The following is a 55,253-nucleotide window of genomic DNA, read 5'->3' on the forward strand; positions in this document are numbered from 1 at the left end:
TCATTCAGGGTCGAGGACACCGGCATCGGCGTCCCGCCCGAACACCAGGAGAGCATTTTCGAGGCTTTCCGGCAGGCCGACGGCACTATCAGCCGGCGCTATGGCGGCACCGGTCTGGGCCTTTCCATCTCGCGCGAACTGGCGCGCCTGCTTGGCGGCGCCATCACCCTGGAGAGCAGCCCCGGCGAGGGCAGCATCTTCACGCTCAGCATCCCACTGGCCTACGATCCTTCGCAAGTCTCGCCCCGCCAGGCGCTGGTCGCGGCGCAGAACCCAGCGCCAGGCCTGTCTTCGTCTACGCCCATGCAGAAGGCCGACCTGCCAGCCGCCAGCGTTGAGGACGATCGCGACCGCCTCAGCAGCGCCCGCCGCGTCCTGTTGGTGATCGAAGACGACGCCGCCTTCGCCGCCATCGTTCGCGACCTGTCGCGCGAGATCGGTTTCCAAGCCCTGGTGGCGGGAACGGCCGATGAAGCGCTGACACTGGCCCGACGGTTCAAGCCCAGCGCCGTCGTGCTCGACGTCGGCCTGCCCGATGAATCCGGCCTGATGGTGCTTGATCGGCTGAAACGTGACGACGCCACCCGACACATCCCGATCCATGTCGTTTCGGCCAACGACCATGCCCAGACCGCCCTGTCGCTGGGCGCCATAGGCTACATGGTCAAACCGGTTCGCCGGGAGGATCTGACGGAAGTCCTCCACGGCCTGCAGGCCAAGCTCTCCAGCGCCGTCAAACGCGTGCTGGTCGTCGAGGATGACGCAACCCAACGCGAGGCCGTGCGGCATCTGTTGTCGGCGGGCGACGTCGAGACGGTGGGCGTCGGCACGGCCGCCGAGTGCCTCGAGGCGCTACGCGCCCAGACCTTCGATTGCATGGTGCTGGACCTGTCGCTGCCGGACGCCTCGGGCTATTCGCTCCTGGAAACGCTGAGCCAGGACGGTGAGCGCGCCTTCCCTCCGGTGATCGTCTACACCGGCCATGACCTGTCGGCCGACGACGAGCAACGGCTGCGCCGTTACTCCAATTCGATCATCATCAAGGGCGCCAAGTCGCCCGAACGGCTGCTCGACGAGGTGTCGCTGTTCCTGCACCAGGTTGTTTCGGAATTGCCGCCCGAGCAGCAGAAGATGATCCAGAAGGCGCGCAACCGCGACGCGGTGCTCGAAGGGCGCCGGATCCTCATCGTCGAGGACGACATCCGCAATGTCTACTCGCTGACCAACGTGCTCGAACCCAGAGGCGCGATCATCCAGATCGCCCGCAACGGCCAGGAGGCCATAGAGGCCCTGGAGCGCGCTTCGCAGGACGCGTCGGCGGCGGTCGATCTGGTCTTGATGGACGTGATGATGCCGGTCATGGACGGCTTGTCGGCAACCCGCCAGATCCGCCAGGATCCTCGCTGGCGCAAGCTGCCTATCCTCATGCTGACCGCCAAGGCCATGCCCGACGATCAAGAGCGCTGCATCGCCGCCGGCGGCAGCGACTACATGGCCAAGCCCATCGACGTGGACAAGCTGCTCTCGCTCGTCCGGGTCTGGATGCCGAGATAGTCCCGCCGTGCCCGAAGACATCGTCGACCTCGAAATCCAGCTTTTGTTGGAGGCGCTCTATCAGCGTTACCACTACGACTTTCGCCACTACGCCAGGGCGTCGCTGAAACGACGCCTGACGCAGGCGCGTGACCAACTGGGCTTTCCCACCCTCTCGGCGCTGCAGGATCGCCTGCTTCACGATGCGGCGATCCTGCCGCGCCTGCTCGACTATCTGACCGTACAGGTCAGCGAGATGTTCAGGGACCCGTCCTATTTCCGCGCCTTGCGAGAGAACGTCGTACCGCACCTGCGCACCTATCCGTCGTTGAAGGTGTGGGTCGCCGGCTGCAGCAACGGCGAGGAACTCTATTCGATGGCGATCCTGTTCCGCGAGGAAGGCCTTTACGATCGCACGCTGTTCTATGCGACCGACATCAATCCCGAAGCCCTGGCGGCCGCGGAGGCTGGTGTCTATCCGCTCGACCGTGTCCGCAAGTTCACCCAGAACCACCAGCAGTCGGGGGGGCGTTCGTCTCTGTCGGACTACTACACCGCCGACTACGGCCGGGCGGCCTTTGACAAGAGCCTGCGCGAACGAGTGGTGTTTTCCGACCACAGCCTGGTGACCGACGCGGTCTTCGGCGAGATGCACCTGATCTCCTGCCGCAACGTGATGATCTATTTCGATCGCCCCTTGCAGGACCGTGCGATCGGCCTTTTTCACGACTCCCTCGCCCGCAAGGGCTTCTTGGGCCTGGGCTCGAAGGAAAGCCTGCGCTTTTCCGCCCACGCCGAGGCCTTTGCAGCCTTCACGCCGAGCGAGAAGATCTATCAAAGGCGCGATCCATGAGCGCTTCGCCCCCCAGGGCCGTCGTCATCGGCGCCTCGGCCGGTGCGGTGCAGGCGCTGATGGCGATCCTGCCTCCCCTTCCCCACGACTATCGGCTGCCGATCCTCGTTGTCGTGCACGTCCCGCCCGATCGCGACAATGTCCTGGCGCCTTTGCTCGAGGCCAAATGCCGCCTGACGGTCAAGGAGGCCGAAGACAAGGAGCCGATAGCCGGCGGCGTGGTCTATCTGGCGCCGCCGGACTATCACCTTCTGGTCGAGACCAGCGGCGCCCTGGCCCTGTCGGCCGACGAGCCGGTGAACTTCTCCCGCCCCTCGATCGACATCCTGTTCGAAAGCGCCGCCGACGTCTTCTCCGACGGCCTGGTGGGCGTGGTGCTCACCGGCGCCAATCAGGATGGCGCGGCGGGCCTGCGCGCGGTGGCCAAGGCCGGCGGCTCGGCGATTGTGGAAAATCCGGCCAGCGCCCAGGCGTCGGCCATGCCGCAAGCCGCGCTCGCAGCCACGCCGACCGCAGCCGTCATGTCCCTTGATGCAATCGCATCCTACCTCCTGAGTTTGGGAACCGAGCGATGATCGCCGATCCGCCGATCAACTTCCTTCTGGTCGATGATCTTGACGAAAACCTCCTGGCGCTCGAAGCCTTGCTTCAACGCGACGGGCTCCACTGTCTGAAGGCGCGCTCGGGCGAAGAGGCGCTGGAACTGCTGCTGGTCCACGACGTGGCCCTGGCCCTGCTCGACGTGCAGATGCCCGGCATGGACGGTTTCGAGCTCGCCGAGTTCATGCGCGGCAGCGAACGGGCCCGCCATATCCCGATCATCTTCCTCACCGCCGGCGCAGCCAACCTTCAACGCCGTTTTCGGGGCTATGAAGCCGGGGCCGTGGACTTCATCCAAAAGCCCATCGAGCCCACCATTCTTCGCAGCAAGGCCGAGGTGTTCTTCGATCTCTACCAGCAGCGCCAGCAGATCGAGCGCCAGCGCGACGAGCTGGAGGCGCTGGCCCAAGCCCTGCGGCGCGCCGACCGTCACAAGGACAATTTTCTAGCTGTGCTGGCGCATGAGCTGCGCAATCCGGTCGCCGCCCTTGGCGGGGGCCTGCACCTGCTCAAGAAGGACATTCCAGCCGAGCGCGCCAAGGACATCCGCATCCGTATGGACAGGATGCTGGCGCACCTTTCCCACCTGATCGACGATCTGCTCGATGTCTCTCGCGTCAGCCAGGGCAAGATTTCGCTCAAGAAGGAGCAGGTCGAACTCGGCGATGTGCTGAAATCCGCGATCGAGGCCAGCCAGCATCATATCGACGCGGCCGGCCACGTGTTCGTCACCGATCTGCCGCCAGGCGAGATCTGGCTCGACGCCGATCACACCAGGCTGGCCCAGATCGTGGCCAACCTCCTCAACAACGCCGCCAAGTACACGCCGCCGGGCGGAACCATCACCCTGTCGGCGCGGCCGATGGAAGAGAACGTGGAGATTCGTATCGCCGACACCGGCGTCGGCGTGCCGCGAGAGATGCAGGCCAGGATCTTCGAGATCTTCGCCCAGGTCGAGGATCACCTGACGAAAGCCCAGGGCGGTCTTGGCATCGGCCTGGCGCTGGTTCGTCAGCTTGTCGCCCTGCACGGCGGTACGATCAGCGTCGAAAGCGCCGGCGAGAACCTCGGCAGCACGTTCACCGTGACGCTACCAGTCCTTCGGATCTCGAGCGCACCAAGCACTGAGCCCGCCACGACCGTCGGTCCAACACCCCACCCCGGAAGCGACGCCGAAATCTAGGACAGAGTGCTGACCGGCGCGCGGACGTAAACGGTGCGAGGACCGCGCAGCAGCAAGCCGAGCAGAACGCCTGAGCCGATGGCGGCCGCAAGGGCCAAGGCGGGCTTGTCGCGCACCTTGCTCTCGATCAGCCGCAGCCCGTCCTGGAGGTGCTCACGGCCGCCCTCGTAGAGCTCCTCGGTGCCGCCCTTCAGGCTTCCATAGGCGTCCTTGGCGTGAGCGCCGGCTTCCTCGAACTTGCCCCTGGCCTTGGCGCGGTGGCGGGCGTCGAGCGAAAGCGGTCCGGTATCGGTCATGAAGCTCTCCCAGCTCTGGCGTGAACACCGCCGCCACCTGTCAGCGGCGCGGTTACAACTGACAACCTTGCAGGAGCGCCGACGTTCCAACAGGGGGTCGCTGGCCACGCCGCCGAGGACGCGTGGCCCCTGCGAAGCTCCGTCCGGCCCGCGCCATGAGGCGGCCCGCCCCAGCAACGCGGCCGCCTATTGGCCTTGGAGCGGCGAAGCGATCACTGAGCGCCTGCCCAAAGGCAGGGCCTGCCGGAGCCCTCAGCCAAGGCGAGCGTTGGCAGAGATAGAGAAAGCCGGAGAAGACGCCGTGACCGATTGCCGTCCTTCGACATCCAGCCAGACCCCGACTGAAATTCCGCCCATGCCGACGAGGCCGGAGTTCGACGATCCCGTCATTCCGTTCGCAGAACCGCGGCCTGCCCCGCCAATGCCGGCTCCAGGCGACGGTCGAGCGTACGACACTCCGCCCCGGACCGATGACAAGAGCTCGCCCGGGCGAACCGGCGAGGTGAAGGCGCCAGTCTCCAAGGCCGCGCCCAAGACCACGGCCCGCAGCGCCTCCTGATCACGCCTCGCCGCCTGAGGCCTCATAGGCTCGCCTGGCCTCGACCACGCCCTTCTCGGCCTTCGCCCGGTCCTGGCGCCATCGTCTGCGAGAAGCTTCATCCTCGGCGTCCAGGGCCTCGCGGCGGCGCCGGATGTCAGCCTCCTCCTCCGCCCGTCGCTGATTGACCGCCGCCAGCGCCCTTTCGGCCCTCGCCAACGCCGAACGATCGGGCCTTGGCTTCACCGCTGGCCCCTTCGCCTCGGCCACGACCTTGAGCCTCGGCGGCGCGGGCGCCGCAGGCGCCCTGGGCAGGGCCGGCTCGAGGCTGAACGCATCGCGGGAGCCCATGGCGCGGCGTAGCGGAACACCAGGATTGGCCAGGGCCGCATCGGCGTTGGTCTCATCCTTGCTCACGCTGGCCCGCCCTTCGGCGAACAGATTCTGGCGAACGCCCCAAGCGGCCAGGGCGGCGGCTTGGTTGGGCGCAGCGACGATCGTGTCGAAAAAGCCGATCTGGGCGGCGTACACCTTCAGCTTCCGGGCCGGCGGGGCTTTGGCCATGATGTCTCACCACCCCGCGCGGCGCACATCGCACATCCTTGCGGGCGGCGAACGCTCAGACATCGAGCAGCCGGGGTATCTCGGCGGCGATCTCTCGCGCCAGGAAGCCCAAGGCGCCGACCCGCTCAGCCAGGCACCTGCCGGCCTCCCCATGCAGATAGACCCCCCAGGCTGCGGCTTCGAAGGGATCAACGCCCCGCGCCAGCACCCCGGCGATCACCCCCGCCAACACGTCCCCCGATCCGGAGACCCCCAGGCCCGCGCCGCCGCCGGCGTAGTACGCCAATCGTGCTTGCGGCGTGGCGATCACGGTTCTGGCCCCCTTCATCACGACCACCGCCGAAAACCGGCGCGCAGCCTCCTTAGCGGCGCTGGCCGGGTCGGCCTCGACCTCAGCCTTCTCCGTTTCCAGCAGCGTGGCCATCTCCCCCGCATGTGGGGTCAGTATACGTACATCGGGGCCTTGGCAGGCCGCCGCCGCCAGACCGCCGGCGTCCAGGACCAGCGGCGAACGCACATGCAGGCATAACGCCTTGGCCAAGCGCCCTAGGTCCACCTCCATGCCAGGACCGATCAGGACGGCGTCAGCTTGGCCAAGGACCTGGAACAGCGCGTCATCGACCTCCTCATCTCGCGGCAAGCCCAGGACACGCGCCTCGGGCACAACCAGACTCGTCAGGGCGACCGCCTCGGCCGGCGCGGTCAGTTGCAGCTTGCCGGCTCCGGCGCGTAGAGCCGCCTCGCCGGCGAGACGACCAGCGCCGAGGAGCGCCACGCCGCCCCCGACCACGAGCACCCTGCCGCGGGCCTCCTTGCCCCCCTCCCCTGGATGCGGCAGCCGGTGGTCCCTGGCCCAAGCAGCGTCTATCGTGATCGGCTCGCTCATCTGGCCGCCACATTGGCGTCGGGCGCGGCGGTGACCGCCGTCTCGCCTTCCAGCGGCGCGGTGAAGTTATAGCGTACCAGCCGCAGCCCCCCGTCGGCGCCCTGGTCGGGGTCGAAGCGATACTCGGTGACGCCGCAGTTGGCGATGTCGGCCAGTCGATCGATCTTAAGGATTTCGTCCTCGGTCAGGCTTTCCAGAAGATAGCGCAGACAAAGGACGACGACCTGATGGGCGACGATGAGCACTCGGTCTCCGGCATGGTGCAGGCTGATGGTGTCCAGCAGACTGCGCAGGCGCAGGATCACGTCGCACCAGCTCTCACCGCCGGGCGGCCGGTGATAGAACTTGCCGAGAAGACGACGAAATTCCGCCTGTTCCGGGAACCTGGCCTCGATGCCGACCCGGGTCAGCCGGTCGAGCACGCCAAACTCCTTCTCGCGCAGACGCTCGTCGATGCAGAACCGCTGGTCGGGGTGCTCGAGACCGCCGGCCGCCCTGATCGCCTCACCGGTTTGGACGGCCCGTCGGTAGGGAGAGGCCATCATGGTGCGAGGACGCTGCCTGGCGGGCATGGCGGCGAACCAGCCGCCCAGAGCCTGCGCCTGGTGGTGACCAAGCGGGCTCAGCGGCACGTCCATGTCGCGATCGGCGATATCGATGAGGCCAAGCCCGGCGGCGTCCGCGGCGTCTCGCGCGACATTTCCGGCGCTCTGGCCATGGCGGACGATCCAGAGCACGGCGGGCCAACGTTTTTCCATGTCCGAACAACTCTTCAGGCCCCGCGCGGTTCGCCTGACACGCCTATCCCAGCCGCGTCTTGAGCAACACTCGGCGTATCGGCGCCGTCCCTTGATCGCGCAAAGGCGCCCCGGCTGAACCGGGGCGCAGCGGCGCTCAACCCTAGGGGCGAGCGATCCAGGACGAGCCTGGCATCTAGATGCTGGAGCGGCCTGACGCTGACCGGCGTCAGGCCATCACGGTTTCGACAAGCTGGAAGAAGGTCGGGCGATTGATGTGTGATCGGCCTTAGCGACAGTCGCTTCCAGACGGAAAGACGATCGAAAATCGCAGTGCATTTCGTCAGGCATGACAACGCCTCCGCTATTGGCTCGTTCACACCGCCAAGGCCGCTCCTGCTTCAGCGGATGCTTGAAAAGACTACGTCCCAGAGCGTCGCTTGTTCCGCACACGAACCAAGCGCCATCGCGCGAGTGGAAAAGCCGAGGCCCGGATGTCGACGCCTTCAGCGCCTTGATCGTGGACCGGCTTTCCTGGCCAATGACGCAGCCACGGAGGGCGTATGAAGGAGCTTGCGGCAAACCGGTCCCTGGACCGCCACATCGGCGCCTTGCTGCGCGGTCATCGGCGCGCCAAGGAGATCTCGCAGCATGATCTGGCCGCCACGGTCGGCCTGACCTTCCAGCAGATCCAGAAGTACGAGTGCGGCGAAAACAGGATCAGCGCTTCAAAGCTGGTCGAGATGGCCCGCGCTCTGGACGTTCCCATCACAGCCTTCTTCGCTGGCCTGGAGACCGCTTATGGCGACGACCTGCTGTCGCGGTTCTGCCGGATCGACGGTGCAACCGGTTTCATGCACGCGGCGCTGCGCATGCCGCCGGCCGTGCGGGCGGAAATCTTCCGGCTGGCGGGATCCTGGGCCGACGCCCCTTAGGGCCGGGCCAAGGCGGCAAGCTACATGTTCCCGTTACGTTCAGCCAATGCTAGGACTGGGGGATGGAGTCGCCAGCGCGAAAGATCATCCACATCGACATGGACGCATTCTATGCGTCGGTCGAGCAGCGCGATGATCCCAGCCTGCGGGGCAAGCCCGTCGCGGTCGGTTCGCCGGCGGCGCGCGGGGTGATCGCTGCGGCAAGCTACGAGGCCCGCAAGTTTGGCGTACGATCGGCCATGCCGTCGAACACGGCGCTGCGCAAATGCCCCCAGCTCGTCTTCGTGCCGCACCGCATGGACGTCTATCGGAGCGTGTCGCGGCAGATCCATGAGATCTTCGCCGACTACGCCGACGCCATCGAACCGCTGTCGCTGGACGAAGCCTATCTCGATGTCACCGGCGACAAGGCCGGCATCGGCAGCGCGGTGGAAACGGCCCGGATCATCCGCGCTCGCATCGGCCTGGAAACAAGCCTCACCGCCTCGGCGGGAATCTCCTACAACAAGTTCCTGGCCAAGATGGCCAGCGATCAGAACAAGCCCGACGGGCAGTTCCTGGTTGCGCCGGGACAGGGCCAGGCTTTCGTGGCGACCTTGCCGATCGGCCGCTTCTACGGCGTGGGGGCGGTTACTGAAGCCAGGATGAAGCAGCTGGGCGTCCATACCGGCGAGGATCTGGCCCGGCAGTCGCTGGCCTTCCTGCAACAACATTTCGGCAAGTCCGGCGCCTGGTTCCATGAAATCGCCAGGGGCGTGGACCAACGCCCGGTCAATCCCACGCGCGAACGCAAGTCCTCCGGTTCGGAAACGACCTTCGCGACCGACCTTCTCGACGTCACACGCATCGAGGAGGAGGTGCGCGCTCTGGCCGACAAGGTTTTCGCCTGGTGCCAGAAGGCCCAGGCGTTCGGCCGCACCGTCACGGTGAAGATCAAGTACGCCGACTTCCAACAGGCGACCCGGGCCCGTTCGGCGGCCGGTGCGATCGACGATCCGGCGCTGTTGCAGCGCCTTTCCCAAGATCTCGTGCGTTCGGTCTTTCCGTTGCGCGCCGGAGTGCGTCTGCTGGGCGTGACGATCTCGAACTTCGAGGCGCCGCCGAAGGCGCAAGGCCAAGCCTCGCTCCTGGTCTAGGCCGCGGTGGCTATCCGATCGGTCTCAGCTTGCGCCGTCATCGCTCATCTCGCTGGAGGTGGCGGGATGGTTGCCCGCCGCGCGGTGGCCTGTGACCGCGACCTGCTTCTGCGCGCCATGCCCCTCAAGCCCGTCGCCCTCGCCCTCGCACGAAACCTCGATCCGAGGCCATGAACCGGCGCACCATCTCCGAAACGAGCCGGGCCGGCTCTGCGGCCTTGCCGCCCCCCTCGGCCATGGCCTTGCCGTAATCGAGCAAATCCCGGTGGACGGACGCCGGCAGCTCACAGGTGATCTTCACCGGCGTATCGTCATCGATGGCGGTGATCTTCAGCTTGGTCATGGACGGATCTCCTGGCCGTACGGCTCCAGCACCAGATCCTGCGTGAGGACGACGCGCAAAGGCGCGCCTGGCCGGATGGTCAGGGTCGGGCGCAGCCCCAGGCTCCTGCCGACCGCCTGCTGGCCGACGTCGCTGACGCCCTGCCCGACGCCGCGGCGGAGAAGCCGCGCCAGGCCGCTGTCGTCGTCGCCCGTTCCGACCCCGACCGCCAGCACCGTGCTCAGCGCCGCCGCCGACCAAACCTGGCGCCAGTGTCGGTCGACGCCGTCCCGCAGACCCGCCATGCCTTGCGGATCGCTGGCCGGAAGCTTGCCCAGCATGATCGAGCGGCCCGACGGCAGGATCAGCCGTGTCCAGGCCACCGCCAGCCGGCTTTGTCCCACCTCGGTCGTCTCGCCATAAGACCCCAGCAGACGCGATCCGGCCGGGATCAGCAGATGGCGCCCGGTGAGGCTGTCGTGGACGTCCTGGGTGACCTGCGCCAGGGCCGGGCCCTGGCTGTCCGAGCGCAGGCCCGTGATCAGGGCCGCCGGAATGACCGCCCCGGCCTGCAGGAGGTAGGGCGAAGCGGGAGGCTGAAGTCGCTCAGGACTGGTCATCCGCTCGTCCCCGGCTTGAGCGCCCACTCCCTCCGCTGGCGCCGCTGAAGCCGCCGATATCGCCATCGGCAAAAACAGGCCGCTGGCGTTGGCCTGAGCGCGCGCGTTCTCGCCATTGCCCCCCCGTTGAGCGGGCGAACCTTGCGCCCCACGGCTCGGCAAGGCCGCAACCGGATCGCGTCCCTCGGCCTGAGCCGCCAGGATCGGCCGGCCCAGATCACCCGGCAGCGGCGGGCCCAGAACCGGCGCGCTTGACCGCGTCAGGTAGTCCTTGGGCAAGCCCTCGATCTTGCCGGCCGGCTTCGACGCCTGCGGCGACGGATCGATGGGCGCACGGGCTGGACGTTCGAGCGTCGACCAGGCGAGCGCGGCGAAGAGGCCCGCCGAAAGAACGCCGGCGCCGATCGCCAGCGCCTTGCGCGAGATCCGCGCCACGGGCGGAACCTTGGGCCGAAGCCGCAGTTGCTCGGCGATCGCCTTCTGCTCCTCCACGATCGCCGGGTTCATCGCGCCGCCTCCTGGCCGGAGGGCGTCAAGCGGGTGATCAGCACGCGCCGCGCCTTGCGCCGCGAGCCCAGCCGCAGTTCGGCGCGCTCGAAGATCCTATCCACCATCAGCATCCCCGCCTCGACCCGATAGGCCGCCAGCTCGCTGCGCCCGTCGGGACCGATCAGAAACAGGGGCGGCAACTGGGCGCTGGCCCCAGAGCCGAAATCGACGAAGGTCCGCACGCCGTCGTCGAACACCCGGGCCGGGCGAAGTCGCGCCGGCCCTGACACCACATAGCCGAAATAGAGACGCGGCGCGGCACGAGGCGTGGACAAGGGTTGCGTGGCCGCAGGCGCAGCGATCGCCACGGGCTGGGGGTAGCGCCAGCGGACCTGGGTCAGGTAGCCGCGCGCCGAGGCGCGTAGCTCCAGGAAGTAGGTTCGCCGGGTGGTGTTGACCACGAGGTTGGTCGAAAGTCCCGGCGCTGTGGGTTTGACCAGGATATGCACCCGCCGCCCCTCCCCCGCTCCACTGGTGGTGTCGCCGATGATCCAGCGCGCGGTGTCGCCGGCGGCGATGGGATTGGTCTCGACCAGGGTCTCGCCCGGCTCCAGGGCGATGTCGGTCAGCCGGCCCGGCGCGGCGACGACGGCGAAGACACCTTGCGGCTCATAGACGAACTCGACGGGCGCGGCCGCCTTCGGGGCTGGCTCAAACGCCCCGGCGGCCTGGGCCTGGCCGCAGGACAGGACGGCGACCACGATCAGGGCAAAGGTTCTCATGCGACCGCCTCCCGCTGCCAGCTGATCGCGGAGACCTTCAGGCCAAGGCCATTGGCGAGGATCTCGGCGTCGGTGCGAGGCTTGCGCAGCTCGACGGTCAGGATGGCGGTCCAGTGCTCGACCGGCTGGGCTGCGCCATCGACATAGCGGGTCTCGGTCCAGGTCGCCCGAAAGCTGCGCGGCGAGGCGCGCAGCACGCTGCGCACCTCGACGCTGACCTGGCTCTTGCCGATCTGGTCCTGAAGCCGCGCAGCATTGGCGTGCTCGGTGACGAAGCGCGCCGCATCGCCCTCGACGACGGCATAGGCGTTCTCCCAGGCCCGAGCGACCACCACGCCGTCGGTCGAGACCGCGCGCAGATTGCGGATAAGCCGGGCGAGCTCGGCCCGCATCGCCTCGTCGGTGGGCCTGTAGCCCTTGACGGCGGGGCCCAGCGTGCGGACCTCCCCGAGCCGATCGATCTCGACCACCCAGGGCGTGACGGTCCCTTGCGCGGCGAGCCAGGCCAGGGATCCGCCCAGGCAGGCCGACAGGCCAACCAGGCCGAGCGCCATCAGCCGCCAGTTGGCGGCCTGGACGCGAGCGGCGCCGATGCGAGCGTCCCAGGCCTGACCGGCGCGCTGGTACGGGGTCTCCGGAACGGGCGTCAGGCCAAACCTAGGCGAGCCCTTGAACGGGTTCATGTTCTAGTCCTCCGACAGAGATGGGGAAGCGCCGGCGGGCGCAGCGTCGCCGCCGGCCAGGCTGTGAGCGGCCAGGTCCGCCCCGTGAGCGATCGCCTGGCGCGCCTTCAGCTCGCGCGCCCAGGCCGGCGGACTGCTCGCACAGTCAGCGCCGCCGCCCCCGCCAGCACCGGGGCTCGGCCCGCCGCCGCTCGGTCCGACGGCTGGACCGCCGCCAGACGGCGGGCCTTGATCGCCGCCGGACGAGCCCGCCCGGCTCGCCAACCGCGCGCCGCCGCCGAACATCGATCCGGCCCCGGCCGCCGCCCCGCGCGCCAGACCCGCCGCGCTTGCAACCGCAAGGCTAGCCGCGCCGACCCCGGCCATGGCCACGCCGCCGACCGCCAGGCCCGTACCGACCGCGGCGCCGGCGCTGAGCTGCGGCGCGCCCGAGATGAGCCCTGCGGCCATGGCCGGACAGAAGATCGACAGCCCCAGCAGCACCAGGCTCGCCAGAACCAGGGCCAGCGCCTGATCCAGCGTCGGCTGGCCGTCGGTCCAGGTCGCGGAAAACTGGTCGAAGAGGGTCGAGCCGACACCGACCACCACCGCCAGCGCCATGACCTTGACGCCCATGGCCAGGACCTCGCCCAGCACCTTCTCGGCCAGGAAGGCGGTGCGCCCGAAAAGCCCGAACGGCACGAGCACGAAACCGATCAGGGTGGCCAGCTTGAACTCGACCAGCACCACGAAGACCTGCACGGCCATGACGAAGAAGGCGATGATCACCAGCAGGAAGGCGACCAGCAGAACCAGGATCTGAGCGAGGTTCTCGAACACGCCGGGCCAGCCGGAGAGCTCGGCGGCCGCTTCCAGCAGGGGCCTGGCCGCATCGACGCCCAGGGCGGCAAGCTTGCCGGGCCGCAGCATCTGGTCGGCCGAAAGCCCGGCGCCCGCCGCGGTCAGGCCAAGCGCCGTGAAGCTCTCGAACACCACCTTGGCCAGGGCCTGAAAGTTGCCGATCAGGAAGGCGAAGAAACCCACGTAGAGCACCTTGCGGATCAGCCGGGCCAGGACGTCCTCCCCCGCCGCCAGCGTCCACATCAGGGCCGCCAGGGTGATGTCGATGGCCAGGAGGATGTTGGCCAGGGAAGCGACGTCGCCGCCGAGCAGGCCAAAACCGCTGTCGATCATCCGGTTGAAGGTGTCGAAGAAGGTGTCGATGACGCCGGTGTCGTTCATGACGAAGACCTTGCGAAAAAGCGCTCGCGGGCCTGACGCCAGGCCCGCTGGCAGGCGGCGTCCACCAGGGCGGCCTCGCCGGCGCCGCGACACCTGGCAAGCTCGGGATCAGACGCCCGCGGCGCGGCGACCGCCAGGACGGGCCTCTCCTCCCGCCCTGCCTGCAGCCCCGCGATCAGCGCCATCACCGCGACGACCACCAGCACGAGCCCGCGCCTCACGGCTGCCTGCCCATGAACCGGCCGAAGCGGGCCTTGGCGTCGGCGCGCGCGGCGCTCCGGTCGGCCGCCTCGAGGGCCTGCGCGCGGCCCTGGGCCGCCTGCAGCGCCGTCAGTTGCATCAGTTGCTGGGCCTGCAGCGCCAGGAGCTGGTTGCCGGCCTGGGCCGCCTGCAGGGCGCCGGCCGCGCCCTGGCTCTGGGCCACCAGGGTCGACAGCTCGCCGGCGGCGGCTTCCATCCCACCGACCACGCCGGCCTGGACCTGCAGCGCGTCCTGGAAGCCGGCGACCGAATTGGCCCAGCGCGCCTCGGCGCGGGCCACGAGGTCGGCGTTGGTCGCCGACAGTCCCACCGCCCCGTACTGCTCCGTGAAAGCCGTCTGGATCTGGCCGACGTCATAGGCCAGCCGCTGGGCCTGACCGAGCAGCGCCTTGGTTTGCGCCAGTTGCGCCTGCAGTACGGTCAGGGACGAATATGGCAGGCTGGCGAGGTTCCTGGCCTGGCCGACCAGCATCTGGGCCTGGTTCTGCAGGGCGGTGATCTGGTTGTTGATCTGCTGCAGGGCCCGGGCAGCTTGCAGCACGCTCTGGGCGTAGTTGGTCGGATCATGGACCACGACCTGGGCAGACGCCGGGCCTGCGGCGAGCACATGAAGCGGCGTCAGGGCGGCGGCCAGCAACAGCCTACGAAGGGCGATCATGTCAGGGCTCCTGGAGCTTGAGGTCGGCGAGCAGGTCGGCGGCCCAGCCAAGGCCGCCCCGGCGCAGCCAGACGGCGGCGAAATCGCCAGGCGGATGCTCGGCCAGGATCTCGTTCATCGCGGCTTGGTCGGCCTTGGCGGCGGCGCCGGCGAAGGCCAGGGCCACGGGTCCAAGACCAAGTTCGAACAGACGCTCGCCGTCGCGTGACTGGACGTAGTAGTCCTGCTTGGGGACGGCGCGGCCGACGAGCTCGATCTGCCGCTCGCCAAGGCCAAAGCGCCGGTAGGCGGCCGCGCCGACCGGATCGAGCGCCGAGGCGTTGGGCAGGAAGATCCTGGTCAGGCAAAGCTCGATGATCGCCGCGGCGATCGGGCTCTGCTCGATCTGGACCAGCGACAGGGTCGTCAGCACCACCGAGCCGTTCTTCTTGCGCACCGTGCCAAGCCAGGTCTGAAGCTGGGCGCCGAAGGCTTCGTCGGCCAAGGCCAGCCAGGCCTCGTCGACGAGGATCAGGGTCGGGGCCCCGTCAAGCCGGCGCTCGATACGGTGGAAGAGATAGGCCAGCACCGCCGGGGCTGCGCCCGCGCCCAGGAGGCCTTCGGTCTCGAACGCCTCGATCGCGCCCTCACCCAACGTCTCCTGGTCCGCGTCGAGCAGGCGCCCGAACGACCCGCCCAGGCAGTAAGGCGCCAAGGCCTGCTTGAGCTCACGGCTGGCCAGCAGGGCGCAAAGCCCGGTCAGCGTGCGATCGCGCGCCTCAGCGCCGGCCAGACTGACCAGCGCCGACCAGACGAGTTCGCGCACGCCCGGCGTGATCGCGACCCCTTCACCAAGCAGGATCGCCTCGACCCAGCCGGCGGCCCAGATCCGCTCGCTCTCCTGGTCGATCATCGCCAGGGGCTGCAAAGCGACCGCCGGCCGATCGCCTTCCCGCAAAACCCCGCCCAGGTCGTGAAAGGCGCCGCCCATGCCAAGAACCGCCGCGCGGATCGAGGCCCCGAAGTCGAAGGCGAAGACGCGCGCGCCGCGATAGCGGCGAAACTGCAGGGCCATCAGCGCCAGGAGCGTGCTCTTGCCCGCTCCGGTCGGCCCGACCACGACGGTATGGCCGACATCGCCGACGTGCAGGCTCAGACGAAAGGGCGTCGCGCCTTGGGTGCGCGCCATCAGCAGCGGGGGACCGCCAAGATGGACGTTGCGCTGCGGCCCGGCCCAGGCCGCCGACAGCGGCGCCATGTGGGCGAAGTTCAGGGTCGAAAGCGGCGGCTGGCGGACATTGGCGTAGACCTGGCCTGGCAGGGAGCCGAGCCAGGCCTCGACGGCGCCGACCCATTCGCGGATCACGGTGAAGTCGCGGCCGGCGATCACCTTCTCGGCCAGGGAGAGCTTGGCCTCGGCCTTGGCCGGATCCTCGTCCCAAACCACCAGACTGGTGGTGACATAGGCGTAGGCGACCGTATCATCGCCGAGATCCTGCAACGCCAGGTCCGCATCGCCCGCCTTGTTGGCCKCGTCGTTGTCGACCAGCGCCGCCGGCTGCTGGGTCAGGGCCTCCTGCAGCAGGGCCAGCACCGACTTGCGCTTGGAAAACCACTGGCGGCGGATCCTGGCCAGGAGGCCCTGAGCCTGCGTCTTGTCCAGGAAGATGGCCCGGCTGGTCCAGCGATAGGCAAAAGCCAGACGGTCGAGCTCATCGAGGATGCCCGGCGTGGTCGCCGGAGGAAAGCCCGTCAGGGTCAGCACGCGCAGATGCGAGGTCCCAAGGCGCGGCTCCAGGCCTCCCGACAACGGCTGGGTGGCCAAGAGGGCGTCCAGGTGCATCGGCGTCGCCGGCGAAGAGACGCCCTGGCGCTCAGTGCTGACCGCGCCATGCAGAAACGACAGGGTCTGGGCGTCGTCGAGCCAGACCGCCGTCGGCATGATMGCCGCAACCTGGGCCAGCAGCCGATCGGTGCGCTCGACGAAGCCGGCGAGTTCGGCGCGCCAGTCGCGCAAGGCCCGCGTCCTCCCCTCGATCAGCAGCCCGGCCAGACGCTCGTCGCGCTCGGCCGGAGGCTGGTAGACCAGGGTCAGATAGTAGCGGCTCTCATAGTGGGCGCCCTCGTGCAGGAAGGCCGCGCGGCGTTCGCAATCGACCAGGGCCGAGACCGGATCGGGAAAGGCGCTGTCGGGATAGGTCATGGCCGGATCGCGCCGCGCCTCGACGAACAGCGCCCAGCCCGAGCCCAGGCGCCGCAGGACGCTGTTGACGCGGGCGGCGACGGCGGCCGCCTCCGTGTCAGCCGCCGCCTCGAGGTCGGGGCCGCGGAAGGCGGCGGTCCGCTGGAAGGCGCCGTCCTTGTTGAGCACGACGCCCGGTGCGACCAGCGCCGCCCAGGGCAGGTAGTCGCAGAGGCTGGCGGGTCGACGGGCGTACTCGCGAAGATCGAGCACGCTCAGACCTCCAGCCTGGCCGGCAGACGCACGTGACGGCGCCCGACTTCTAGGATCATCGGATCATGGCGCGCGGCCCAGACCGCCAGGGCATGGCCCACGAGCCATAGCGCCAGACCGGCGATCCACAGGCGAAGGCCGACCCCGAGCGCCGCGGCCAGGGTGCCGTTGACCAGGGCGACGGCGCGCGGGGCGCCGGCCAGCAGCACCGGCTCGGTGAGAGCCCGATGGACCGGCGCGGCCAGGCCCCTGACGTGATCGCCGGCCATCACACCACCGCCCCGCCGCCGAACGAGAAGAACGACAGGAAGAAGCTGGAGGCGGCAAAAGCGATCGACAGGCCGAACACGATCTGGATCAGCCGCCGCGTGCCGCCGGTGCTGTCGCCAAAGGCCAGAGCCAGTCCCGTCATGATGATGATGACGACGGCGATGATCTTGGCGACCGGCCCTTCGATCGACTCCAGGATCTTCTGCAGCGGCGCTTCCCAGGGCATGGACGAGCCGGCGGCATGGGCCCTGGCCATCATCAGGGTCAGGGTCGCGATGAGACCGGCGAGAAGCCAGCGACGAACAGGCGGCGGCGAATGCCGAACGCCAGGAGCGCACGGTTGGGAAAGGCTTATGATCACGCGATCAATCTCCAGCAATTTTAAAAGCTTGAAGGAAACCCCTCAGACAGGACTGAGGCGGTACGCGCCGTCCGCCCCAAGGCCATCGAGGCGCGAGAGCTCAATCAGGCGGCGCTGACGGCCGCGGCCGGCCAGGACCGCGATGAGACCCACGGTCTCGGCGATCAGACCGCGCGGCACGGTGACCACCGCCTCCTGGATCAGTTGCTCCAGCCGCAGCAGCGCCCCCAGAGCCGAGCCGGCGTGAATAGTGCCCACCCCGCCCGGATGACCCGTCCCCCAGGCCTTGATCAGATCAAGGGCCTCGGGGCCCCTCACCTCGCCGATGATGATCCGGTCGGGCCGAAGGCGCAGGGTCGAGCGCACGAGCTCGGTCAATGAGGCCGCGCCATCGACCGTGCGCAGCGCCACGAGATTGGGCGCGGCGCACTGCAGCTCGCGCAGGTCCTCGCAGAGCACGACCCTGTCGAAGCCCTCGGCGACCTTGGCCAGCAGCGCGTTGACCAGGGTGGTCTTGCCGCTGGAGGTCGGGCCGGCGACCAGGATGTTGACGCGCTCGCGCACGGCCTTGGCCAGCACAGCCGCCTGCGCAGCGTTCATCACGCCGCTTCGGACATAGTCGTCGAGGCTGAAAACCTGCCGGGCGGCTTTACGGATCGAAAAGGTCGGGGCCGCGACGATCGGCGGCAGCAATCCCTCGAAACGCTCGCCCGAGCCCGGCAACTCGGCCGACAGCCGCGGCCGCCCGGCATGAACCTCGACGTCGACATGATGGGCCACCAGACGCACCACGCGCTCGGCGTCGGCCGCGGTCATCGAAAATTCGGCGTCGACCAGACCGACGTCGAACCGGTCCAGCCACACCCGGCCGTCTGGATTGAGCATCAATTCGGCCACGCCCGGATCCTCGAGCCTGGCCAGCAGCAGCGGCCCCAGGGCCGCGCGGAGCATGCGCTCGCTGCGGGGGCGGTCTTGGGCGTCGGGCTGGTCCATGGCGGTCCCCTGGTGTCGGGGACGACTAAGAAGACCCTGCCCGCCCCGCCTTCAACAGGCCGTCAGCAACGACAAACTCCGGGAATGAGCGACCATCGAGCGGACCAGTCTCCGATGCGACGCCGCCCCCCGGCCGCGATCCTGCGGCCTGCGCCGTTGATGGTGATCCAGCATCCAGTCGCCGCCGTATCCAGCGCGACAGAGGAGGCGACATGTTCGACAAGGTCATCCGTACGGCCGCCGTGACAGGCCTGGCCGCCGCCTGCACGGCGTGCGCCGGCGGCGGCGTCTCGCAGTCCGGCTTCCTCGCCAGCTACGAGGGCCTGGGCAAGCGGCCCGGAACCGTCCGCGCCACGGTGTACGAGCGCCGCGACGAGGCGATGGCCGCGACCATAGAGCGGCTGTGGATCGCGCCGGCCACGAGCCACGCCGGCCAGACCCGGTCGGTCGATGACGACGATCGCCAGGCCGTGCTGACCGAGGTCGACCGGCAGGTCTGCTACGAGCTCAGCAAGCGCTTCACCCTGATCGATGCGCCCTCCCCCGAGGCCGGGACCGTCAGGGTCGGGGTGACCCGCATCGACCGCACCAATCAGGCCGGATCAGCCGCATCGGCGGCGGCCAACTTCTTCATTCCGGGCCCCGTGTCGGTGCGGGTCCCAGGCGGCGTGGGCGGGCTCTGGGCCGAAGCCGAACTCCTTACGCCCAGCGGCGCCCAGGCGGCCGCCCTGGTGTGGAGCCGCCAGGCCATGGTCCTGGGCGCCGACAAGCCTTCGCTGTCGCCGATCGGGGACGCCCATCAGCTGGCCGAACCGTTCGGCGACGCCGTGGCGAGCGCCCTGGCGCCGCGCGAACGCAAGCCCCGTCCGGTGACGACGCCCGATCCGTGCACGCGCTTTGGCCCGCGACTGCGTCCTGAGGGGCTGATCGTGCGCATGGCCACTGGGCTCTATCAGCCGGAGCTGAGCGGGAGCAAACCTCAGGATCGCGATCCTCAGGACGGCCAAGAGCAAGCCCCGGCCAAATGACGACGGCCGGCCTCGATCGACAGCCGAGGCCGGCGTCACCCGACGCCTAAAGACGAACGAAAGGCGCCAGCAGCTTGCCCAGCCTGCCGGGCAGCAGGATCTGACCATCGAGGGCGGCGACGCAAAGGCATGGCCCCTTGGAGACCACCTTGGGCTGGTGCGTCACGCTGGAATCGGCCTCTTCGAAATCCCCCCGCGAAAACACTCCGTCCTCGGTGGCGTAGGCGCCGTCGATCACGCAGGTCAACTCGACGCCGCCGTGGGTGTGGCGGGGCGCCGATTGCCCCGAGGCGATCTTCAGCAGGATGACGCGGCAATCGCCTTGCCGGGTTCCGAGCACGTCGCGAACGTGCACGCCCGGCCCCAGCCAGCGCCAGGGCCCGAGCGCGAACTGGTCGAGCGGCGCAGGCAGGACCGGGTCGGCGGAGGCTGGCCTGGGTTCGCCCTCTGGCTCGATGGCGTCGAGCCGCGCCATGACCTCCCGCCGCGCCTGCGAACTCAGCGTTTCGGGCGCCTGGTCGTCGAGCAGCGCGCCGCCCACGGCCGCGCCAAGATCGGCCCAGGGGCGCGTGGCCGGCCGCAGGCTGAGGTGTGCGGCCACGACGACGGCTTCGGGAAAGCTCAAGGTCCCCGCGGCGAAGGCCAGCAGCCGTTCTTCGCTGGGCTGTCGTCGAAGGCTCATGATGCGTCCCCCCTGTCCCTTTCGATGCAGGCCCGCAGCTTCATCATGCCAAACCGGATACGCGCCTTGACCGTCCCGAGCGGTACGCCGAGCGTCCTGGATATCTCCGCATGGGTCTGTTCCTGGAAAAAGGCCATTTCAATGGCCGCAGCCTGGTCGGCGTTGAGACTGAGCATGGCCGCCCTCACCCGCTGGGCGTCCTGCGCCCCGCTGAGGATGGCGTCGGGCTGGGCGGGCTCTTCGGCCTCGAGATGAAAATCCAGCTCGTGAAGCGTCACCGAGCCGCGCCGGAAATGGTCGATCCGCAGGTTGCGGGCGATGGTGAATATCCAGGCTGCGGCCGAGGCGCGCGCCGGATCGAAAAGGTGCGCCTTGCGCCAGACCATCAGGAGGGTTTCTTGGGCAAGTTCCTCGGCCGCCGAGGCGCTGGCGCCGCCGCGCATCAGGAGCGCCTTGATCCGCGGCGCATAGTGGTCGAACAGGCCCGCGAAGGCTTCACGGTCACGGTTTTCGCCGACCCTGACGACGAGCTCGTCGAGCGCGCGTGACGGGCTCACGGCGTGACGGCTTGCAGGGTGTGCGGATAGGGCCCGAGTCGCATGCATGGCGATGATACGGCAGAGCCTCGCGGCTGGATCACCAGAAGCAAAAAATACCCCGCTCGCCCATCCGATCGCTGAGCTCGGCCGTAAGGCCTCGTGACATGCCCCCTACGGGGCGCCCCTCGCAACGAGACCGCCTCAGATGAGCGACACGTCCCTGGATTTCCCCATCGCCGGCCGCCCGCGCGGCTCGGCCCTGTTCGATTTCGTGGTGCGGCTGCTCTCGGCCCGCTGGACTTGGGGAGAGCTGACGATCGTCACGCCAGGCGGCGAGCGCCATCACCTGGCCGGCGCGCTTCCGGGGCGGACCGCGACGATCCTCGTGCGCGACGCCCGCTTCGCAGCGAGGGTCCTGGCCAATGGCGACATCGGCTTTGCCGAGGGCTTCATGGCCGGGGAATGGGAAAGCCCCGACCTGGCGACCCTGCTGACGACCCTGGCCAACAACTACGACCACATCCGGCGATTGTTCGACGGCGGACTGCCGATGCGGGTCGCCAATTGGGCGTTTCACCGGCTGCGAGCCAACACCCGGGCCGGATCGCGCCGCAACATCCACGCCCACTACGACCTGGGAAACGCGTTCTACGAAGCCTGGCTTGACGAGACCATGACCTATTCCTCGGCCAGGTTCGAACACCCGGGCCAATCGCTGGAAGCGGCCCAGACAGCGAAGTACGAACAGCTCGCCGCCCTGATGGACCTCAAGCCCGGGCACAGCATGGTGGAGATCGGCTGCGGCTGGGGCGGTTTCGCCCAGTTCGCCGCCGCCAGGATCGGCGCACGGGTCACCGCGGTGACCATCTCGCGCGAACAGCATGACTTCGCGCGCCGCAAGGTCTTCGAGGCCGGGCTGGCCGACCGGGTCGAAATCCGCCTGCTCGACTACCCCGATCTCGAAGGCCAGTTCGACCGCCTGGCGTCGATCGAGATGCTGGAGGCGGTGGGGCGCGACTACTGGGGCGCCTACTTCGACAAGGTGCGCTCGCTGCTAAAACCCGGCGGCCGGGCCGGGCTCCAGGTCATCACCATCCAGGACGCGCTTTTCGACGACTACGACGCCCGCACCGACTTCATCCAGCGTTACGTGTTCCCGGGCGGCGCCCTGCCTTCCGAGAACCGACTGGCGCCGCTGATCGCCGCCCGGGGCTTGCGCTGGCGGCGGACCGAACGGTTCGGCCAGGACTACGCCAAGACCCTGGCGCTGTGGGCCCAGCGCTTCGAGAAGGCCTATCCGCTCATCGCCCAGGGGTCCCAGACCTTCGACAGCCGCTTTCGCAGGCTGTGGACCTTCTACCTCGCCTACTGCGAGGCGGGCTTTCGCACCGGCCGCACCGACGTCATCCAGATGGCGATCGACAGGCACGGTTGAGCGCCCTGCAGCCCCAGCGATCTCGCCGTCCTTAAAGGCTAGAGTCGATGAACATCACCGACCCTAGTGCCGGCGGTGACCGGCGCCGGCCTCCGCCGCGGGCTGCAGGATCGAGCGTCGCCGCCTCGCGCGAGCGACGCTCGACGAGGTTGCCTCAGAGGTCGACCTTGGCGTTGTCGCCCATCTGCGGCGCGGCGCCCGTCACGACGGCGGCCGCCATCTTCACCAGCGCCACCGCCTTGCCAGGACTGTCCCACAACTCGCCGCGCTCGGGGATGAGGGTCAGCAGCCGGATCGTCGGATCATCGGCGTCCTCCCACCAGGCCTCGTCGGCCTTGGTCCAGAGCTCGGCGATCTTGGCCCGGTCGTTGGACAGCCGGGCCTGCCCCGATATCAGCACGTACTTGTAGGCGCCGTTGTCGGCCCAGGCGCAGGACACCACCGGAAATCGCTCGAGCTGGACGTTCTTCTCGCCGCTCTCATCGACGAGGAAATAGATCGCGTGCTCACCCTGGCGCACCCGGGCCGAAAGCGGCCGGCTTTGCTGCGCGCTGCCGTCCCAGGTGGTGAACATGCAGATGTCGATCTTCTCGGCCAGCGCCCAGATGCGATCGCGCACCTCTTCGGGGGGCTTGGGATTGTCGTCTTGCCGCTCTTTCACGGGCGCCTCCTTGCTTGGAAGTGCGTCAACGTCTCGCTCGCCTCGCCGTTGCTCGCCAAAGCAACGACGTTCCCCGCGAACGCGACCGACCGCAGTTTGGGATCATCGCGGGCTTTTCGCGGGGCTCCGGCTGTCCTTTGCGCTTTCGGCGGGCGCCCGGCGACGGTTTTGAGCGCGCCACTCTGCGGCCCGCGCCGCGCTCGGCCTATGTGCTGACCGGTCCCCCGCGCGAGATCTGGGAGCACTCGATCCCGCCAGGGGCGGCTCTGCGCTACTCGGTGACCTTTCGCCCGTTTCGCAAGGATCCAGCCTAGGCAGCTGTCTTGCCAAGATCGAGGGCAGGCCCAGGGCGCCGACCAGCCGGTCCTGATCCCACACCTCCACGTCGATCGCCGAGACATGGTCGAGCAAGGCAAGGCGGCCGTAATCCAACGCCTCCGCATCGCTGGCGAAATCGACGACCATGAAGGTCAGGCAACTGCCGTTCGGAAGATAGGGATAGAAGCTGTAGCTGGTCATGCGGAACTCCACGCAGCAGGCGGGAGCACGGGGCGATGACCACTCTCTCAGCCGCCGGCGCCCGAAAGCTCGTAGCCAGCGATGGGCGCAAGGTTAGGCTGCATCACGGCGACATGCGAGCGCGAGCATGGGAACGAATTGTTACAAGCTCCTAGCGCCCGGAACGTCTCCTGGCACGAGGAATTTGAGGGACAGGAGCCTTCCCATGTCCGAACACGCTCGTCACCCCACGTCCCCGGCGCCGCCACGCATCGACATCGACGACCCAATGGATCTGGCCCGCTGGGCGCATCGTCTGGGCGTGGCGGAGGCGGACGTGATCAGCGCCGTGATCGAGATCGGACCCGACCGCGACGCTGTAGCCCAGCATGTTCGCATCACGCGCGACGCCGCAGACTGAGCCGGCCTTTGCGGATCGCCACCTACAACATCAACAACGTCGGCAGCCGACTGGACAATCTACTGGACTGGCTGGCCGAGGCCGAGCCCGATGTGGTCTGCCTGCAGGAACTGAAGGCTGAACAGGGCCGATTTCCGGCCGAGCCTCTGGAGCAGATGGGCTATGGCGCGGTTTGGAAAGGCCAGCGCACCTGGAACGGCGTGGCGATCCTCGCGCGGGGCGCGACACCGGTCCTCACCAGAACCGCACTCCCCCATGATCCCGATCCAAAGCAGGCGCGCTACATCGAGGCGGCGGTAAACGGCGTCCTCGTCGGCTGCCTCTATCTTCCCAACGGCAATCCCGCGCCGGGCCCCAAGTTCACCTACAAGCTGGCGTGGTTCGACAGCCTGCTTTCCCACGCACGCGCTTTGCTCGACAGCGGAGCGCCCATCGTCCTTGCAGGCGACTACAACGTCGTGCCCACCGAAGCCGACATCTACCCCAAGCATTCCTACGGCGGCGACGCCCTGCTGCGCATCGAGACCCGTGAGGCCTTCAGCCGATTGCTCGACCAGGGGTGGACCGACGCCTTGAGGAAAGCACACCCCATGGCCCCGCCCTATACCTACTGGTCCTATCTTCGTGAGCGCTGGCCCAAGGACAAAGGCCTGCGCATCGATCACCTGCTGTTGTCGCCCGGACTTGCCGATGTTCTCGTGGACGCGGGCGTCGACCGCTGGGTTCGGGGCCAGGACGGGGCCAGCGATCACGCGCCAGCCTGGATCCTGCTCGATCCATGACCTCTCCCCCCGTCACGCCCGACGGGCGTTACATCGTCGTGCGCGGCAGGCTCTGGCGTCGGAGCAACCCCGACCTGCCGCCCGCGCGACGCCAAACCCTCATCGAACAACTGATGACCGCGCGACGGGCCGTGCGCTGGGCGCGCGCCGCCGGCGACGGCGCGGCTCTTGCCGCCGCAAGAGCAGAGGTGCAGGCCGCAAAAGTCGAGCTTGGCGAGCGTGGAGCGGTCTGGTGGGCCGACGGCGCACCGGATCTGACCCGGCGCCTGGCCAAGACCACGCCCTATGCGGATTGGTGGGCGGCCCAAGGCGGCGGCTAGCGCGACCGCCCGTCGTGATCTAGCCTCCGACCATGCCCCCCCGCCTACGCCCGACCGCTCGCATCCTGACCCCGGCCGGTTGGATCGGTCTCGCCATCTTGGTGGTGCTCGCTGCAGGCGCGTTTGCAGCACTCGCCGTTCATTCGCGCATTTGAACCGGGAAGAGGTCGCCGAGCCGCGGCCAGGGCCGGCAAGAGATGGGTCCAAAGCGTGGATGAGTTCGACGACGAGGCCGATGCACTTTTGGCGAGGATCATGATGATCCGGGACGATCTCAAGGCCGGCCGTCTGTCGCCCAACCAGGAAGCGGCTTATCGCGATCTTGGCCGCAAGGTCGAGCGCGTCACCCGCGACATGGACGCCGCCGCCGATATCGACGCCGCTACGGCGCTCTGGCGGCAAGGCGCCGCCATAATCAAGGCCTACCTCGCCGAGCATTTTCCGGCGCCGACCCGTCACTGATCCGACGGCGATCGTTGGCGCTATGATCTCCTCGCCACGAGGACGCTCCGCCCCTGGCGCGACGCGGCTCCCGGGCTTGATACTGCATTCTAGCCGCAGCCTTCGCAATCTGTCCGCTCTTCGCCCCTATGGGCTGCTGGGCGTCGCGTCGCCGATCGCCGCTGGCCGGCAGCCGATCGATGGTCGCAGCGGAAAGCCGCGTCGAACACTTGGCCAAAGTCCTCAACGGCTCGGGGAACCGCCGGGCGCTGTCGGCGCCCGGCAAGCACGCGTTGAATTAGGACAGTGCGGAAATTCGTCAAGACGCCGCCAGAAAAAGTCGCTCGCGCGCCGACTGCGCGCGCTGGACGCTCCCGCCAAAAGTCGCCGTTCCGCCTCGCGCCCGCCGGTCGTGGCGAGGGGACGCCCGGTCGCAAACACCATCGAGGTCAACAACGATAGCTTGGGGTAGCGGGCTGGGGCGTTCGGCTATCGACAGGGCGACGCCTGCGACGGCGCGCGGGATCAGTTGCGCCCGCCGTGCGACAGCGACGAGCGGTCGCGAGACGTCCGTCCATGCCTTTGAACGACCGCGACGGATCACTTTCCATCATGGAAAGTTTTCACTTGCCATTTCGGAAAGTAGGAGCTTACTTTCCTATATGGAAAGTAAGGAGACGCCTGTGAGCCCCGCCCCGTCGATCGATCCCGCCGAAGCCGCCCGTATGCTGGCCAAGGTCGAGGCTGTCAGCACCGATCTGGCCCGCCGCGCCAGAGCCCCGATCTGGTATCATCCCGCCTTGGGGCTGTTGATGGGCGGCCTGGTCGCCGTGCAGGGACAGTCCTTCCCGCTACTGATCGGCTACTATGTGGTTTTCCTCCTGGGCCTTGCTCTCTTGGTGCGAGCCTACAAGCGCCACACCGGCATGTGGGTCAGCGGCTACCGCGCCGGCCGCACGCGCGGGGTCGCCGCAGGCCTGGCGGTCCTGACGGCCTCGTCGATCCTGCTCTCGGCATGGCTGGCGCGCGAGCACGCTCTGGTCGCCGCGCCGTTCGTCATCGGGGCTTTCGCTGCGGGGGTGGTCACGATCGGCGGCTTTGTTTGGGAGGCCGCCTTCCGTCGTGACCTGCGCGACGGCGCCGCCCTGTGAGCCTCGCCGCCCTAGATCCGGTCATCCACGCCCCCAACCGCCTGCAGATCTGCTGTATGCTGGCGAGCGTCGACACCATTGATTTCGCCACCCTCCGCGAGGCGCTGGACGTCTCGGAATCGGTGCTTTCTAAGCACATCAAGACCCTGGAGGAAGCGGGTTACCTGAAGGTCAGCAAGAGCCCGTCGGAGGGCCGACTTCGCACCTGGACGGCGCTGACCTCCACCGGCCGCAAAGCGGTGAAAGGCCATTTGGCCGCGCTGAAGGCGATGATGCAGGGCGTCCCTGAAGTCTGAGCACTCGGGGCCGGTAAGCGTCGTCGAGGCGGCCAGACCGCTCTGCACCTCGTCCCCGCCGCCGCAGCCTCGGCCATGAGGGCTCTGGGGCTTCAACCGCCAGACCCTCGCCTGTGTCCAAGTCCGCCTCAAGCCTGGCCAGCCTGCAGGGCGTCATCTTGTCAGATGAGGCCCGTCCAGTCTTCGTCCGCCGCAAGCGTCGATGGCTAGTTTCAGACTCACTCAGGAGCGGCTCGCGCGAGGTCTGACCTTGGCGCGAAGACGGCGCCGCAGCGCTCGATCAAAAGGCTTGCCTGGATCGGTTTGGACAGATGGCCGTCGGCTCCCGCCGCCAGCGACGCCTGGACGTGTTCAGGCATCGCATTGGCGGTCAGTACGTGGACCTGTGTCCTGGTCCGGCCTTCAGCCGCCTCAAGCGCGCGGATACGCCTGATGGCGGTCAGGCCGTCCATGACGGGCATCTGCATGTCCATCAGGATCATGTCGAAAGCGCCGTGCTGATAGGCCGCCACCGCTTCGGCGCCGTTCTCGACGCTGATCAGGTCAATACCCGTTGCGCGGAGGATCAGCTCAACCACCCGCCGGTTGGTTGGATGATCCTCGGCCAGGAGGACGCGCATACCGGCCAGGGGCGCTTGGGCGTCACAACCCTCCAGGCCCGCCGCCCCATGCGCCGGAGCCTGGCCGCGCGGCAGCGGCGCGACGAATGTGAAGGTCGCCCCCTGGCCACGGCGCCCTTCGGCCTCCAGCCTGCCGCCCATCGCCTGGGCCAATGACTGGGAGATCGCCAGCCCCAGCCCGCTGCCTCCGTATGAGCGGGTGTTGGAGCCGTCAGCCTGCTCGAAGCGGGAAAAAAGCCGCGCCTTGGTCCCCTCGTCGAAGCCGATGCCGGTGTCGCTGACCTCGAATATGACGGTCGAATTCATCTGGGTCTGGGCAAGCCTCACCGAAAGGCGGATCTGGCCCGCAGAGGTGAACTTGACCGCATTGCTGAGGAGGTTCGACAGGATCTGCCGGATCCGTATGGCGTCGCCAACGAAGGTCCCCGCCGCGTCCGGGCTGACATCGACCGTGAGATCAAGACCCTTGGCCTGGGCTGCGGCGTTGAACAGTTCGGCGCAAGCCCCCACCGACGCCCCCAGGTCAAAGGGCTCGGCTCGCAATTCCAGCTTCCCAGCCTCGATCCGAGCCAAGTCCAGAATGTCGGTCAGCAGCGTCTCCAAGGTTCTGGCGGAGCTCTCGACCAGTTCGACCATGTTGCGCTGCGCCTTGGTCAAGGGCGTGCGCGCCAAAGCGCCGGCGACACCCAGCACGCCATTGAGGGGCGTGCGGATCTCGTGGCTCATATTGGCCAGGAATTGCGACTTGGCGTCGTTGGCCGCGTCGGCCTTGGCCGCAGCCTCCTTCAGGGCGTCGCCGGTCTGCTGCGCCAGGGCCAGGGAGGTCGCAACCGCCCGGGCGTCGGCCAGGCCACGCCGCGTCGCCGCCGCCAGATGCGCCACATACATGAGGTTGGCCACACAGACGAAGGCCGCGGCCCCCTTTCCGGGCTCGGTGGCCAGGGAATAGAGCGGCAGGCCGATCAACAGGCAGATGAAAGGGGTCGTGCCCGCCCAGAGCATGGCGGCCGAAGAACTGGCGTGAAGCCGAACGTTCATCACGCCCCCGGCCAGCACCGTCACAGCCAAGACCCGGCCCTGCCATCCTTCGTTGAACCAGGCCGCAGGGGCCACGCTCGCGAAGATGGCGGTGCTCAGGGCCACCGACGCGATGAACAGGCGCTTGCGCGGTTCGCTGGGCTGACAGCCGGCCTCGCGCATCGGCCGGGAAAGCCACGAGGTGACGAGTTGAGCCGCCACGGTGGCGGCCAGCCAGACCGCAGGCCAAGCGCTGGCGTGGTTGAGATAGATCGCCGCCGCGATGCCGACGCTGAAGAAAAGCCGAAGGGGGAACTCCCGCACCCTTCGGTGAGCAATACCATACCAGTCTTCCTGTCGCATTCATCCATACTCGCTCGCGGCGATTTAACAGTTCGATAAGGCCCAAACAGAACATCCCGCGACAATCCGTCGCGAAGCGACAGTAAAGTCGCTCGGACCGGACCGAAAACTATCAAATGATATTCCGGGTTTCTGCGGCCGACGTTGATCACGCGTTGTGAAGAAAGCGCCGGGCGGCGAAAAAGGCTGGAGCAGCCTGGCCGAGACACCTGACCTCGACCGGTGCGCCGCCGCTACACCGCCCCGTGACGCCCTGTTGGGCGCCGATCTGGAGCTGGCGGCGCTGCACCTGGGACTTTGGCTGCTGAGCTACGCCCGTCGCTGAGGGCGCGCTGGCTCAAGTGGGTCGCCTCCGCCCCGCAGGCGAGGCCAACCCACACAGTACGGGCTGCGATGACGAACGGCGCTTTTCCGCTTGCACCGGCCCCAAGGGCCGGCCGGATACAGCAAAGCGTTCGAGGAAGGCGTCACATGACCAAGACTGGTGCGTATCTCCGCTCGGCTGAAGCTGCCCGCCGCTTCGGCGTCAGCGGGAAGGCGCTGCGGCTGTACGAGGCCCACGGACTGCTTCGAGCCGAAAGGACCCTCGCCGGCTGGCGGGTCTACGGCCCCGAGCAGATCGCGCGCCTGCATCAGATCATCGCGCTCAAGAGCTTCGGCTTTCCGCTCAGTCGGATCGCCGAACTGCTGGCGGGCGGCCTCCCAGACCTGGCCAGGTTTCTGGAGCTGCACGAAGACGTGCTGCGACAGGAAGCAAGGCGGGTCGAGGTGGCGCTCGGCCTTCTGTCAGCGGCCCGGCTCAAGCTCGCACGGCTTGGCGACCTCTCCTCGGATGACCTGATGAACCTCACCAAGGAAATAGCTATGACCGAAGAACGCACACAGGATCTGGCCGCCGCCTACCAGGCCATCGCCAACAAGCATTTCACGCCTGACGACCAAGCGACGCTGGCGTCCAATGGCTTCCAGGGCATGGACAAGCCAGACACAGACTGGGCCGTGCTGCACGAGGAGGCAACGCGGCTGATGCAAGCGGGCGACCCGTGCTCGCCGGCGGCGATGGATCTCGCGCGCCGCTGGATGGGCAAGGTGTTCGCAGCGACGGGCGGCGACCCGACCTTGACCAGAAAAATGAAGGCGGCGGCACGTGAAGCCAATGAGCAGCCCGCGTTCACCGGCGCGTCCGGGTCGGGCAATGCGCTGATGGACTTCGTCTCCGAAGCCTACGGCGCTGCGATTTCGGCCGGTATCATGCCCAGCCCGCAAACCGCGAACTAGAACCAACAAGTCTGCTTCGCGGCGGCCGCCCAAGCTGCAGCGAAGCAGGCGACCATGGACCCATACGACCAGTTGGCATCGCGCCAGAGCAACACACGCTTTCGCGCCCCAAAAGAAGAAGCCCCGCCGCATGACCTCCACTCTTTTGCGCCCCGCCACCGATGCCGAGATCCTCGCCACGTTCGAGGTCATGGCGCATCTCCGCCCCATGCTGACCCGCGAGACCTATGTCGCGCGGATCCGGGCGCTGATGGACAGCGATGGCTATCAGCTGACCGCGCTGGTCGAGGACGGCGTGGTGCGGGCCGTGGCCGGGTGGCGGGTGCAGGACATGCTGTATTGTGGCCGGCTGCTGAGCATCGACGACCTGGTGGCCGATCCGACCGAGCGCTCGCGCGGCCACGGCAAGGCGCTGCTGGACTGGCTGAAGGCCGAGGCCAAGCGCCTGGACTGCACACAGGTGGAGCTGATCTCCAACGTCGTCCGCGAGCAGGCCCACCGTTTCTACTTCCGCGAGGGGATGGCGGTGGACGCTTTTCACTTCCGGGCGCGGATTTAGAGCGCTCGCCCTTACAGGCGGGGCGGCCGCGACTGCAACTCGGGCGAGGTGGCGCGCGGCGGCGATCACCATCCTTATCCTGGTCCCTAAGAGTGAAAGCGGAAAGGCCGCTCTCCACGGGCGAGTTGAACGCTCCCTTCCGCCGAGGACGCTCGGCTCAGCAGAGACTCGCTTGTTCAGCTCGCCTAAGCAACCGAGCAACACTGTCGGCGTTGGCGAGGCGCTGCGCAGGCGTGCCGACGGCGATTTCGGTGAAGGGCTTGCAGCGTACTAGCGCCATTTTCGGATTGACCTACCTGCGCAAATGCGATGAGCCRAACAAGCAGTCGGCGTGGCCGCCAAGCCTGAGACCTGTCGATGGGAAGACGATGCTCATTCACTTCGGGTCAGGTTGAGCCCCGCCAAGCATGGCCTTGATCCGGCCATGCATGACCATGAAACTCGCGTCGTCCCATCACCGCGAGCCTTCAATGTCCGGCAATGCTCAAACCCGTCGAGCCGCGATCGGCGGCGCGGCGCTGTCGATCGCCTCGGCCAGGTCCCTGGCGGCCCTCGCCGCGCCGCGCGTCGTCGGGACGGGACTGGAGGCTGGAGCGATCCGGGCGATCGGCGTTGAGACGGCGCGAACGGAGTATCAGGGCCGTCCGGCCCTGCGCGCCACAGCGTTAGAAAACGCTCCGGGGCTCGACCGGCTGGTGATGCTGGACACGCCCGCCTTCGGCGACGGCGTCATTGAGGCCTGGATCAGCGGCGCGCCCAGCGCCACGGCCAGCGCCACGGCCAGGGGCTTCGTGGGCGTGGCCTTTCGGGTGCACGACGAGGGCAAGCTCGAGGCCATCTATCTGCGTCCCACCAACGGTCGGGCCGAAGACCAGTTACGTCGCAACCATGCCGTCCAGTACATCTCCCACCCCGCTTATCCCTGGGAACGGCTGCGCGCCGAAGCCCCGTCCCAGTACGAGACCTATGTCGATCTCGAGCCTGGTCGGTGGACGCATGTGCGGATCGTCGTGGTCGGCGCCAGCGCCCGGCTCCATGTCGACGGCGCCGAGCAGCCGACCCTGATCGTCAGCGACCTCAAGCACGGCGCCGACGCCAAGGGCGCCGTGGCGCTCTGGATCGGCCCCGGCACTCTGGCCCATTTCAACGGCGTGCGGGTCACGTCCTAGGCGTCGTGAGGATCAGGTGCTTTCGCACCAAGACAGAGCCGCGCCGGCGATTGCGCGCGAAACGGTCTCGGGGGTGTCGACGCGGTTGGGTCAGCGCCAATTCCCGTCCTTGCGTCCCTCAGCAATCAGTCCTTAGGCCCGCTTTCGCCGAGCGTGCGGCGCCAGGCCGGCGTTGTTCGGCTTGGCCCCGCACGTGTTCGAGCTCCGCTACAAGGGAATGCGCGCAATGACCTTGATCTCGAAGTCGAAGCCGGCGAGCCAGGTTACGCCGAGCGCCGTCCAATTTGGATAAGGCGCCTGCGGAAACACCTCGCTCTTGACCGCCATGACCGTGTCGAACTGGCTCTCGGGATCGGTATGAAAGCTGGTCACATCGACGATGTCGTCCAGTCCGCATCCGGCCGCCGCCAGCGTCGCCTTCAGGTTTGCGAACGCCAGCCGGACCTGGGCCTCGAAGTCCGGTTCGGGCGAACCGTCGCCGCGTGCGCCGACCTGGCCGGACACGAAGAGAAGGTCGCCTGACCGGATCGCCGGCGAGTATTGGTGAAGGTCATTGAGGGCGTTCTTGGGGTTAGGAAAGATCGCGTCGCGCTTGGCCATGAGGTGCTCCTTTTCTACGGCCGACAGCGGAAAGTCCGTCGACGGGGCTTAGATGCGGCGGCGCGGACTGTTTGATTAGAGTTTGAAATCAGAACGCCTTGATGTGAAATCGCCATCAATGTCGCGCCCTTCGATCACCGACCTGACGGCCTTCGTGGCGGTCGCCAGCCATCGCAGCTTCCGTCGAGCGGCCGACGAGCTTGCGACGGCTCCCTCCACCTTGAGCCATACGATCCGCGCGCTGGAGATCCGGCTTGGCGTGCGCCTGTTCAACCGGACGACCCGCAGCGTCGCGCCCACCCAGGCCGGACTGGAACTGCTGGCCCGGCTGAAGCCGGTGCTGGGCGCGCTGGACGACGCTCTCGAAAGCGTCGCCGGCTTTCGTGGCGAGGTGACAGGCGCGGTGCGGATCAATGCGCCGCGTGTCGGCGCGGCCTTGATCGTCAGGGAGGTGCTCCCGCTGATGGCCGCCCGCCACCCCGGGGTGAGCATAGACATCGTCGTCGAGGGCGAGCTGGTGGATATCGTGGCCGGCGGCTTCGACGCCGGCGTGCGACTGGTCGGCTCCATACCGCGGGACATGATCGCCGTGCCGTTGACCCGCCCCATGCGGTTTGTCTGCGTGGCGTCGCCCGCCTATCTGGATCGCGTGGGCTCGCCCAAGACCCCCGACGATCTCAAGACACACCTCTGCATCGGCCACCGGCTGCCCGGCGGCAGGCTCTATCGCTGGGATTTCGAGCGAAACGGCCAAGTGCTTTCAGTCGATGTGACCGGGCCCGTCGTGCTCGACGACGAGGAGCTGATGGTCGAGGCCGCTGTCTGTGGCCTCGGCGTGGCGTATGTGGTCGAGGCCGCGGCCGCCGCCGCGCTCGCCGCCGGACAGCTGCGCGAAGTGTTGTCGCCGTGGCTCCAGACCACCGAAGCCGCGGCCGTCTACTATCCGGGACATCGCAGCGTCCCCTCCGCGCTGCGGGCGTTCCTCGACATCGTTCGGGAAGTCAGCAAGGCGGGCTGAAGAGGAACTTCCCCTCCCCGGCCGGTACTAAGGCCTGTGGAGGCGGCGGCGACCACCACAGCTTCTCGGCTCGGATCCGACGCGCGGCCGCGCGCTCTGTAGATCCGCCTCGCCGTCAGCATTGGTTAGAATATCTAACCATATTGGACACCAATGACCGACTTATCGCGACAATGAGGCGTGGCTAGGTTTCGACAGCTGCTTCGGCGGCACGAGAACCCTCCACCCCAACCTCCCGAAAGGAGATCGCGATGACCATCAAGACCGCTCTCGACCACTACCGCCTGCTTGGCCGCTCCGGGCTTCGCGTATCGCCGCTGTCGCTGGGAACCATGACCTTCGGCTCCGACTGGGGCTGGGGCGCGGACGAGACCGACGCCCGCCGGATCTTCGACGCCTATGTCGATCGCGGGGGCAACTTCGTGGACACGGCCGTCAACTACACGGACGGCGCGTCCGAACGGATGCTGGGCGGCTTCATCAAGGACAAGCGCGAGCGGATGGTGGTCGCCACCAAGTTCACGATGGCGCGCGATCCGTCGAACATCAATTCGGGGGGCAACCACCGCTACAACCTGGTCCGCTCGGTCGAGACCAGCCTGCGCCAGCTCGACACCGACCGCATCGACCTGATGTACCTCCACGCCTGGGACTTCACCACCAGTCCCGAGGAGGTGCTGCGCGCCCTGGACGACCTCGTGCGGGCCGGCAAGATCCTCTATGTCGGCATCTGCAACACCCCGGCCTGGCGGGTCGCGCAGCTCCAGTCGATCGCCGACCTGCGCGGCTGGGCGCCGCTGGTGGCCCTGCAGATCGAGTACAGTCTGGTCGAGCGCACCGTCGAGCACGAGCTGATGCCGATGGCGCGCGAGCTGGGCCTGGGCGTCATGCCGTGGTCCCCGCTGGGCGGCGGCATCCTGACGGGCAAGTACCGTCGCGAGGACCTCTCGGACGACAACGGCTCCGACGTCGCGGCCGACCGCAAGGGCGTGATCGCCTCCACCGGCCACCTCAATCAGCGTTCGCTCGACATCGCCGACGTCGTCGGTGAGGTCGCCGCGGAACTGGGCGTGTCGCGCTCGCAGGTGGCCATCGCCTGGACCCTGGCCAATCCCGCCGTCGTCTCGCCGATCATGGGCGCGCGCACGCTGGAGCAGGCGCAGGACAACTTCGGCGCCCTGGGCGTGACCCTCGACGACGACCAGCTGGCCCGACTGAATGCGGCAAGCGCCCCGGCGCCGATCTTCCCCGACCGCTTCATCGGCCGCCCCATGGCCCAGCAGCTGATCTTCGGCGCCTCGACGCTGCAGGCCCGGCGCTGAAACCTCAGCAGAAAGGAGCCCAGCCATGACGCCGCAGACAGCTGCACAGCATCCCTATGTCGGTATGTGGGTCACCGCTGACGGCCGCATTCGCCAGGAACTGCTCGCCAACGGCCGCTACGACGAAGCGCGCGGGGCCAGGAAAAGCGCCTATCGTGGGCGATACGAAGTCGACGCCAACCACATCGACTACTGGGACGACACCGGGTTCACGGCCGATGGCGAGTTCGTCACCCCTGACGAGCTTCACCACGGCGGGATGATCTTCTTCCGGCAACGCTAGTCGCCCCCTCGCCGGGCCAACGCCCGGCCTCCTCTCCTCAACATCCAACCAATTCGAACCTCAAGCCCCGGCTTGCCGGGATCGCTGGCGCACGCCTCCAGGCTGGCGATCCCCTTCTTCTCCGGAGCGCGATCAAGGAGATACACGATGAAGACGGTTATCATCTCGGGCGCTGGAACGGGCATGGGCCTGCTCACCGCCCAAACCCTCATCCGCCAGGGCTACGCGGTCTATGCCGGYGTGCGCGATCCGAACGGGCGCAGCCTGGCCCGTCGCGAGGCGCTCGAAACCTACGCCCAGGACCATGGCGGCTATGTCCGCGTGGTCGACCTGGACATCCACAGCGAGGCCTCCTGCCAGGCCGCCGTCGATCAGGTCGTCGCCGACCATGGCCGCCTGGACATCGTCATCCACAATGCGGCCCACCTCTTCATCGGCGTCTATGAGGGCTTCACGTCCGAGCAACTGACCGACTGCCTCAACACCAATGTCGTCGGCGCCCACAGGCTCAACCGCGCCGCCCTGCCCCAGCTGCGCAAGCAGGGCGACGGCGTCCTGCTCTATGTCGGCAGCACGATCACCCGCATCGTCACGCCGTTCGTGGGGCCCTACATCACCGGCAAGTACGCCCTGGACGCCCTGGCCGAGGTCACAGCCTACGAGGTCAACCGCTTCGGCGTCGAAACGGTGATCGTCATGCCGGGCATCTTCCCGGACGGCACCGCCCACTTCCAGTCAGCCGTCCATCCGGGCGACCAGAAGGTCGTCGAGGGCTACGCGCGGTTCAAGGACGACTTCGACAACATCGGGCCTGGCCTGCGCGCGCTCCTGGCCGGCACCGACGCGCCGGTCCAGGGCGTCGCCGACGAGGTCGCCCGGGTGCTGTCGATCCCCAAGGGCGAAAAGCCCATGCGCACCGTCGTCGACTACTCGGACTACGGCGCCCCGCTGGTCAACGAGGTGGTCGAGGCGCAGACCGCCCGGGTCTTCGGGATGATGGGCTACGAGCACCTGCTGAAGGTCTCCTAGCGCCAGGCGGCGGCTTCAGAGCCGCCGCTCACCCAGCGCCCCAGCGGACCGCCTTCCCCGCCGACGGCGAAGGCCACGGTGGAGCAAGGCGGCTCCTCCGGGCTTCGCGAGCATTACTTCCAGCGCCGAACGTGCTCCACCAGCGCCCGAAGCTTGGGCGAGATGTTCCGGCGGTTGGGATAGTAGAGATAGAAGCCGGCGAAGCGCGGGCAGAAGTCCTCGAGAAGCGGCACCAGCTCGCCCCGCTCGATAGAGGGGCGGAAGCACTCCTCCATCCCGAAGTTGATCCCGGCGCCGGCCACCGCCAACTTGACCATCAACGCCATGTCGTTGGTGGTGATCTCCGGCTCGACCGAGACGCTGAACTCCTTGCCGCCCTCGGCGAACTCCCAGCGGTAGGGCGCCGACTTCGGCGTTGGTCGCCAGCCGATACACCGGTGCGCCGCCAGGTCGCGAGGATGGGCAGGCGCGCCGAAGCGGTCGCGGTAGGCCGGCGAGCAGACAGCGAGCTGGCGCTCTTCGCTGGCGACCGCAATGGCGATCATGTCCTGCTCGATCACCTCGCCCAGGCGGACCCCGGCGTCATAGCCCTCGGCGACGATGTCGAACTCCTCGTCGGTGACATTGACGTCCAGCTGCACGTCGGGATGGGCGCTGGCGAAACTGGCCAGGAACGGTCCCGAAAGAAAGCGTTCGGCGATCGAGGAAACGGCCAGGCGCAATTGCCCACGCGGCCGCTCATCGAGGCTGCCCGCCGCCTCCACGGCCGCGCGCATTTCGGCGAGCGAAGGCGCGACCTGCCTATAGAGACGCTCGCCTTCCTCGGTCAGACTGACGCTGCGGGTCGTGCGTCGAACCAGAGCGATCCCCAGCGTCTCCTCCAAGCGGCTCATGGTCTGGCTGACCGCCGAGCGCGTGACGCCCAGACGGTCGGCCGCCGCCCGAAAGCTGCGCTCCTCGGCGACAAGCGCGAAGACCGAAAGGGCGTTGAGATCAGGCTGCATGGCTTGGGAGTTCAGCTTGCGACACGAATCCGACCTCAGCTTCGTCCACCAGCATCTCAGCTGACCGGACAACCACCTGCCTGCTTTACGGGCCTGCGCGCCCTCTCCGCAACCGTTCCGAGCTCGTATCGCCGGCTGGACGGCTCCACGCGCCGCCCCATCGGATCAGCGCCTGAAGTAGACCTTCAGCATCCCCGTCTTCGTCGCTCGCCCATGCGACGAAACCGTCCGGTCGGACCAGCACGGCGCTCAGGCCCAATCGGTCCTCAGGCTCACCGGCGACATAGGACAACCGCCCCCGCCAAGGGGCCGTGAGCGCCGCGAGCGGGGTTCCGGGGGCGAAGTCGAGCAGCAGCGCCCTGCCCTCGCGCAAGCGTACGCCGACCGATGGCCCGCTGGCGAAGGCGAAATCCGGGACGCTGTGGCCGACCAGCGGATGGGCGCCGCCGAGATCGTAGCGGAGCGACAGGTTCCAGACCTTCTCGGCGAAGTATGTCGCGCCGTCGCCGGTGGCGATCAGATCACGGACGATGGCCTCCAGCGCGCGCGTGCTTGGGGTGGGCCGCATCAGAGCGACCTGGGCGCGTGACCAGTCGAGGATGCGGGCGCCCTCCGGCCGGCGTTCGACGCCATAGCTGTCGAGCAGGTCGATGGTCGCTTCGCCGCGGATGACGGCGGCGAGCTTCCATCCCAAATTTAGCGCATCGCCGAGGCCGAGGTTCAGCCCCTGGCCGCCGAGGGGCGAATGGATATGCGCCGCGTCGCCCGCCAGCAAAACGCGCCCCCGTCTGTAGTCCGTGGCCTGGAAGGCGCGGTCGGTCCAGGTGGTGGCGAGGTTCAGGGCGGTGAGGGTGACGTGGGCGCCCGACACACGGCGCAGCACGCTCTGAACGTGGTCCAAAGTCAGCGCCTGGGTCCTGTGCGCCGCGCCGCCGTCGAAGTCGACCATCGCGATCACGCCAGGCCGAGCATAGGTGTACACGCCGGTCGCGGTGTAGTTGCGCCCAGGCGAGAGCGCGTCCGGATCGGCCAGGACCGCGTCGACCGAATAGCCGGTGAACTCCGGATCGGTGCCGACGAATGTGAAGCCGCCAGCCTTGCGCACGGCGCTGCGCCCGCCGTCGCATCCGACCAGCCAGAGGGCGGAAAGCCGCTCGCCGCCAGCCTGGACCACCACGCCGTCCCTTGACGCTTCGAAGTGGTCCACACGGGCGCCACGCCGGATGTCGGCGCCCATGGCGACGGCCCGCTCGGCCAGAACGGCCTCCAGCGACTGCATGTCCACGGGCATGTTGACGCCCGCCGGCCTGGGGAGGCGGAACGGCAGGCACGTGACGTCGATGTCCTCATGAAAGAACTGTATGCCGGCGAAATGACCAGCGGGACGGCGCGGCTGCTGCATCCAGTGAGAGGCGGCCATCGTCTCGCCGGCGGATCGCTTGGACAGCTGGGCGGCTTCGATCGCCTCAAGCAAGCCGCGGCGATGCAGCGCTTCAAGGGTCGGCGCCGAGAGGCCGCGTATGCCGAAAGGGGGTCCCTTCAGCGCAGAGCGCGGATCGGCGGCCTGTTCGAGCACCGCCACCGAGACGCCGGCGAGTCTGAGTTCGCAGGCAAGAAAGAGCCCGACCGGGCCCGCGCCGACGATGACGACGTCGTGGGTGAGGGAGGGAAAAATAGCCATGGCTGCTCCTTGGTCGATGGTGTTCGACCGGAGCGTTCCTCGAACAAGGACGCCCGGACGAACGACGGGCGCTCGTTTGAGCGTCCGGGGTTCGCCGTGGGAGTCCAGGCGCGAGGCCAAAGACCAGAGCTTTCGTTACCGAAAGGGCTTGGGCTGACCAGACCAAGCCTGCCTTTTCCGACACCGCCTCAATATCTGAGAGGCCGCCATCCTTCAATCACCGTCAAAAGCCACAGATCAGAACCGGGAGAGACCCATCTGTGTCGCCCGGCCGGGCAGCGCCAGTTCCTGACGTTGACGCCCCTCCAGGAACAGGACATTCAACGAGCCAAGCGCAAGGGCGGGATCGACCCTAATCGGACCCAAGAGCCACATGGGTGGGGCGGTTCAAGAGCCGCATTCAGCCCGCTCCGGAAGTTTACAGAAGGAAGCTTTCACCCGGATCACGTGCATCTGCCTTGACGCCGCCAATCCCGCGAACTCCCGCCTGAGCACAGATGCCAAAGAGCTCTCTGGACCAAAGCCAATTCCTGGAGTGCCAGTCCCAAAAAGCGTGCACTTCGGAAGGAATGGCCGACGAAAACACCATTCCGTCCGGAAATTTCACGCGCCGAACAAATGTTCCAGCTAGATTATCGTCGTATACCTGCACGGTCGTCTTATCCAAATCGACCCCGTCGATCACTCGCCTTGGAACCACAATAAAGAATTCTGTGAAACCGTCGGTAGACGCGACCTCTTCTTTGCGATAATCGATCGCATCGGCATCATATTTGAGTATCAAATCGAGCAGCTTGCCAGATACGAAAAATGGCCCCTGGGCGATTGGATAGAAATCGGCAAGTTGATCTACGCGGCCATCGAAGGATAATTCGCAACTGATCAGACCGCCGATGGGTCGGCCAGTCATTCCGCGCGATGGAGAGCGAGGCGTCTCGGTAGGTTCGGGAGCATTTTTCCAAGTAAACGCTGGATCGATGTATTCAAAGTTACGACGCGCGAAAAGGAAACGTTGAGGCTCTTCCAGTGCGCCGTCTATGCGTTTGTGAAGCACCCTCCCCCCGGGAGGCGTTCGATCTATGAGAGCCGAAAGATCAGAATCAGCCACCCGAGACCACCCCGCTCGCTTCGTTACCGCCAACAGCCGAGATTGGCATAAGGGCGAAAGCCGGTCATTCGCTAGCACGAGGCAGCGGCGGCTAACCACCCTCCGGCCGATCCGAAGGCCTGCATCGCAGGCCTGGGCAGCGCCAGTTGCTGCCCTTGGCGCATCTCCAGGAAGACGACGTTCGCCGGAGGCGCGTAGCCGCGTCCGCTGCGGGCTGGGAATCAATTAGCGTTCGATAAGACGCCAATCCCAGGGTGTCGGGCAAACGAATACTTAGTCTCAGGACGCGACTTTCAATGGCCTCTCCCTCTGCTCCCCGGTCTCGTGCACAGTCCGCAGATGACCAAGTACCTCATCTCCTTCCCAAGCGAAGCCATGGTGCTGACTCAAGACGAGTTCCCAATCGTGGCCGCCGCCGCGCGTGCGGTAATTGAGGAAGCCAAGGCGGCGGGGGTTTACGTCTTCGGCGGAGGCATCGCCGAAAACGTCGTGCCCGTACTGGTGGCCGCTGATGGTGCGGTATCGGCCGATATTTATCCCGGCAGCTACCTCAAAGGTGGGTTCACCATATTGGATTTGCCGTCGCGTAAAGAGGCCGTTGAGTGGGCGCGGAAGATCGCAGCCGCCTGCCGTTGCTCGCAGGAACTGCGCGAGTTCATGTTCGATCCGGCCAGCTGAACTGCCGCCCCCAAATTGCCTTGGCCGACGGACCAGCGCCACAAACCGTTATTGGTGCATCTCCAGAAAATGGACACTCAAGTGCTCAACTCGGGCTTGCGGATCTATTTTCCTCGACGTTCTCGGACCTACATCTTGATACCGGCGAAGCGGTGCCCCTCTAGTTTTCCCAAGCCAGAATTTGAAGATCTGGCGATCCAATTCGATGGGGCAAGCCCGGCGATGCCCATGCCCGATCCCTATGATGGGCGGTCGTAGGGCAGTCCCCCGGAGCCCGACGCAAGCAATCGCCAAACCGGTCGGTCCCGTTTTGTTTGTGCTGCTTCCCCTGAGGAGCAAGCTCAGGACAATCTGGGCTCGACGCCCAAGCTGTCCATGGCGCGCGCCACATTCTCCAGGGTGTAGGGCTTCTGGATCACGGGACGACCGCGATGCTCAAGCGGAAGGTTAGCCTGTTCGCCATAGCCCGTAGCGAACAGGAACGGCACCCTCAGCTCGGCTAGTCGATCGGCGATCGAATAGCTTGTCCGATCGCCCAGGTTGATGTCGAGGACCGCCACGGTCGGTGGATCGGCCTCAACGCCATCGAGCGCGCCCGGCACCGTGGCGGCGGTGGTGACAGCTTCGGCGCCCAGGCGGTTGGCGATGTCCTCGGCGTCCAGGGCGATGATCAGGCTGTCCTCGACGAGCAACACGCGATGACCCCGCAGGATCTTCGACGGCGCCGGCTGGTTGTGACCGGGCGCGGGACGCGGATACTTGATCGCCTGCGGCGAGGCGCCAGCGCGGGTTTCGGACAGATGACGTCCCGGAATGTTGAAGATCGCGTGCAAGCCCTTCGGATCATAGTCGACCTTCACAATGCCCCCCAGGTCATAGGGGACCGAGCGCTCGATGATCGTGGTGCCAAAACCCTTTCGCGTCGGCGGCGCGACCGGCGGGCCGCCGGCCTCGCGCCATTCCACCGAAAGGTCGCCGCCGGCATTGCGATGCCAGCCGATGGTGACCTGCCCGCCCTCCGCCGACAGCGCGCCGTACTTGTTGGAGTTGGTGACCAGCTCGTGGAACACCAGCGCCAGGGTCGAATAGGCCTGCGGGTTCAGCGACACCGGCTCGCCCTGCACGGCGATGCGGTCGCGCTCGTCGACGAAGGCGGCGGCCTCGGCGTCGATCAGCGCCTGCAGGGGCGCGGGGCCCCAGTGGTCGTCGGTGATCTGGTTGTGGGCCCGGGCCAGGGCGTGGATGCGCCCGTCGACGACCTTGACGAACTCGGCGATGTCGCCGCCGGCCGGCAGCGACTGGCGGATCAGGCCGCGGATCAGACCCAGGATGTTGCGCACCCGGTGGTTCAGCTCGGCGATCAGCAGCTCCTGGCGGGCGCTGGCCTGCTGGCGCTCGGCGGAGGCTTCGTCGGCCAGACGCAGCACGACCTCGATCAGGGTGGCGCGCAGGGTCTCGGCGACGCGGATCTCCGATCCCGTAAACGGTTGCGACTTGCCTTCAACCAGCTCCTTCCACTCGGCGAAGCTGGCGCGCGGTGTCAGGCGCGGGCCGTTGGGGCCATAGTCGACCGGCTTGTGCGGGTCCCCGCCCCAGCGGACTGAGTGGATCAGCTCCTTGCGAAACAGCACAACGTAGTCGCGCGGCGAGCGCGAAATCGGAATCGCCAAAAGACCTGCCACATCGGACGCAAAATCTCCGGCGTCGTCGATCAGCGAACCGATGCAGTCGGTGGCGAACACCTTGCCTGCCGCGGTGCCGTTCAGCGCCCGGACGATACGGCGGAAGTCGGCCAGCGGCGGGACCGTGCCCGAGAAGGCGTGGTTACCGCCCAGCCAGACGCCTACCCCGTCGGCGGGGATGGCGTTGGTGAGAATATCGCCCAGCCAGTCGGGGTCCTTCAGCAGCGTGTCGTCGGAGGCGACCGCGCCGAGCAGCTGGTCGGAGATGTCACGGGCCCGGCGCTCGTATTCGACGGTCTCCTGCCGCTCGCGGCTTTCCAGCCGCATCGAAAACATCTGGGCGAACAGCTCKCTGACCGAGCGGCGCTCGAACGTGGGGCAGCGCGGCGAATAGTGGTGGCAGGCGAACAGCCCCCAGAGCTTGCCCTCGACGATGATCGAGATCGACAGGGACGCCTGCACGCCCATGTTCTTCAGGTACTCGATGTGGATCGGCGAGACCGACCGCAGCACCGAAAGAGACAGGTCAAGCGGCTGTCCGTGCTGGTCGCGCTGCGGGACGATCGGCACGGGCGTGGCGTTGACGTCGGTGATCACCCGCAGGAGGTTGCGGCGATAGAGCTCCCTGGCCTGGACCGGGATGTCCGAGGCCGGGTAGCGCAGGCCCATGAACGCGCCGATGCCCGAGCGGACGGCCTCGGCCACCACCTCGCCCGAGCCGTCGGCGGCGAAGCGATAGACCATCACCCGGTCGAACTCGATCAGGGCCCGCACCTGGCGCGCGCCCTCGCGGTAGAAGGCGGCGAAATCGGCAGCGCCATCCAGGCGGGCGATCATCGAGCGCACCATGCCGGTGGCGTCGCCATGTTCGCCCGAGGCTGGCTCGCCCTCAATGACGATCTGGCCGCCGGAAAAATGCAGGGCGATGTCAAACCTGGGCCGACCTGGGATCACTTCCAGGTCGAACACACGTTCGACGGCGTCGGCGCCGCGTAGTAGAGCCGAGCGGTTGCGAAGATCATGAATGGCCTTGGGCTGGAAGATCTCGAACAGCGGCTTGCCCAGCAGATCGTCGGGCCCATAGCCGATGAAGGCCTCGATATTGGCCGAGACCCGGGCGATCAGCCAGTCGGCCGTGAGCGCGATCAAGAACCCGATCGGCTGGATGGCGCCCAGGATGTGGATCGGCTCGCGGTCGCAATTGGTCAGGTCGACGGGCGCATTTTCGTCAGTCAAGTCTAGAAGGCTCCAAACGCAGGTTGAGCGCCCCATGGAGCTTGGCCGTATGCGTGGAGCGAAGAACGGTCCACTGTTTGACTGGTTCCGGCCAGGACAGGGGCTTTGGTCGCACAGGGGCCGATCATCAGCTGGCCGCCTTGAGCACGATGGGAAGGGACGAACAGGCAGCGTCGATAACCGCCTGCAGCTTCGCAAACTCCACTGGCTTGGCCAGATAGCCGTCGGCCCCGGCGTCCAGGCCCGCCCGCCGATCGGCTTCGGCCGCGCTGGCGCTGAGCATCACCGTTGGAATGGCGATACCCTCCTGGCGCATTGCTTTGACCGCTTCCAGGCCATCCATCACCGGCATGTTGACGTCCATCAAGACGAGGTCGAAGGCTCCCGCACGGGCTGCGACCAAGCCTTCGGCGCCGTTCTCGGCCATGACGCAGGCATGACCAGCCGCTTCCAGGAAGGTCGCCAGAATCTTGCGGTTTACAGGATGGTCTTCGACCACCAGGATTCGACGCGAGACCACCTCCCCCGCACCGTCTGGACCAGCCTGCCCGGGGCGCTGGCAACGCACCAGCGGAAGCTCGATCACGAAGCGAGCGCCTCCCGCCGTCGCCTCAAGGCGAAGATCGCCTCCAAGAAGGCCGGCGATGCGGCGCGAGATCACAAGGCCAAGACCCGCGCCCCCGTGACGACGCGTGCTGCTGGCGTCGATCTGGCTGAAGGCCTGGAATAGGCGGTCGCGGTGTGCGGCCGCCACGCCCGGCCCTGTATCAGCGACGGCGATCAGCAAGCGCTCCTGGCCGCCGACGACATCGACGCTCACTTCCACGCTCACGCCGCCAAGCTCGGTGAACTTCACCGCGTTGGACAAAAGGTTGTGCAGCATCTGGCCCAGTCGGACCGGATCGGTCATGAGCGCGGTGGGCGCGTCCTCGGCGACCCGAAGCTCCAGCGAGAGACCTTTGTCGCGTGCACGCGGCGTCCAAAGCGCGACGGTACGAGCTAGAAGCCCGTCAAGCTCGGTCGCGGCCGGCGCCACCTCGAGCTTGCCGGCTTCGATCCGCGCGAAGTCCAGAACATCGTCCAGCAGACTGGCCAGCATGCGCCCTTGCTCATCGATGACGGCGACGAGATCACGAGCCGGTTCATCGAGGGCGCCACGGCGCAGAAGCTGGGCCGCGCCCAGGACGCCGTTCATGGGCGTACGCAGTTCGTGGCTGACGATCGCAAGGAAGGCCGACTTGGCGTCGCTGGCTGCGGTCGCCGCGTCACGAGCTTCTTCCAGCTCAGCGATCAGACGGGCCTGCTCGGCCTGGAAGGCGTCGATCTGAGCCTTGTGCACCCTGCCAAAGAAGATCTTGGTCAGGATCGCCGAGCCGGCGACGCCGACCGAGGCCAAGAGCGCCCAGCGACTAGGCGTGTCCCGCGCCGCCACGAGGACGTAGCCGAGCACGGCGAGGTAGGGCGAGGCCACGATCAGGGCGCGCCTGGGCAGGTGGCGAAACTGGGTGGCCACCAGCAAAACGCCGGCGAACAGAAAGACTGTGGTGGCCAGGAGGGACCAGGGGCCACGCGCGGACCAAGTCATGAGCGGGGCCAGCGCCCAGGCCGCCGACGTCAGCGTCGCCACCGCGGTCAGTTCGGCGCCGACGCTCACGCCCGGCCGGCGAGCCAACGCCTGCTCGAACCGCCCCCGCGCTAGGCCAAGGCCGCAGCAGATCGCGAACCAGGCCGCGGCGATCTCGACGCCGCAGACGCTGGCCAGCAGCAGCGCCCAGCCGCCAAGCAGCCAGTAACGCAGCCCCTGCGCCACGACGACAGTTGAGCGGCGCGCGTGATTGGCGGGCGGCGCGACGATCAGCGTCCGGCCAGCGAGGCCTCGTACGCTTGGCGTCGGGCCCTTGCCGAACGGGAGCGAGAAAATCTTCATGCTCGCTTCTCGCACCGATACAATTAAGAGTCGATTATATCGATGTCGATATTTTTGACATTGATGTTTTTGAATTTTAGGGCTGGTTGGTCTACAACCAGACATATGGTGCAGGATCGCCCCGTCGCCGACGCCCCCTCAGGCCGCCTGGGACCACGTCCTGGCGACTTTGAGGAGCTGCGCGTCGATCAGCAGCTCTGCCTGGCGCTGCAGACCTCCGACAGTCTGGTGACCCGACTTTATCGTACGATGCTGGATCCTCTGGATCTGACTCACCCTCAGTATCTGGTGCTTATTTCGCTCTGGCAGGAGGATGGCCGGGCCAGCATGGGTGATCTGCGCCGCCTGCTCTGCATGGACACTGGCGCCATTACCCCGCTGGTCAAGCGCATGGAGGGCAAGGGCTTGCTCAAGCGCTCGCGCGATGAACGAGACGAGCGGCGCGTCTGGGTCGAGCTTACGAGAAAGGGGTGGGCTTTGAGAGAGCAGGCCCTGGAGGCGCGGCGCGCGGTCGTGCGCCAACTCCCCTTGACCGACAACCAGATCATAGCGCTGCGCGGCGAACTGCAGGCGATGAACCAGGTGCTGCTGACCCTGCTCGAAACCCGCTGAGCGCCGGTTTTCGGCGTTCTGGTTCAACCCGCCCTGCGCCATGAACCGACCTTGGCGCACCTCCATAAACGAGACGCTTTAGGCAGCCAAAGTTCGCGGCGTGCCCCGCCCCTCCGCATCGACCTGAAACCGACCGACCAATCCCGTCAGATTGCGGGTCTCGGCTTCCATGTTGGCCGCCGCCGCCGTGGTCTCTTCGACCATGGCCGCGTTCTGCTGGGTCACCTGGTCCATGTGATTGATCGCGGTGCTTATCTGGTTGAGCCCCAGCGCTTGCTCTTGAGCCGACCGGGAGATTGCGGCGAGAAGGGTGTCGATGTGGGCCACCTTGTCGACAATCTCGTCGAGCGCCTGCCCAGTCTCGGTGACGAGACGCACTCCCCTCGCCACCTGCTGTCCGCTTGTGGAGATTAGGGTCTTGATCTCCCTGGCCGCCTCGGCGGATCGCTGGGCCAGCGAGCGGACTTCCTGGGCGACGACGGCGAAGCCGCGACCAGCCTCGCCCGCGCGCGCGGCCTCCACACCGGCGTTCAGCGCCAGAAGGTTGGTCTGGAACGCGATCTCGTCGATGACGCCGATAATCTTGCCGACCTGGCTGGAGCTTGCCTCGATCTCCGCCATCGCAACGACGGCGTCGCGCATCACATCGCCTGATCGCACAGCGTCCATGCGGGCTCCGGAGGCCGCCGACGCCGCCTKCTGGGAATCTTCGGCGCTACGTCGAACGGTGGAGGTGATCTGATCCATCGCCGCGGCGGTTTCTTCCAGGCTGGCGGCCTGCTGTTCGGTGCGGCGCGAGAGGTCTTCGCCCGCGGCCGCGATCTCGCCCGCCCCCATGCGCAGATTATCAGCCGCGCCCTCGATCGCGCCCATGGCCTGACTCAGGCTGGCGACCGAGCGGTTGAAATCTTGCTTGATGCGATCGTAGCCGCCAGGGAAGACGGCTTGGATACGCACGCTCAGATCGCCCACGGCGACCCGCTCAAGGCTTTCCCCTAAGGTCGATACGACCAGCGCTTGCTCAGCCTCGGCGCGATCGCGAGCGGCGTTGCTGGCCGCCTGCTGCTGACGAATCTCGGTGATGTCGGTGGCGAACTTGACGATCTTGTAGGGTCTGCCTTGGGCGTCCAGCACAGGGTTGTAGGACCCCCGGATCCAGATCTCCGCCCCGCCAGCCCCGATTCGGCGAAACGCGTCGGCGAACGCCTCCCCTGCGCGCAAGCGTTCCCAGAATTGGGCGTACTCGGCGCTGCCGGCGTCCTCCGGCCGGACGAACATGCTGTGGGGGCGGCCTTTGATGTCCTCCAGCCGGTAACCCATGGTCGCCAGGAAGTTGTCGTTGGCGTCTATGATCGTGCCGTCGAGCTCGAATTCGATCACAGCCTGCGAACGGTGGACGGCCACGACAATAGCCTCGAGGTCCGCGACCTGCTTTCGCAGTTCCGCCGTCTGCTTGTTGCCGCTGCCGAACATGCCCGCGCTTTCGTTGAGAAGGGAGGAAGTCGGGTCATACACAGCTTTGCTTAAGACATGATTATATCGACCACGATATTTTCAGATGCGGATAATGGACATGCGACCTTAACGGATTCGGTTTAGGCGCTAGGGGATTTTGGAGGCATTCCCGATGGACGCTCGTCCTGCAGAAAAATCCGACGCGGAGGGGCTGGCGACCGACTACACAGACCTGCACCTGGACAAGCAGTTGTGCCTGGCCCTGCAGATCGCCAGCAGCCACGTCACCCGGATCTACCGCGGGCTGCTCGAGCCGCTGGGCCTGACCCATCCCCAATATCTGGTCCTAATCGCCCTTTGGGAGCGTAGCAACCGTTGCAGCATGGGCGACCTGCGGCGTGGACTCTGCATGGATACCGGAGCGATTACGCCGTTGGTTAAAAGGATGGAGTCCGCCGGTCTGCTTGCCCGGTCTCGGGACCCGGCCGATGAACGAAGAGTCTGGGTCGACTTGACTGACGCGGGATGGGCGCTTCGCGACAAGGTCCTGGCGGTCCGTCGCAGTGTCGTCGCGCGACTTCCGCTGTCCGGCGACCAGATCGCGGTCATGCGCGCGAGCCTGCAGGCCTTGAATGCTGACATGCTCGCCAACGCGTCGCAGGTCGGCTGAGCCATTATTGCCGGGCTAGCGCCAGAAGCTGCCGTTGGGCAGCCTCCAGGAGGACGACATTCGCCATCAACCCGGTCGTGGCGTCAGACTGCATCGTCTACGCCCTGCTGGAAGGACGAAGCACCCGAACGGGCGGTCTTGAAGGGCTGAGGATGTTAGCCGTACATCTGGCGCACCTTCGCATAACGCGAGTTTGCGCAAAGAGCGCATATTGAGTTGGGGCTGAGCTTGAAACGCTTTCTGTCGGCGCTGGTGGTCTGTTGCGCCTGCATGTTCGCCAGCGCGGCGAGCGCTGGCGACCTCGCCTGCTGGGTGTTTCAATTCGTCCCAGGACAGCATGTTCCTCATCAATCGCTGAGCGCCGTTCAGAATGGCCACACCTACTACTCGGACGAGTTTGACTGGGTGGAAGGCGTAGATCAGGACGGCTACTCGGAACTGTTCGAGGCCCATGTGCGCAAGACCGTACAACCGATCGGGCCGGGAAGTGTCTACGTTTCCGGCTGCAAGATGAGCGGCCCGTATGGCGGTCCGAAGTCCAACGCCTCCAAGGCGCACGAGCGCTTCTTCCGTGAAGCCGACGGGCGCTCGACAAATCTACATTGGACGCCGAGTCCGGCCGAACTCCAGAAGGCTCCACCACCGATACGGGATGCGCCGATCTACATGCAGTGCCTCGCGACGCCCTATTCGCCGCGCTTTTACGAGACGGGCGATTACGGGAAGAGCCAGGTCTTCAAGGTCAAGCTGGAGGACAGCTACGGCATCGAGAGCAAGGAATTTCGGCCGTTTCTCGAAGCCAACAAGATCGACGCCGTGCCGAAGTGCTTGAAGGCCCGCACCCGGGAGAGGCTGAACGCCATGGTGATCGACGAAATCGACCACTCAAGGGTAGGAGGTCGCATCTACGACCTTCTCTTTATCCCGTCGGGTGTCTCGCCGGACGCCAAGCCCGCCGCGCAACCCGCGCCAAAGCCCAGACCGCCCTCGCCCGCCTCGTCGACCGGTAGCCTGACGGTGAAGACCGACACGTCGCTGCGCGACGCCGGCAAGGCCTGGGATGAGCAGGTCAAGAAGACCTTGGCTGAGGAGGCGAAAAGGAAGGTTGATCTGGCCGCCAAGCAGGTCCAAGCCGACGCCAAGGCCAAAGCCGACTTGGAAGCCTTCCTCAAGGCGCGCCGAAAGCAGGGCAGCGCCCAATGAGCCGCATCGCGCTGCTAAGCGCCGCCGCCGGCCTGGCCCTGGCCACGTCCGCCCAGGCCCAGCTGCTGACCATCGCTCTGCGGCCTATGACCGCCGCCCCCGCCGACCAGCAGGCGACCTCGGTGCTGAAGGGCGGTGCGATCTGCATAAAGCAGGGCCCGCTATCGGCCTCGGAGATGCGCCGCGCCCTCACCAGCAACGACAGCAACGTCCGCCTGCGCGAGACGCTGAGCGGCGCCGGGGTGATGATCAACACCTCGGGTTCGGCGGCCGTCGAGGTCTCGGGCGTGGCCCGGATCACTCTGGCGGACGCCTGCCTGCCCGACTACGGCTTTGGTAAGATCGACAAGATCACCGGCAAGGCCGAGGTCGCCGTCGAATGGACCCTGACCGACCGCGCCACCGGCGCGGAGATCGGCAAGCTGTCGACGCGTGAGGCGGCCGAGCGCACGGCCGGAACCGGCGGGCTGGCCGGGCTGATCGACGAGGCCTTCATGGCCAACGCCAGGGCCCTGGCGGCCAATCCAGCGTTCCGGGCGGCCGCCACCCGCCCCTCGCTAGCCTTGGCAAAGCCCAACACCTTGCAGTCGCGCGATCCGGCACTGCTAGTCCTGCCGCCCTGGCGTCGGGTGAGCGACAAGACGCCTCTATCGGTCACCGCGCCGCGCGTCATCGAGAGCGACCTCGACATGCTTTACGGCGGCGCCCGGGAATACTTCGCCGTCCCGCTCGAGGCCGGCGAGACCCTGCGACTGGACATGCAGGACGCCGCCGCGAAGATCGTCATCTCCGTCACCAGCCCCGGTAACAAGTACCTCGCCTCGACCGACTATAAGACCCCCGAACGGCAGCTGTCGGCGACGGCCAAGACCACGGGAACCCATATTATCAGTCTCTGGGCCCCGAGCGGCCCGCAGATTGCGCCCTACCGACTGAAGATCGACACCGACCGGCGGCCCTATGGCGGGTCGACGGCGCCTCGCGCGCTGAGTGCTCCAACCACGACCGCATCCGCCCCCACGAACGGCCCCATTGGCCCGGTGGCCCTGCGCTGGGTCATGGCCGCGCCCCTCGAAGCCCAGGCCGCCGGCCAGATCGGCGCGGCGGACTTCTGCACCAGCAAGGAGCCTGTCCAGCCCTCCGAGATGCGCCGCGCCATCGAGTCCGGCGCGCTGGACGCCCGCCTGCGCGACGACCTGCGGGCCGCCGGCTTCCAGGTTGTGGGAGGCATGGCCAAGACCCCGCACGGCGTCGCGCCCGTATCGCTGTCGGCCGAGGCGCGGATCACCAACTTCCAGGGCTGCATCCTCAACTGGGGCCTAGCCAATTTCGACACGGTTGCCGGCAAGGTGGCCATGAGCGTCGACTGGGTTGCGCGCGACCGCGCCACCGGGGCCGAACTCGCCCGCCTGACCACCCAGCAGGGCATTGATCGCAAGAAAGGGTCCGGCGGCCTCCTGTACCTGACCCAGGACGCCTTCAGCGCCAACATCAAGACCCTATTGGCCGACCCGGCGGTGAAGGCCGCTCTGCGCCGTCCGGCCCTGGCGGCGCCGCAGCCGGACGACGGCCCAACGCGCGATCCGCTGCGCGCGGTCATTCCGCCCTGGACGCCAACCGCCTTCGGCGCCCGCATCCCGCTGGACCTGCCCAAGGTGGCTGAAAGCGACATCGACGCCACCGACGAGGACAAGACCTCGGCGCGCGAGACCTACAGGATCAACGTTAGGGCCGGCGAGACGGTGTCCATCGCTATCAGCGACGCCCAGAAGCCCTTGCGCGTCGGCGTACTCGACATGCAGAGCACGTTGATCACCGACACTTTCGGCGCAAGCCCCGCCCTGAAGTGGAAGGCTCCGGCGGCCGGCGACTACTTGATCCAAGTGACCTCGGCCGACAAGCCGCGCCAGACGCCGTACCGCATGGTGGTCGAGAGCGACCTGCGGCCCAAGGACCCGCCTAAGCCCGTCATGGCCGAGGCGCCGAAGCCTTCTCTCGCCGCCAAGCCCGAGGACGCGAAGAACGTCCCGCCGGCCAAGCCTCCCGCCCCGCCCGCGCTTCCATCGATGCCGAAGTTCACCCCGCCGGCGGGCGTGCTTCTGGCCGAGGTCGGCAAGTCCGTGCAGGGGCCAGCCGGCAAGGTGGGCGCAGCGGTCGATCTCTACGCCTTCATCGGCGAGGCCGGCTCGGTGTTCCAGGCCACCGCCGGCGCGCCCGGCGCGGGGGGCCACGCCATCACGCTCTACACGCCTGAGGGCGACGAGATGCTCAAGGCCGACGGCGTCGACATAGCCCGACTGAACGCCATCCTGCCCAAGGATGGCATCTACATGCTGGCGGTCGGCCGTCAGAACGCGGCGAAGCCCTACAAGCTGACCCTGGCGGCGGATTCGCCGGACCTGTTCCAATGGAGCCACCGCAATCTCGCGGGCTACGAGATCCTGGATCAGGACGGGAAGTTGCTCTACACCACCTGCTGGACGGTGCCCGGCGCGACCCTCCGCTACGACTTCGCCAGTGGCTTAAGAAGCTCGATCAGCGTCCAGCGCGGCGGCGCCGGACTGTGGGAGTTGGTCGGGCAACAGGCGAAGGCCTTCACCACCCAGCTGGTCGCGGGTGTCTTCGTGCGGACCTATGCTAGCGCAGACAAGCCGAACTCCTGGGGTCTGGATGATCCTCCACCCCGGACCGGCGCCTATCGCGGCTACCTCTGCAGGTAGCCTGCATAGCGCCAATAGCTGCCCTTGGCTTCCCTCCAGGAACACGACGTTCAAGTCGCAGGCGTCAGGTGAGATTGCCCCTGCCGAGGACCTGAAAACCGCGCTGCCGTGGGCCTTGACGTGAACCCCTGAAACTCCTCCAGGGGTAATTAGCGTCCGACCCCGCCGCCACGGCGCACGAACGCAACCAAACTCAGGCGCCGTTCGGCTGACGATGCGCGCCAAGCTTCTCCGCCGCCCTTCGCCGTTCCTTGGACTTCGGCGCGGGACGCGTCGCCACGTCCTGAGCCTTGAGCGGCGCCAGGCACTCCGAGCAGACCTGAACCGGCGGGAAGTCGCATCCGCAACGCGCATGGCGTCGCAGCTCGGGCGGCCCGGCCTCGCCAGCATAATAGATGTCGCCAAAATGGGAGACGGCCAGCAACACCGGGTGCAGGGCCTCGCCCTTGGACGTCAGATAATAGTCATAGCGGACGGGATTGTCCTGATAGGCGCGCCTTTCGAGAACGCCCTCTTCGACCAGGAGCCGCAGGCGCGCCGACAAGAGATTACGAGCGATGCCGAGATTGCGTCCGAACTGCTCGAACTTGCTTACGCCCGCGAAGCAATCACGCAGGACCAGGAGGGTCCATCGATCGCCGATCACCGCCAGGGCGCGGGATATGGAACAGGGCTGGTCAGCAAGGTCGTCCCACCGCATGGATTGGCGGCCTCCGCGCTGTCACGACGCGCTCCAGCCCCCGCCAAGGGCCTGGAAGGATCGGATCGCCGCGCGGGCGGCTTCGGTCCGGGCCTGCGCCCGAGCGTCGCGCGCGGCCAAAAGGCGGGTGTCGGCGTCGAGCACTTCCACGAGGCTTACCGCGCCGGCCTCGTAAGCGACCTGCGAAGCGGTCCTGGCCTTGGCCAACGAAACCTCACCGTCGGAGAGGACCCGGGTTTGGTCTTCGCGCTTCACCAAACTGACGAAAGCGTTCTCGACATCCTCGCTCGCCCGCAGCACGGCCTGCTGGTAGGCCGCCAGAGCCTCGGCCTTGCGCCCGCGCGCGGCCTTGACCTCGGCTCCGACGCGGCCGAAGTCGAAGAGCCGCCAGCGTAGTCCGACCACGCCTTGAAGCTGGTTTGCCGGGCTCTCGAAAAGCGTGTCGCGGCTGGTCGTCGCCGTGCCGACGAGACCGCTTAGGGAAAACTTTGGGAAGTATTGAGACAGCGCCGAACCGACCTCGGCGTTGCTGGCGCGTAGGCGCTGCTCGGCCACCACCAGATCGGGACGGCGGCGCAGGAGCTCGGCCGGTCCGCCCGCGTCAGCCAAGCCCGGCGCGGCGGGGATCGCCGCGGCCGCAATCAGTTCGGCGCGGTAGGTCCCTGGCTGGGCCCCCTGGATGACGTCCATGGCGTTGAGCGCCGCCTCCAGGCCTTCTTCGAGCACGGGAATGCTGGCGCGGGTCTGAGCCAACGCGCCCTTGGCCTGTTGCAGCTGCAGATCGGCGGCCGCGCCATGATCATATTGCAGCTTCACGGTCTCGACGAGCCGCGCCTGGGTCTCAACCTGGCCGCGGGCGACGGCCAAGCGCTCCTGCAGACCGCGCACCAGCATGTAGGTGTCGGCGGTCTGGGCGGCCACAGCCAGCCGAGCGGCGGCGACGCCGGCCTTGGCCGCATCATAGCGAGCCAGGGCCGCCTCGCGGTCGCGTCGCGTGCCGCCAAAGACGTCCAGCTCCCATCCGGCGACAAGGTTGCCCTCGTAGAGCGACCCGTCGCGATCGAAGCTCGGCGTGGCGGCCAGGAGGCGCCCTGTCGGCGTCTGGGTCGAGGCATGAACCGCCGCGGCCTGGGCCTGGACCGAAGCGGACGGCAAGAGCGCGGCTGTCGCTGCGCCGAGTCCCGCCCTTGCCTGGGTGACGCGCGCGGCGGCCTGGGCCAAGTCCAGGTTTTGGGCCAGGGCGCGATCGACGAGCCGGTCAAGGACAGGGTCGTTGAAACCCTTCCACCAGGCGTCGGCCGGCGCCGGGGCGAGCCCACGTGCGCTTACCGTAGTCTGTCCCATGAAGGTCCCCGTCTTGGGCGGGGCGGGCGCGGCGTAGTCCGGGCCAATGGCGCATCCGGAGGCGACAAGAGCGCTGGCGGTCAACAGGGCGGATAGAGCAGAGCGCATGGACATCTCACTGGCGCGATCAGATCGTGACTAATTGCCAATATCGTCACTCGTTTGTCAACCACAAGGACAGATGCTAGCCTGCAAGCCATGACCACGATCGAGCCCTCCTCCCCTGCCGCCGGTCAGCGCGGCCCTGCCGAACACGGCATCCGCGATCAGATCGTCGATGCGGCCAGGATCCATTTCAGCCGCTTTGGCTATAGCAAGACCACGGTTGCCGACCTTGCCAAGGCGATCGGCTTCTCGAAGGCCTACATCTACAAGTTCTTCGATTCCAAGCAGGCCATCGGTCAGGCGATCTGCGCCCAGTGCCTGGACAAGGTGCTGGCGGGCGGCGATGCAGGCATGGCGGAAGGCAAGTCGGCGGCCGACAAATTCCGTAGATATTTCAATGGATTGATCTCAACCAGCGCCGAACTCTTCTTCGAAGACAAGATGCTCTACGACATCGCCGCCCATGCCGCCGAAGAGCATTGGCCGTCAGCCATCGCCTATCTGGCCAGCGCCGAGGGGCGCCTGAAAGAGATCATCATCCTGGGCCGAGAGACTGGCGAGTTCGAGCGCAAGACGCCGATCGACGAGACCTGCGAAGCCATTCTTCTGGTCATGCAGAGCTTCATGAACCCCTTGATGCTCAAGTACAATCTGGACCGGCTGCCCGAGGCCCCGACCAAGGCGATCAATCTCGTCCTGCGCAGCCTCGCGCCGTAGACAGAGTCCAATCCGCCTTGTGACGAGTTGACAACTTGGTCACTAGACATCAGCTTAGGTTCCTCCCTTGCTGGCAGGACCCATTAAGCCATGTCGCCTCGTACTCTCGCCGTCGCCCTGCTCATGGGCGGCCTTGCACCCCTGACCGCCTGCGGCGGCAAAGCCGGCGCCGATGACCCACGCACCGACGCGCCGGTGGTTCGGGTCGCCACCGCCGCCCCGGCCGCAAGCGGCGAGCGGCGCTTCAGCGGGGTGGTCACCGCGCGCGTGCAGAGCGATCTGGGCTTTCGAGTCGGCGGCAAGGTCGTCGCGCGCCTGGTCGACGCGGGTCAGGCGGTGCGGCGCGGCCAGCCGCTGATGCGGATCGACGCCACCGACTACGCCCTGGGCGTGACGGCGCAGAATGAGCTCGTCGAGGCCGCCCGGGCCCGGGCCGTGCAGACGGCGTCGGATGAGCGGCGGCTCAAGGGTCTGGTCGCGGCCGGCGCGGTGTCGGCCATAGCCTATGACCAGGCCAAGGCCGCCGCCGACACCGCCAAGGCCC

57 protein-coding genes and 2 pseudogenes (2 of these 59 running past the window's edge) are annotated in these 55,253 nt (G+C 67.2%); 29 read left to right on the forward strand and 30 right to left on the reverse strand.

What is annotated here, in order from left to right:
* The 4 genes in view from AC1DCG_RS03010 to AC1DCG_RS03025 are tightly spaced (at most 7 nt apart) and all read left to right on the forward strand, a layout consistent with a single transcriptional unit that may run on beyond the window.
* On the forward strand, positions 1-1,554 hold the 3' portion of the coding sequence (locus tag AC1DCG_RS03010) for a response regulator (RefSeq protein WP_477041370.1). Its footprint begins 1,875 nt before the window's first position; only the last 1,554 of its 3,429 coding nucleotides appear in the window; its start codon lies off the left edge, out of view; its stop codon occupies positions 1,552-1,554.
* 7 nt (positions 1,555-1,561) lie between these two features.
* Entirely contained in the window at positions 1,562-2,386 is an 825-nt protein-coding gene (locus AC1DCG_RS03015) for a CheR family methyltransferase (RefSeq protein ID WP_477041371.1), read from the forward strand.
* Positions 2,383-2,961, forward strand: a complete 579-nt coding sequence (locus tag AC1DCG_RS03020; protein WP_477028232.1) for a chemotaxis protein CheB — start codon at positions 2,383-2,385, stop codon at positions 2,959-2,961. The genes AC1DCG_RS03015 and AC1DCG_RS03020 overlap by 4 nt, the downstream gene beginning before the upstream one ends.
* Complete coding sequence (locus tag AC1DCG_RS03025; RefSeq protein WP_477028233.1) at positions 2,958-4,169, forward strand: hybrid sensor histidine kinase/response regulator; 1,212 nt, start codon at positions 2,958-2,960, stop codon at positions 4,167-4,169. Before AC1DCG_RS03020 ends, AC1DCG_RS03025 begins: the two co-directional genes overlap by 4 nt.
* Here the strand turns inward: AC1DCG_RS03025 and AC1DCG_RS03030 are convergent.
* From AC1DCG_RS03030 to AC1DCG_RS03045, 4 genes are all read right to left on the reverse strand, one after another.
* Positions 4,166-4,465: a hypothetical protein gene (locus AC1DCG_RS03030; RefSeq protein WP_477028234.1), complete on the reverse strand. Its 300-nt coding sequence runs from the start codon at positions 4,463-4,465 to the stop codon at positions 4,166-4,168. The two genes, AC1DCG_RS03025 and AC1DCG_RS03030, sit on opposite strands and share 4 nt — an antisense overlap.
* Positions 4,466-5,024: 559 nt before the next feature.
* Positions 5,025-5,534: a hypothetical protein gene (locus AC1DCG_RS03035; RefSeq protein WP_477036426.1), complete on the reverse strand. Its 510-nt coding sequence runs from the start codon at positions 5,532-5,534 to the stop codon at positions 5,025-5,027.
* An 88-nt stretch (positions 5,535-5,622) separates the two neighbouring features.
* Positions 5,623-6,453, reverse strand: a complete 831-nt coding sequence (locus AC1DCG_RS03040; protein WP_477028236.1) for an NAD(P)H-hydrate dehydratase — start codon at positions 6,451-6,453, stop codon at positions 5,623-5,625.
* Positions 6,450-7,211, reverse strand: coding sequence for a histidine phosphatase family protein (locus tag AC1DCG_RS03045; RefSeq protein ID WP_477036427.1), 762 nt, complete (start codon positions 7,209-7,211; stop codon positions 6,450-6,452). Before AC1DCG_RS03045 ends, AC1DCG_RS03040 begins: the two co-directional genes overlap by 4 nt.
* 542 nt (positions 7,212-7,753) lie before the next feature.
* Here AC1DCG_RS03045 and AC1DCG_RS03050 point away from each other — a divergent pair.
* Both AC1DCG_RS03050 and dinB read left to right on the forward strand, forming a co-directional pair.
* On the forward strand, positions 7,754-8,125 hold the full coding sequence (locus AC1DCG_RS03050; RefSeq protein WP_477028238.1) for a helix-turn-helix domain-containing protein: 372 nt from the start codon (positions 7,754-7,756) through the stop codon (positions 8,123-8,125).
* Positions 8,126-8,187: 62 nt separating this feature from the next.
* Entirely contained in the window at positions 8,188-9,261 is a 1,074-nt protein-coding gene (gene dinB / locus AC1DCG_RS03055; RefSeq protein WP_477028239.1) for a DNA polymerase IV, read from the forward strand.
* A 124-nt stretch (positions 9,262-9,385) separates the two neighbouring features.
* Here dinB and AC1DCG_RS03060 read toward each other — a convergent pair whose 3' ends face one another.
* Genes AC1DCG_RS03060 through trbB form a run of 11 tightly spaced genes read right to left on the reverse strand, consistent with a single transcriptional unit; the run spans position 9,386 to position 18,355 of the window.
* The gene (locus tag AC1DCG_RS03060; protein ID WP_477028240.1) at positions 9,386-9,604 is read right to left on the reverse strand and encodes a DUF2274 domain-containing protein; all 219 of its coding nucleotides are present in this window, start codon (positions 9,602-9,604) and stop codon (positions 9,386-9,388) included.
* Complete coding sequence (locus AC1DCG_RS03065; RefSeq protein ID WP_477036428.1) at positions 9,601-10,710, reverse strand: TraB/TrbI/VirB10 family type IV secretion system protein; 1,110 nt, start codon at positions 10,708-10,710, stop codon at positions 9,601-9,603. The genes AC1DCG_RS03060 and AC1DCG_RS03065 overlap by 4 nt, the downstream gene beginning before the upstream one ends.
* The gene (gene trbG / locus AC1DCG_RS03070; protein ID WP_477028242.1) at positions 10,707-11,474 is read right to left on the reverse strand and encodes a P-type conjugative transfer protein TrbG; all 768 of its coding nucleotides are present in this window, start codon (positions 11,472-11,474) and stop codon (positions 10,707-10,709) included. Before trbG ends, AC1DCG_RS03065 begins: the two co-directional genes overlap by 4 nt.
* Positions 11,471-12,157 (reverse strand): conjugal transfer protein TrbF, encoded by a 687-nt coding sequence (gene trbF / locus AC1DCG_RS03075; protein ID WP_477028243.1) that lies wholly within the window; start codon positions 12,155-12,157, stop codon positions 11,471-11,473. Before trbF ends, trbG begins: the two co-directional genes overlap by 4 nt.
* A 3-nt stretch (positions 12,158-12,160) precedes the next feature.
* Positions 12,161-13,378 (reverse strand): P-type conjugative transfer protein TrbL, encoded by a 1,218-nt coding sequence (gene trbL, locus AC1DCG_RS03080; RefSeq protein ID WP_477041372.1) that lies wholly within the window; start codon positions 13,376-13,378, stop codon positions 12,161-12,163.
* Positions 13,375-13,584, reverse strand: a complete 210-nt coding sequence (trbK-alt, locus tag AC1DCG_RS03085; RefSeq protein WP_477028245.1) for a putative entry exclusion protein TrbK-alt — start codon at positions 13,582-13,584, stop codon at positions 13,375-13,377. Before trbK-alt ends, trbL begins: the two co-directional genes overlap by 4 nt.
* Positions 13,585-13,595: 11 nt before the next feature.
* Entirely contained in the window at positions 13,596-14,297 is a 702-nt protein-coding gene (gene trbJ, locus AC1DCG_RS03090; RefSeq protein ID WP_477028246.1) for a P-type conjugative transfer protein TrbJ, read from the reverse strand.
* A 1-nt stretch (position 14,298) separates the two neighbouring features.
* Positions 14,299-16,731 carry a conjugal transfer protein TrbE gene (gene trbE, locus AC1DCG_RS03095; protein ID WP_477041373.1) on the reverse strand — a complete coding sequence of 811 codons (2,433 nt, stop codon included), beginning with the start codon at positions 16,729-16,731 and terminating at the stop codon, positions 14,299-14,301.
* Positions 16,732-16,733: 2 nt separating this feature from the next.
* Positions 16,734-17,000: a VirB3 family type IV secretion system protein gene (locus AC1DCG_RS03100; RefSeq protein ID WP_477028248.1), complete on the reverse strand. Its 267-nt coding sequence runs from the start codon at positions 16,998-17,000 to the stop codon at positions 16,734-16,736.
* Entirely contained in the window at positions 17,000-17,362 is a 363-nt protein-coding gene (locus tag AC1DCG_RS03105) for a TrbC/VirB2 family type IV secretion system protein (RefSeq protein ID WP_477036381.1), read from the reverse strand. Before AC1DCG_RS03105 ends, AC1DCG_RS03100 begins: the two co-directional genes overlap by 1 nt.
* A 42-nt stretch (positions 17,363-17,404) precedes the next feature.
* Positions 17,405-18,355, reverse strand: a complete 951-nt coding sequence (gene trbB, locus AC1DCG_RS03110; RefSeq protein WP_477028250.1) for a P-type conjugative transfer ATPase TrbB — start codon at positions 18,353-18,355, stop codon at positions 17,405-17,407.
* Positions 18,356-18,567: 212 nt separating this feature from the next.
* Between trbB and AC1DCG_RS03115 the strand changes: the two genes are divergently transcribed.
* On the forward strand, positions 18,568-19,383 hold the full coding sequence (locus AC1DCG_RS03115) for a DUF3313 family protein (protein ID WP_477028251.1): 816 nt from the start codon (positions 18,568-18,570) through the stop codon (positions 19,381-19,383).
* 46 nt (positions 19,384-19,429) lie between these two features.
* On the opposite strand, the gene chrR is transcribed toward AC1DCG_RS03115, so the two are convergent.
* Together chrR and AC1DCG_RS03125 are read right to left on the reverse strand one after the other, a co-directional pair.
* Positions 19,430-20,065 (reverse strand): cadmium/peroxide/UV radiation responsive anti-sigma factor ChrR, encoded by a 636-nt coding sequence (chrR, locus tag AC1DCG_RS03120; RefSeq protein WP_477028252.1) that lies wholly within the window; start codon positions 20,063-20,065, stop codon positions 19,430-19,432.
* Complete coding sequence (locus AC1DCG_RS03125; RefSeq protein ID WP_477028253.1) at positions 20,062-20,622, reverse strand: sigma-70 family RNA polymerase sigma factor; 561 nt, start codon at positions 20,620-20,622, stop codon at positions 20,062-20,064. The genes chrR and AC1DCG_RS03125 overlap by 4 nt, the downstream gene beginning before the upstream one ends.
* A gap of 187 nt (positions 20,623-20,809) precedes the next feature.
* Between AC1DCG_RS03125 and AC1DCG_RS03130 the strand changes: the two genes are divergently transcribed.
* Positions 20,810-22,039 (forward strand): class I SAM-dependent methyltransferase, encoded by a 1,230-nt coding sequence (locus AC1DCG_RS03130; RefSeq protein WP_477028254.1) that lies wholly within the window; start codon positions 20,810-20,812, stop codon positions 22,037-22,039.
* A 154-nt stretch (positions 22,040-22,193) separates the two neighbouring features.
* Here the strand turns inward: AC1DCG_RS03130 and AC1DCG_RS03135 are convergent, their stop codons facing one another.
* Positions 22,194-22,700: a pyridoxamine 5'-phosphate oxidase family protein gene (locus AC1DCG_RS03135; protein WP_477028255.1), complete on the reverse strand. Its 507-nt coding sequence runs from the start codon at positions 22,698-22,700 to the stop codon at positions 22,194-22,196.
* A gap of 102 nt (positions 22,701-22,802) precedes the next feature.
* On the reverse strand, positions 22,803-23,219 hold the full coding sequence (locus tag AC1DCG_RS03140; RefSeq protein WP_477028256.1) for a hypothetical protein: 417 nt from the start codon (positions 23,217-23,219) through the stop codon (positions 22,803-22,805).
* Between the two features lie 205 nt (positions 23,220-23,424).
* Here AC1DCG_RS03140 and AC1DCG_RS03145 point away from each other — a divergent pair, with 205 nt between their 5' ends.
* From AC1DCG_RS03145 to AC1DCG_RS03170, 6 genes are all read left to right on the forward strand, one after another.
* Positions 23,425-23,619, forward strand: coding sequence for a DUF3606 domain-containing protein (locus AC1DCG_RS03145; RefSeq protein WP_165257175.1), 195 nt, complete (start codon positions 23,425-23,427; stop codon positions 23,617-23,619).
* 8 nt (positions 23,620-23,627) lie between these two features.
* Complete coding sequence (locus AC1DCG_RS03150; RefSeq protein ID WP_477028257.1) at positions 23,628-24,401, forward strand: exodeoxyribonuclease III; 774 nt, start codon at positions 23,628-23,630, stop codon at positions 24,399-24,401.
* Positions 24,398-24,721 (forward strand): hypothetical protein, encoded by a 324-nt coding sequence (locus AC1DCG_RS03155; RefSeq protein ID WP_165257177.1) that lies wholly within the window; start codon positions 24,398-24,400, stop codon positions 24,719-24,721. The genes AC1DCG_RS03150 and AC1DCG_RS03155 overlap by 4 nt, the downstream gene beginning before the upstream one ends.
* A gap of 210 nt (positions 24,722-24,931) precedes the next feature.
* Positions 24,932-25,183, forward strand: coding sequence for a hypothetical protein (locus AC1DCG_RS03160; RefSeq protein WP_165257178.1), 252 nt, complete (start codon positions 24,932-24,934; stop codon positions 25,181-25,183).
* Positions 25,184-25,845: 662 nt separating this feature from the next.
* A complete protein-coding gene (locus AC1DCG_RS03165) occupies positions 25,846-26,313 on the forward strand; it encodes a hypothetical protein (RefSeq protein WP_477028258.1) in 468 nt (155 codons plus the stop codon).
* On the forward strand, positions 26,310-26,609 hold the full coding sequence (locus AC1DCG_RS03170; protein WP_477028259.1) for a transcriptional regulator: 300 nt from the start codon (positions 26,310-26,312) through the stop codon (positions 26,607-26,609). Before AC1DCG_RS03165 ends, AC1DCG_RS03170 begins: the two co-directional genes overlap by 4 nt.
* 218 nt (positions 26,610-26,827) lie before the next feature.
* On the opposite strand, the gene AC1DCG_RS03175 is transcribed toward AC1DCG_RS03170, so the two are convergent.
* Positions 26,828-28,609, reverse strand: a complete 1,782-nt coding sequence (locus AC1DCG_RS03175) for an ATP-binding protein (RefSeq protein WP_477028260.1) — start codon at positions 28,607-28,609, stop codon at positions 26,828-26,830.
* A 157-nt stretch (positions 28,610-28,766) separates the two neighbouring features.
* Here AC1DCG_RS03175 and AC1DCG_RS03180 point away from each other — a divergent pair, with 157 nt between their 5' ends.
* The 4 genes from AC1DCG_RS03180 (at position 28,767) to AC1DCG_RS03195 (ending at position 31,615) form a co-directional block, all read left to right on the forward strand.
* Complete coding sequence (locus AC1DCG_RS03180; RefSeq protein ID WP_477028261.1) at positions 28,767-28,934, forward strand: hypothetical protein; 168 nt, start codon at positions 28,767-28,769, stop codon at positions 28,932-28,934.
* A 146-nt stretch (positions 28,935-29,080) separates the two neighbouring features.
* Positions 29,081-29,887, forward strand: coding sequence for a MerR family transcriptional regulator (locus tag AC1DCG_RS03185; RefSeq protein WP_477036382.1), 807 nt, complete (start codon positions 29,081-29,083; stop codon positions 29,885-29,887).
* 130 nt (positions 29,888-30,017) lie between these two features.
* Positions 30,018-30,446, forward strand: coding sequence for a GNAT family N-acetyltransferase (locus AC1DCG_RS03190; RefSeq protein ID WP_477028263.1), 429 nt, complete (start codon positions 30,018-30,020; stop codon positions 30,444-30,446).
* 470 nt (positions 30,447-30,916) lie between these two features.
* A complete protein-coding gene (locus AC1DCG_RS03195; protein WP_477028264.1) occupies positions 30,917-31,615 on the forward strand; it encodes a hypothetical protein in 699 nt (232 codons plus the stop codon).
* A gap of 207 nt (positions 31,616-31,822) precedes the next feature.
* Here the strand turns inward: AC1DCG_RS03195 and AC1DCG_RS03200 are convergent, their stop codons facing one another.
* The gene (locus tag AC1DCG_RS03200; protein ID WP_477028265.1) at positions 31,823-32,215 is read right to left on the reverse strand and encodes a RidA family protein; all 393 of its coding nucleotides are present in this window, start codon (positions 32,213-32,215) and stop codon (positions 31,823-31,825) included.
* A gap of 118 nt (positions 32,216-32,333) precedes the next feature.
* Between AC1DCG_RS03200 and AC1DCG_RS03205 the strand changes: the two genes are divergently transcribed.
* The 4 genes from AC1DCG_RS03205 to AC1DCG_RS03220 all read left to right on the forward strand — a co-directional run bounded on the left by AC1DCG_RS03205 (position 32,334) and on the right by AC1DCG_RS03220 (position 35,867).
* Entirely contained in the window at positions 32,334-33,233 is a 900-nt protein-coding gene (locus tag AC1DCG_RS03205; RefSeq protein ID WP_477036383.1) for a LysR substrate-binding domain-containing protein, read from the forward strand.
* A gap of 251 nt (positions 33,234-33,484) precedes the next feature.
* A complete protein-coding gene (locus AC1DCG_RS03210; protein WP_477028267.1) occupies positions 33,485-34,555 on the forward strand; it encodes an aldo/keto reductase in 1,071 nt (356 codons plus the stop codon).
* A gap of 25 nt (positions 34,556-34,580) precedes the next feature.
* Entirely contained in the window at positions 34,581-34,838 is a 258-nt protein-coding gene (locus AC1DCG_RS03215; RefSeq protein ID WP_058346135.1) for an Atu4866 domain-containing protein, read from the forward strand.
* A 147-nt stretch (positions 34,839-34,985) separates the two neighbouring features.
* Positions 34,986-35,867 (forward strand): SDR family NAD(P)-dependent oxidoreductase, encoded by an 882-nt coding sequence (locus AC1DCG_RS03220; RefSeq protein ID WP_477028268.1) that lies wholly within the window; start codon positions 34,986-34,988, stop codon positions 35,865-35,867.
* A gap of 113 nt (positions 35,868-35,980) precedes the next feature.
* Here the strand turns inward: AC1DCG_RS03220 and AC1DCG_RS03225 are convergent, their stop codons facing one another.
* From AC1DCG_RS03225 to AC1DCG_RS03235, 3 genes are all read right to left on the reverse strand, one after another.
* A complete protein-coding gene (locus AC1DCG_RS03225; protein WP_477028269.1) occupies positions 35,981-36,871 on the reverse strand; it encodes a LysR family transcriptional regulator in 891 nt (296 codons plus the stop codon).
* A gap of 85 nt (positions 36,872-36,956) precedes the next feature.
* Complete coding sequence (locus AC1DCG_RS03230) at positions 36,957-38,552, reverse strand: FAD-dependent monooxygenase (protein WP_477041374.1); 1,596 nt, start codon at positions 38,550-38,552, stop codon at positions 36,957-36,959.
* 418 nt (positions 38,553-38,970) lie between these two features.
* Positions 38,971-39,606, reverse strand: coding sequence for an imm11 family protein (locus tag AC1DCG_RS03235; RefSeq protein WP_477028271.1), 636 nt, complete (start codon positions 39,604-39,606; stop codon positions 38,971-38,973).
* Positions 39,607-39,999: 393 nt separating this feature from the next.
* On the opposite strand from AC1DCG_RS03235, the gene AC1DCG_RS03240 reads away from it, so the two are divergent.
* Positions 40,000-40,338, forward strand: coding sequence for a YciI family protein (locus tag AC1DCG_RS03240; protein WP_477028272.1), 339 nt, complete (start codon positions 40,000-40,002; stop codon positions 40,336-40,338).
* 341 nt (positions 40,339-40,679) lie between these two features.
* Here AC1DCG_RS03240 and AC1DCG_RS03245 read toward each other — a convergent pair whose 3' ends face one another.
* Positions 40,680-43,256 (reverse strand): HWE histidine kinase domain-containing protein, encoded by a 2,577-nt coding sequence (locus AC1DCG_RS03245; protein WP_477041375.1) that lies wholly within the window; start codon positions 43,254-43,256, stop codon positions 40,680-40,682.
* A 127-nt stretch (positions 43,257-43,383) separates the two neighbouring features.
* Positions 43,384-45,183, reverse strand: coding sequence for a response regulator (locus AC1DCG_RS03250; protein ID WP_477028274.1), 1,800 nt, complete (start codon positions 45,181-45,183; stop codon positions 43,384-43,386).
* A gap of 42 nt (positions 45,184-45,225) precedes the next feature.
* Between AC1DCG_RS03250 and AC1DCG_RS03255 the strand changes: the two genes are divergently transcribed.
* Complete coding sequence (locus tag AC1DCG_RS03255; RefSeq protein WP_477028275.1) at positions 45,226-45,795, forward strand: MarR family winged helix-turn-helix transcriptional regulator; 570 nt, start codon at positions 45,226-45,228, stop codon at positions 45,793-45,795.
* A gap of 78 nt (positions 45,796-45,873) precedes the next feature.
* Here AC1DCG_RS03255 and AC1DCG_RS03260 read toward each other — a convergent pair.
* Together AC1DCG_RS03260 and AC1DCG_RS03265 are read right to left on the reverse strand one after the other, a co-directional pair.
* A pseudogene (locus AC1DCG_RS03260) lies at positions 45,874-46,836 on the reverse strand (methyl-accepting chemotaxis protein); the annotation flags it as partial.
* Positions 46,837-46,863: 27 nt separating this feature from the next.
* Positions 46,864-47,268: pseudogene (locus AC1DCG_RS03265) on the reverse strand (PAS domain-containing protein); the annotation flags it as partial.
* A gap of 154 nt (positions 47,269-47,422) precedes the next feature.
* Between AC1DCG_RS03265 and AC1DCG_RS03270 the strand changes: the two are divergent.
* The 3 genes from AC1DCG_RS03270 to AC1DCG_RS03280 all read left to right on the forward strand — a co-directional run bounded on the left by AC1DCG_RS03270 (position 47,423) and on the right by AC1DCG_RS03280 (position 51,843).
* Entirely contained in the window at positions 47,423-47,920 is a 498-nt protein-coding gene (locus AC1DCG_RS03270) for a MarR family winged helix-turn-helix transcriptional regulator (RefSeq protein ID WP_477028276.1), read from the forward strand.
* Positions 47,921-48,148: 228 nt separating this feature from the next.
* A complete protein-coding gene (locus tag AC1DCG_RS03275) occupies positions 48,149-49,123 on the forward strand; it encodes a cell envelope integrity TolA family protein (RefSeq protein ID WP_477028277.1) in 975 nt (324 codons plus the stop codon).
* Complete coding sequence (locus AC1DCG_RS03280; RefSeq protein ID WP_477036385.1) at positions 49,120-51,843, forward strand: hypothetical protein; 2,724 nt, start codon at positions 49,120-49,122, stop codon at positions 51,841-51,843. Before AC1DCG_RS03275 ends, AC1DCG_RS03280 begins: the two co-directional genes overlap by 4 nt.
* Before the next feature lie 193 nt (positions 51,844-52,036).
* On the opposite strand, the gene AC1DCG_RS03285 is transcribed toward AC1DCG_RS03280, so the two are convergent.
* A complete protein-coding gene (locus AC1DCG_RS03285; RefSeq protein ID WP_477028279.1) occupies positions 52,037-52,543 on the reverse strand; it encodes a winged helix-turn-helix transcriptional regulator in 507 nt (168 codons plus the stop codon).
* A 21-nt stretch (positions 52,544-52,564) separates the two neighbouring features.
* Positions 52,565-54,001 (reverse strand): efflux transporter outer membrane subunit, encoded by a 1,437-nt coding sequence (locus AC1DCG_RS03290; protein ID WP_477036386.1) that lies wholly within the window; start codon positions 53,999-54,001, stop codon positions 52,565-52,567.
* Positions 54,002-54,085: 84 nt separating this feature from the next.
* Here AC1DCG_RS03290 and AC1DCG_RS03295 point away from each other — a divergent pair, with 84 nt between their 5' ends.
* Together AC1DCG_RS03295 and AC1DCG_RS03300 are read left to right on the forward strand one after the other, a co-directional pair.
* Positions 54,086-54,709 carry a TetR/AcrR family transcriptional regulator gene (locus tag AC1DCG_RS03295; protein WP_477028281.1) on the forward strand — a complete coding sequence of 208 codons (624 nt, stop codon included), beginning with the start codon at positions 54,086-54,088 and terminating at the stop codon, positions 54,707-54,709.
* 90 nt (positions 54,710-54,799) lie between these two features.
* Positions 54,800-55,253: the beginning of an efflux RND transporter periplasmic adaptor subunit gene (locus AC1DCG_RS03300; protein ID WP_477036387.1), read on the forward strand. It continues 635 nt past the right edge of the window; 454 of the gene's 1,089 nt are visible here — the first part of the coding sequence; the start codon lies at positions 54,800-54,802; its stop codon lies off the right edge, out of view.

It is taken from the genome of Caulobacter sp. 10L414 (assembly GCF_056395525.1).

Excerpts from the sequence above, each read along its gene's own strand:
- AC1DCG_RS03020 (WP_477028232.1), top strand. The coding sequence starts at position 2,383 with ATGAGCGCTTCGCCCCCCAGGGCCGTCGTCATCGGCGCCTCGGCCGGT.
- AC1DCG_RS03025 (WP_477028233.1), top strand. The coding sequence starts at position 2,958 with ATGATCGCCGATCCGCCGATCAACTTCCTTCTGGTCGATGATCTTGAC.
- AC1DCG_RS03030 (WP_477028234.1), bottom strand. The coding sequence starts at position 4,465 with ATGACCGATACCGGACCGCTTTCGCTCGACGCCCGCCACCGCGCCAAG.
- AC1DCG_RS03040 (WP_477028236.1), bottom strand. The coding sequence starts at position 6,453 with ATGAGCGAGCCGATCACGATAGACGCTGCTTGGGCCAGGGACCACCGG.
- AC1DCG_RS03045 (WP_477036427.1), bottom strand. The coding sequence starts at position 7,211 with ATGGAAAAACGTTGGCCCGCCGTGCTCTGGATCGTCCGCCATGGCCAG.
- AC1DCG_RS03050 (WP_477028238.1), top strand. The coding sequence starts at position 7,754 with ATGAAGGAGCTTGCGGCAAACCGGTCCCTGGACCGCCACATCGGCGCC.
- dinB (WP_477028239.1), top strand. The coding sequence starts at position 8,188 with ATGGAGTCGCCAGCGCGAAAGATCATCCACATCGACATGGACGCATTC.
- AC1DCG_RS03060 (WP_477028240.1), bottom strand. The coding sequence starts at position 9,604 with ATGACCAAGCTGAAGATCACCGCCATCGATGACGATACGCCGGTGAAG.
- AC1DCG_RS03065 (WP_477036428.1), bottom strand. The coding sequence starts at position 10,710 with ATGAACCCGGCGATCGTGGAGGAGCAGAAGGCGATCGCCGAGCAACTG.
- trbG (WP_477028242.1), bottom strand. The coding sequence starts at position 11,474 with ATGAGAACCTTTGCCCTGATCGTGGTCGCCGTCCTGTCCTGCGGCCAG.
- trbF (WP_477028243.1), bottom strand. The coding sequence starts at position 12,157 with ATGAACCCGTTCAAGGGCTCGCCTAGGTTTGGCCTGACGCCCGTTCCG.
- trbL (WP_477041372.1), bottom strand. The coding sequence starts at position 13,378 with ATGAACGACACCGGCGTCATCGACACCTTCTTCGACACCTTCAACCGG.
- trbJ (WP_477028246.1), bottom strand. The coding sequence starts at position 14,297 with ATGATCGCCCTTCGTAGGCTGTTGCTGGCCGCCGCCCTGACGCCGCTT.
- AC1DCG_RS03100 (WP_477028248.1), bottom strand. The coding sequence starts at position 17,000 with ATGGCCGGCGATCACGTCAGGGGCCTGGCCGCGCCGGTCCATCGGGCT.
- trbB (WP_477028250.1), bottom strand. The coding sequence starts at position 18,355 with ATGGACCAGCCCGACGCCCAAGACCGCCCCCGCAGCGAGCGCATGCTC.
- AC1DCG_RS03115 (WP_477028251.1), top strand. The coding sequence starts at position 18,568 with ATGTTCGACAAGGTCATCCGTACGGCCGCCGTGACAGGCCTGGCCGCC.
- chrR (WP_477028252.1), bottom strand. The coding sequence starts at position 20,065 with ATGAGCCTTCGACGACAGCCCAGCGAAGAACGGCTGCTGGCCTTCGCC.
- AC1DCG_RS03130 (WP_477028254.1), top strand. The coding sequence starts at position 20,810 with ATGAGCGACACGTCCCTGGATTTCCCCATCGCCGGCCGCCCGCGCGGC.
- AC1DCG_RS03140 (WP_477028256.1), bottom strand. The coding sequence starts at position 23,219 with ATGACCAGCTACAGCTTCTATCCCTATCTTCCGAACGGCAGTTGCCTG.
- AC1DCG_RS03145 (WP_165257175.1), top strand. The coding sequence starts at position 23,425 with ATGTCCGAACACGCTCGTCACCCCACGTCCCCGGCGCCGCCACGCATC.
- AC1DCG_RS03155 (WP_165257177.1), top strand. The coding sequence starts at position 24,398 with ATGACCTCTCCCCCCGTCACGCCCGACGGGCGTTACATCGTCGTGCGC.
- AC1DCG_RS03175 (WP_477028260.1), bottom strand. The coding sequence starts at position 28,609 with ATGCGACAGGAAGACTGGTATGGTATTGCTCACCGAAGGGTGCGGGAG.
- AC1DCG_RS03185 (WP_477036382.1), top strand. The coding sequence starts at position 29,081 with ATGACCAAGACTGGTGCGTATCTCCGCTCGGCTGAAGCTGCCCGCCGC.
- AC1DCG_RS03190 (WP_477028263.1), top strand. The coding sequence starts at position 30,018 with ATGACCTCCACTCTTTTGCGCCCCGCCACCGATGCCGAGATCCTCGCC.
- AC1DCG_RS03195 (WP_477028264.1), top strand. The coding sequence starts at position 30,917 with ATGTCCGGCAATGCTCAAACCCGTCGAGCCGCGATCGGCGGCGCGGCG.
- AC1DCG_RS03200 (WP_477028265.1), bottom strand. The coding sequence starts at position 32,215 with ATGGCCAAGCGCGACGCGATCTTTCCTAACCCCAAGAACGCCCTCAAT.
- AC1DCG_RS03205 (WP_477036383.1), top strand. The coding sequence starts at position 32,334 with ATGTCGCGCCCTTCGATCACCGACCTGACGGCCTTCGTGGCGGTCGCC.
- AC1DCG_RS03210 (WP_477028267.1), top strand. The coding sequence starts at position 33,485 with ATGACCATCAAGACCGCTCTCGACCACTACCGCCTGCTTGGCCGCTCC.
- AC1DCG_RS03215 (WP_058346135.1), top strand. The coding sequence starts at position 34,581 with ATGACGCCGCAGACAGCTGCACAGCATCCCTATGTCGGTATGTGGGTC.
- AC1DCG_RS03225 (WP_477028269.1), bottom strand. The coding sequence starts at position 36,871 with ATGCAGCCTGATCTCAACGCCCTTTCGGTCTTCGCGCTTGTCGCCGAG.
- AC1DCG_RS03230 (WP_477041374.1), bottom strand. The coding sequence starts at position 38,552 with ATGGCTATTTTTCCCTCCCTCACCCACGACGTCGTCATCGTCGGCGCG.
- AC1DCG_RS03240 (WP_477028272.1), top strand. The coding sequence starts at position 40,000 with ATGACCAAGTACCTCATCTCCTTCCCAAGCGAAGCCATGGTGCTGACT.
- AC1DCG_RS03250 (WP_477028274.1), bottom strand. The coding sequence starts at position 45,183 with ATGAAGATTTTCTCGCTCCCGTTCGGCAAGGGCCCGACGCCAAGCGTA.
- AC1DCG_RS03255 (WP_477028275.1), top strand. The coding sequence starts at position 45,226 with ATGTCGATATTTTTGACATTGATGTTTTTGAATTTTAGGGCTGGTTGG.
- AC1DCG_RS03270 (WP_477028276.1), top strand. The coding sequence starts at position 47,423 with ATGGACGCTCGTCCTGCAGAAAAATCCGACGCGGAGGGGCTGGCGACC.
- AC1DCG_RS03280 (WP_477036385.1), top strand. The coding sequence starts at position 49,120 with ATGAGCCGCATCGCGCTGCTAAGCGCCGCCGCCGGCCTGGCCCTGGCC.
- AC1DCG_RS03285 (WP_477028279.1), bottom strand. The coding sequence starts at position 52,543 with ATGCGGTGGGACGACCTTGCTGACCAGCCCTGTTCCATATCCCGCGCC.
- AC1DCG_RS03290 (WP_477036386.1), bottom strand. The coding sequence starts at position 54,001 with ATGTCCATGCGCTCTGCTCTATCCGCCCTGTTGACCGCCAGCGCTCTT.
- AC1DCG_RS03295 (WP_477028281.1), top strand. The coding sequence starts at position 54,086 with ATGACCACGATCGAGCCCTCCTCCCCTGCCGCCGGTCAGCGCGGCCCT.